We start from the raw sequence: 57,671 nt of genomic DNA, 5'->3' as shown, positions 1-57,671 counted from the left end.
GATTCCTAATTTAAGCCAAGATACAATCACAAATACTTCGATTGAATTTCATCCCGGTATGGTTTTAGGTTTTTACAATGTCTCTTCAGGTTATTTGTGAAACCAAATGAAGAAAATTATTGAAAACGATGAATTTGAAGATATATTAAATCCCGATTTTAATAAAAACTTATATCGTGAAAAAATTGACAAAGTTATTTTTGATAAGAAATTTAAATTATATAAAATTCAAAAAACAAACTTTTCACAAGATATGGCGACCATTTCAGCTCTATATCAAGATACAATAATTTGAGGTCCTCCGGGAACAGGAAAATCTCAAACCATTAGTAACTTGATAGCTAATATCATTGCTCGCGGTTTTACTGCTTTAGTTGTATCACAGAAAAAAGCTGCTTTGGATGTATTAAAAAAACGTTTAAAGAAATTATCGATTTTTTGTTTATTCGCTCTTAATGATAAAAACTTACGTGAAGAAACATTTTATAAACCTTTAAAAGATTTCATCTACTATGTGGAAAACTTCAAATTAAACAATACTGAAAATGGAATTCAAGTTTTTTCTAACGATGATAAACAATATGTTGACTTAGTTTCAAAGATTTCAAAACTTCCTAACTTAAATAATATTTTGAATTTCTATTCAGCTGTTGTTAATTCAAATTTCACTGAAACTACTTTCAATAATTTAAAACGCTTAGACCACAGCTTAAAATATGACTTATCAAAATCATTACTTGATAAAAAAGAAATTAAAAAATATTTATATGAAACTAACCGGGCTAAAAAACCTCATGCCTTTACAATTTATCCAGCCAATATAAGAGAGGCTGCAGAAATTATTGCTGAAGATAATACTTTATTTACTGTTGATATTGATAAAGCACTAAGATATATTGATTTAGTGGACTATGAATCAATTAAACAAATGCATGAAGATTATCAAAAGATTTTACAAGCTAAAACTATCGATGTTAATGATGATGCTACATTAACAAGAATGATTTTACAAAGTACCATTAATAAGATGTCAGATTTTACTGATGAACAAAAACGCCAGTATACAGCTTTTGCGATGGCTATTCGAACAGGACATCTAAAACCTTATAAATTCTTCCATAAACATAAGGAAATGATCAAGTTATTATTCCCTATTATTGTTACTACGCCAGAACTTGATTTATCAATGTGAGACAAAGAAGAGTTTGATTATGCAATCTTAGATGAATCAAGCCAAATTTTTATTGAAAAAGGTATTCCGATTTTATACTTAGCCAAACGTAAAGTTCTTGCTGGAGATAATCAACAAATGCAACCAACAAGATGATTTTCTGTTTCATATAGTTTTGATGAAGAAGATGATTTCGGAAACATTGAGTCATTGCTTGACTATGCCACAGCCCGTGGAGTCTATTCAATACTATTAGACAAAAACTATCGTTCAAAACAAGCTTCACTGATGACATTTAGTTCTAAACATTTTTATGATTCAAAATTAGATGTTATTGATGATTATGAACTTTCACTAAACAACGAAAAAGCCATTGAAGTTGTGCAAGTTGACGGTAACTGAGATAACAGTATGAACGAAGCCGAAGGCAAGGCGGTTATTGAACTAGCTAAAGAAAATCTAAAAAAATATGAAAAAATCATTATTTTAGTTTTCAATGCTAAACAACAAGATTATTTAATTAACTCAATTTTTGGTTTTGAGCCTGAATTAGAAGAAGCATTAAATAACGACAGACTTACTTTGAAAAACATTGAAAACATTCAGGGTGATGAGGCTGATTTAGTTATTATGTCAGTTGTATATGACAAAAAGACTTCGCTATATGGAACTTATGTAGCGCGTCAAGGTGGTAAAAATGCACTTAATGTTGCAATATCACGTGCAAGAGAAAAAGTTATCGTAGTTAAATCGATTTATGCTGATGATGTTGAAATTACTGAACGTTCAACTACTGACATGATTATTTTTAAAGAATGATTAAAATTCTTAGATTTGCCTTTAGAAGAACAAAAAAATTATTTAGATGGTGTTGAAGATTTTCTTGAAACAAAAACATTATCAATGCCAACATACAATGAATTTAAAAATGAAATATTTAAGGAATTGCAAGAATTTATTAGACCTTATAAGGACCTTAAATTATTGGCAAATTATTCTGTTGGAACAAAAAATATCGATATCGTTTTAGTTAACACTTTAACAAATAAATTAGTGCAAGGTTTCATTATTGATGGATATGATTACATTAATGACTATAAAAAGTATTTAAAATTCAAAGATAATATTAAATTCCTACAATCAAAAGCTTATCCTTTAATTATTATTAGCTTAATTCAATGGCCAGTTGATAAACCAAACATTTTAGCAACACTGCGCGAAAAAGCGGATTCAGAAGTATTGTCAAATGCTAATTTAAAAGTTAATCAACAAATTTTAAAAGCTTCTTTAGACAAAGCAAATACTGAAGAAAAAAATACTAATGACGATTTTTTAGTTGAAGAATTTGATGACGAATTAAATCCAATTGAATCAACCACTGAATTAATTATTGATGAAGATAGCAGCCCTGAAGTAAATACTATCGAAGAAATCGAAATTGAAGAACCTAAAAATTCAGAAATGAATGAATTCAATGAAGTTTCATTAGAAACACACGATATAAATGAAAATTTAGAAGACGATGATGTAGAAGATTTTGCAGTAGAAAACGGTATAGTTAGCGAAACATTGGCTAATGATATAGATGAACATGAATCATTATGCAACGCTGAACAATGTTCAGATCACGAAATGGACGATATTGAAGATGAACATCAAGCAAGTAATTATTTATCTGAAGTAGTTGAAATTGAACATGAAAGCCCACATATTGATAATGAAGATTCGATTAATGAACCAGAATTAGATTGCGATGAGCAAGAAGATAATGACAAAGAAATTGCCATTCCGCAAATAACAAGTGACCAAATCGAAATTAGTAATTATAACAATGATTTTTTAGCAAGCGATGTTGCGTCTGAAAGTTTGAACTTGAATCATGAATATTCACAAGTAGATGATTATGATGGCGTTTTGGATGATTTAGAAGAACAAAAAGAAAATGAAGCAGTTGATGAAGAGATTTTTAAAGAATATGCTAAAAAAGAATCGCAAGAAAATAAAGTAGATAAAGCTTTTGAAAATAAAGACAAAGCAAATCAATTAAAATATAATACACAAGAACAAGACTTGACCTCAAGCGATGAATTTGTTGACTTTGCCGGTTTATTTGATGATAGGGATCAAACAACAACACAAAGCAATTTAATATATAATGCTGAAACCGAAGAATTAGAAAACATATATAACGAAATTGATAAAAAAGAAAAAATCAAAAACAAACGTAGTGCAAAAGATATATTAAAAGATTTTGATATGTTATCAGATGATGAAAAAACTACTGAATTTGAGATTCATACTGATTTAGATAAGGAATAATTAATATTATTTTCATAACGTATTATAGAAAGGTCTAATATGGGATGACAAAGAAAAAATAATAATGATAAGTGAGATACCGAAGTTAGCAACGAAGTTACTGTTAGTGATGAATTAAGATTTAAAAAAACTGCTGAAAAGGTTAGCAAATCTAAAAAAACAAAGCGAATAGTTTTTTGATCTTTATCAGCTGTCGTAGTAGCTGGAGTTATTACCCTAGCAGTTGCTTTGCCAAAAAATTATGTATCTTTGAAACTCTGAAATAAAAACGCTGTCGCCTTTGTTGGGCCAGAAACCCCGGTTGAGAATTTAAATTGAAACAAAGGTAATAACATTAAGGTTGCGGGTGAACCATATAGCTTAATGCTAAAGCTATTAGAAAAACCAACTTTAGAAAATGAAATATTGGCATCTTTAAATATCCAAATTAACCCAAACTTTAAATCCGAATTAGTCAATCCAATGCTTGATTTAATCCAAAGAAACGCATTACACTTTGATGTTATTTTAACTAAAAAAGATGACCCTAATTCACAAATTATTGTGCGTAATTTTACTATTTATACGCAATCGGAATTGGGCTCGGAGCGTTACAATGAAGCAAGTATAAATAAGTTCAATGCAAATCATAAGATTGGTCCATTAGCTTCAGATAATTGGGAATTACATTACTTTACCCCAATTGAATTTAAACCAAGTTCAGATAATCCGAACATTGTTCCAAAAATGCAACAAATTATTGATTCCGTTAATAGTTTAGATCCAAGTATTTATAACTATATTGACAGAGGTTTAATATTATTAAATAAATCAAATACAAATCGTGATTATTTCTCATTATTTCGAGATGCTGATTTGCCTTTCTTTTTCCCTTTTGATGTAAACGGAAACCTTAATTTAATAAAAAATCCTGAAAGCGGGCATTATTCAGTTAATTTTAATGCAATGTTTTTTTCAGTAGCAAGTGAAAAAGTTACAGTAGGTAAAAACAAATATGAATATGGAATTTATACACCATATAAAACTAATAACTATAAGCTATCAGTAGTATTTAATCAACCCGAAAAATAAAAACCTATTAAATTATTAACGCCATGTTACACTCTATGTGTAATGGCGTTTTTATATAAAAAAAGCCAAGTGCTTTTTACACTTAGCTTTAAATGCAACAACATAAAAAATTATTTATGTAGCGATATCAAATTTATTAAAATCTTACTGATAAACAAGTTAGACCACCATCAATTTTTTTGTATTCTGATGAGTCAACTTCTAAGATTTTTTTGTAGCCAGGAAGACTTTCTAAAGCTTTTTTAACGGTAGGGTATCCGGCTGGCATAATAATGTTGTCATTGCAGTAAATTACATTAACACCATATTCTTCTTCTTTTGGAACTCTAATTAAATTAAATTGTTGAAATTCTGGAGTTTGTTCAAATTCTCCAGTAACTAATAAATTACCATTTTCAATGTAGGTTGTTCCGGTTTTTAAGTGTAAGAATTGCGTAACTGGAATTGCAATAACTTTTTTGCCTAATGGTTTTACAAATTCTTCAAATTGTTTGATAGCTTCTGCGTTTGTTCTATCGCTTAAACCAATATAGTATGTATCACCAACTGGCATAACATCACCACCATCCATGTATCCAGGAGCTTTGATGTATTTAATTTTTTCTTCTGGGAAGAATTTTTGGATTGTAGGTAACATTTCTGCTTTTTCGCCATTACGTGATTCAGCGCCTGGGTTAGTAATAATTGCTAATTCTCCAGGGATAATTATAACTGGATCTTCTACGAAGCAAGAATCTGGGTATCTTTCATCACTCGGTAAAACTTCAACTTCGATTCCTAAGCTTTTAATAGCTTTAATGTATTCATCGTGTTGTTTGACAGCGTTTTCGTAGTCTGGTTTTCCTAATTCAGGGCTGCCAGTAATACCGTCAATTAAAGCGTGACATGGGCGCTTAACAATAAAAGTCTTATAGATTGGTTTTTTCATTACATCCTCTTTCATTAAAATTTTTGGCATAATGCCATATTTTGATTATATTATTTTTTTAATAAAAAAACCCTTAAATTAAGGCATAAAAAAATAAATGTTTTGTTAATTTCAAAAAAAATTAAGACTTTTATTTTTTTATACGTATAGTCTAAAATTTTATGGTAAAATAATATAGCAAATAAATGGCGTTCGTGGCGAAGTGGCTAACGCATCGGGTTGTGGCTCCGAGATACGAGGGTTCGATCCCCTTCGAACGCCCCATTTTTTTTTTATTCTTTTTTTCAAAAATTAATAATCTATATTAAAATTTAAATGTGTTAGTAAGTATAAAAAAAATAAGGAAATTGAATATAACACGTTAAAAAATGGCCTTAGGGCTATTTTTTATTTTTCGAAGGGAAAAAAATGAATAAAAAGAGTATAATTTTTCGACTACTGTTAGCAGCCCCACTTTTAGCTGCATCGAGCACCTTAGCAATATCTTGTACTAAAAATGAAAATCAGCCAATTAAGGTAATTTATGTTGATAGTGCAACACAAAAAGAAGTAAAATCAGCAGACTTTTTAGCACAAATAAAAGATGGAAAAGTAAGCAACCAAATTCCAGCAATTCAAGGATATACTTTTGCAAATGATAACGACTTCAGTTATGAACCTAAAACAAATAGAGTTATAGTAAAAGTTGTTAAACAAACTCAGGTATCACCAACGCCTGATACACCTGCGCCAACGCCTGATGTTCCGTCTCATAATGACGATAACTCTAATAGCGGCGATACAAATAATCAAAATAAAGACCAAGAAACAAAAGCAGTTAATTTAAATTTAAATTATTTAGTTCAAAGTCCGAATAAAAATGTTAGCGTTTTAAAAACTACATTTTTAGCAAAGATTAAAAATTCAAAAGTAGTTAATACAAACGAATTACCTATTTTGGATGATTATGAAATTAAAAGTGATAATTCATATGACTATGATGAAAAAAATCATGCAGTAAATGTGTATTTAGCTCCTAAAGCGACAACAGCACTTAATAAATCTGATGATGTAGCTAATGCATATATGAAAAAAATGGAATTAGTAATTGATAAACCAGCATTAATTGCGGCGCTTAAACAACAAAATAATTACAATTTTAATTTCGACTATAAAAACAATAACATTACCATGTCGCCTCGTTCAAATAAGAATGAAAAAACTATAATTATAAATATTAATAATCCTGAAAATTATTTCCAAGTAGCGTCATCTACAAAGCCAACTTACCATAATCAAAAATATGGAAAAGATTTCCCATCAGGATTTATGGATATTATATTTAATGAAAAAACTAATCATTACTTCTTAAAATTCAAAATAGCCGAATTTAAGAGTTATAAAATTGGCGACATTTCAACTCTTTCTTACTATTTTGATTTAGGCAAAGATGATAGCCAAGACCAAGATTTAATTGCGTTCAATAATGTATCGTTTGATTACCCTAATAAAGCAGAAACATTATTAGCCGATGCGAACTTAGATAACATTATAAAAAATGTTCCAGAAGGATATGAATTAATCCAATTTGAACCTCTTAAAGTTGAAGCAAAAAATAATGTTTTAATTAAATACCGTATTAAAAATAAGCAAAGTAATGTTGAATCTAATTTAGGAACATTCATTATTAAACAATGAAAAGTGAATGCTGAAAATGAAAACAATCTTGGCGTATTAGAAGATGAAACCGAGGCCGCCATTAATAAAATAAGTGTTTTATATATGGACGAACAAGCTTATAATTCTTCAAGAAAAAATAATAAAAATGATTTATTGCCTCAATATTTCAAAGCTAAAAATTACGATAGTAAAAAATTCGTTTTAAATCTTTTAAACTTCAATCCTGAAACTGAACAAATTGAAGTTTCATTAATCAATAACAAAAATACTTCAGTTGTAAAGAATAAAACAATCAAAGTAAGTAATGAATATGCTAATGGTTTATATAACCCACATGCACACACAGACGCTGAAAATACGGAATATTTAAGTGAAAAATTAGATGCCGCAAAAATCTACCCAATGTATAGTGCAGACGCGGTAAACATGATTATGAACAATGGCGAAGCTATTGGGAACTCTGCTTATTATATTGATAACAAAGACCCAATTATGAAATATAGATTAAGTAATTTCTCAAATGTTAATGGCGAGCTAACAGTTACTGTAACTGCATCATTCGATCACTGAGATGGTAGCGGAAATATCACTAAAAGTAAAGCGATAAGCTTAAGCAATAAAGGTATTGATATTAAAAACAAACTTGATGCAAAAAATGGCATTCCATTCAAAGCCGATCATTTACCAGATAATACCCAAAAGATTTCGGCCCCAGGCAGAACACAAATTGCCATGGTAGTATATAACAATGTCTCAGAACCAGAAAATGCTATTCCGAGAACTTGAATGATGGTTCAAAAATCAACTTCATTCGAACCTACAAACTTAAGTGAAGTACCTGTTCCTCAAGGCTTTGAACTTGATAAAACAAACCCATATCGTTTTATTGCTGAAGAAGGAAAAGTATATGTAAATATTGTTAAACATGTTGAAGAAGACCCAAATAGAATAGTTGAAAAAAATCTTAAAATTGATTTAGTATATGATGGTATTCCTAAAAAATCAATGCATTTCACAGTTAAAATCCAAAATAATAATATCATCAATGCTGAAGACATTGAAATGCCATTGGGCTATATTTTAGCAAGCAATAATAATTACTCTTACACAGATAATTCCGTTGAAAAATTAACATTTGAATTAGTAAAAGAGCCTAAGGCTAATATAACTGTCAAATATGTTGAAAACACAGAAGAGAAAAATGAAGTAGCCCAAAAACAATTTAAAGCGACATTTAAAAATGAAGAAAAAACTAATATTTCTAATTTAAAAGATTTATTTAAGAAAAATGTATATGGTTATACATATGCACAAGATAATTCAATAAATAAATATGAATATGATGCAGCACAAAGTGTTTTAACTATCTATCTAAATAAAAATGCTGAAGCAAGCAATGAAAAACACACAATTTCTTTAACTTTTAAAGGGCCAAATGGTTATAAAATAACTAAAAAATTCGATGCTTTAATTCAAGATAAACACATCGTAAATAAAGATGAAATCGCTTATCCTGAAGGCTATATGGCAACAAGTGATAATACCTTTGAAGTTGACATAGTAGATCAAACAGCGTTAATTTCAGTTGAACCTAAATTTGCCGGAACAACTAAATCAATGACAGTTATTTACAGTGTAATTGGTGAAGGAAATACTCCAAGTAATAGTAGCTTAGAAGCTCATTTTGATACAGAAAACACCATTTCAAACTTAAATGAAATCGCTATTCCAGAAGGCTTTGAATTAGCTAATGAAAACCCATATGTAATTAATAAGAAAAATTACAATATTACTGTTTCGATTAAGCAAAAACAATCTGCAGAAGTTATAGAAAAAAGCGTTATTGTTAAATTCATGTTAAATGGTGGTCAACAAAGTTCTAAGAGTATGACTTTAAAAATTCAAAACAATAAAATATTAAATAAAGAATTAATTACTGCGCCTGAAGGCTATGTATTAGCTGAAAATAATGAATACACAGTTATTGATGAAGCTGGAGCAACCGTTAAGGTAAACATTAAAAGACCAACAGCCAGTCCTTCAACTCCTAATACTGAAAATAACACTAATGAAAGTATAGTAGAACAAGATGTCAAAGTAAAATATCTTTACAAATATGCGCCCCTAAAAGACCAACCCGAAATCACAAAAAGACTAAAAGTAGACACAGCAAACAAAAAAATACTTAATCCAGAATTAATTGAAGCACCTCAAGGTTATACAATCCAAAAAGGTAATTCTTTTAAATGAGATAAATTTTTAAACACTGTATCGGTTAATTTGGATAAAGCTTAATATAATAAAAATAAAGACTAGAGCAATCTAGTCTTTTTAATCATTAACTTTTTTCATTTTTTCGCCGTGAACATGACACTTACGGCAACGCGCTTCATATTCGTGATAGTTACCTAACAAATTCGTTTTATTTGATGCGACTTTTCTAAAACTTGTCGAAGCGGCGTGTTGGCAAACAACACAAATGGCTTGCAATTTTGTAACTCTTTCTGCAATCGCCATTAATTCTGGCATTGGCCCAAATGGTTGTCTTAAGTAGTCTTGGTCAAGACCAGCGATAATTACTAAATAGCCTAGATTAGCCAAATCGTCCGCTACTAATACTAAATCATGCCCAAAAAAGTGTGCTTCATCGATTACAACTGCTTTGTATGAGTCTTGTTTTAATAAGTCATATATATCTTTAATGTTATCTAATATATGAGTCTTATGACTAATACCTGAACGACTTACGATTTCCTCGGCCGAAAAACGTGTGTCAAATTTAGGCTTGATTACTAATGGTTTTAATTTGGCATATTCTAATGTTCTTAAACGTCTTAATAACTCTTCACTTTTTCCACTAAACATAGGGCCGGTGATTACTTCAATCATGCCCTCATTAAATATTTTGTACATCTCATTTTCCTTTCTTGACTTTATTATTTTATCTAAAAGTTATTTCAATTAATTAAAAAAATATTATTTATAATTATTAAATATTAATTGCACATAAACATGCAGAAATGGAGTAAATTATGGGACTAAAAGCAGGAATCGTCGGATTACCTAACGTTGGTAAAAGTACTTTGTTTTCCGCTCTAACATTAAATGAAGCAGAATCAGCAAATTACGCTTTTACAACAATTGAACCTAACGTGGCAGTAGTTAATTTAAAAGACGAACGTTTAGATAAATTGGCACAAATTGTTAAAACTAAAAAAATTGTACCAGCAACTTTCCAATTTGTTGATATTGCTGGATTAGTAGAAGGGGCATCAAAAGGTGAAGGACTAGGAAATAAATTCTTGGCTAATATTCGTGAAGTGGATGCAATTGTTCATGTTGTACGTTGTTTTGAAAATAACGATATCATGCACGTTAAAAATAAAATTGATCCAATTGCTGATTTAAACGTTATTAATTTAGAATTAATTTTGGCTGATTTACAAACAATTGAGAACGTAATTAACCGTATTGGCAAAAAAGCCCAAAACACAAATGATAAAGAACTTAAATTTGAATATGCCACTGTTTTAAAAATTCGTGAAGCATTACAACAAGAATTGATGGTTAAAAACTTAAATTTAAGTGACGAAGAAAAAAATGTTATTAAATCTTATCAATTATTGACTGCCAAACCAACAATTTATGTAGCAAATTTAGATACAAATAATTTTAAAAATCTAAACCAAGCAACACACTATCAAATTTTAAAAGGCCACCTAGAAGCATTGAATGAAATTATTATTCCAATTTGTGTAAAAATTGAATATGAAGTTTCACAATTTGATGATGAAGAAAAAGCAATGTTTTTAGCTGAATATAATATTCAAGAATCGGGTATTAATACAATTATTAAAAAGAGCTTTTATTTATTAAACCAATCAACATATTTTACTGCGGGAGAAATCGAAGCAAGAGCGTGAGTTTTCACAAATGGTATGAACGCCGCCGAATGTGCTGGCATTATTCACACAGACTTTGAAAAGAAATTTGTTAAAGCTGAAGTTATTAAATATGATGACTATATTCAATATCAGGGCGAAAAAGGTTGCCGTGAAGCTGGAAAAATTAATCTAGAAGGCCGCAACTACATTATGCAAGATGGCGATGTGTGCTACTTCAAGGTCGCAAAATAATTAAATAAGGAAGTGAGTTTAATGCTCACTTTTTTAATTATTAGTTTATAATTAATGTTAGTTTTAGGGGATTAGTTTAGTGGTAGAACTGAGGACTCCAAACCCTCATGTGCGGGTTCGATTCCTGCATCCCCTGCCATATCAAAAATGACATAAAAAAACCGGCCAAATTACTGGCCTGGTTTTTTATCTTCCGATTTCTTTCATTGTGCAAGCTGAATTATTGTCATTTGCATACTTAGCGGCTTTAGCTTTTCTTAAATCTTCTTTAACATCTCTTCCGATTTTAACATCATGAATTTCGTAAGCTTTGATAATGCCTTCTGGACTGATGATAAATGTGCCACGATAAGCTAACCCATTTTCAGGATTATAAATTCCTAAACTGCTTGAAATTTTAGTGTTTTTATCGTCTAGAAAAGTCAATTTAATAGCTTGATTTGTTTCGTTTTGATTAACTCATGCTGAATGAGAGTATACGGTATCGCAAGATGCTGCGAATACTTGAATATTTTCTTTTTTAATTTCAGGCAAAATTTTATTTAAATCTAAAATTTCGCTATTGCAAACTGAAGTAAAGTCAGCTGGATAAAAGAATAAGATTGTTCAAATATTTTCATTATTTTTAATATCGTTTTGAGTAACGGTAAAAATACCTTTATCCTTTTGAAAAGCTTTAGTTTCAAAATCAATAATCATTTTGTTAATTAAACTCATAATAATCTCCCGTTATCATTGTTTTATTTAATATTGAAATATTTTTTAATTTCATTCACTTTATCAAGTTTTTCTCATGATAAATCTAAGTCATTTCTTCCGAAGTGACCAAATGTTGCAGTTTGTAAATAAACTGGTTTTTGTAAATCTAATGTTTTGATAATACCTTCAACACTTAAATCAAATAAATCATAAATAGCTTGTGAAATTTTTTCATCGCTAAATTTTGAAGTATTGAATGTATCTACATAAATTGATTGAGGTCTTGGCAATCCAATAGCGTATGAAAGTTGAATTTCTAAACGTTTTGCCACACCGGCAGCAACAAGATTTTTAGTAATATAACGTGCCATATACGCAGCAGAACGATCAATTTTTGTAGCATCTTTACCACTGAATGCTCCACCACCATGATGAGCAAATCCGCCGTATGTATCAACGATAATTTTACGTCCGGTTAATCCTGTATCTCCAACTGGACCACCAATTACGAATCTACCAGTCGGGTTAATTAATATTTCATAATCTGAGTTTAGGTTATGTTTTTTCATGACATAGTTAATAATATTTTCTTTGACAAAATTTTTAAATTTGCTTTCGTCAAAATTTTCATCATGTTGAATTGACATTAATACTTTTTTAACTAATACTTGGTTAGTTTCATCATCATATTCAACAGTTACTTGTGATTTCATATCACTTTTAGCATATGGGAATTTGTGTTCACGTCTTAATTTTTCAGCGCTTTTAACAAGTTCGTGTGATAACACAATTGGTCATGGCATGAAATATTCATTTTCATCGGTTGCATAACCAAATAAAATGCCTTGGTCTCCGGCACCTAATTCATGGTCTTCTTTTTTATCAACACCCATAGCTATATCAGGACTTTGAGGATAAATGCCATTAATGATATTAAAATCATTTTCGTTGTACCCTAATGGTTTTAGTACTTTTCAAGCCTCTTTAATAGTATCAACATAAGCTTTCGTAGTAATTTGGCCACCAATATAAATAATATTGTTATTGGCTAATACGTCACAAGCAACTCTGGCTTGTGGATCGTGTTTTAATAATCCGTCTAAAACAGCATCACTAATTTGATCACAAATTTTATCTGGATGACCTGCTCCGACGCTTTCTGATGTAAGTAATTTTTTCATAAAATAAAAACCTTTCTTACATAGAGAAGGTTTTTTTAAAATAACAAGATATACATGTTAGATAAATCCCTCACTATCCACCTTGCTTTTTAAGTAGGTTGGCATGCCTCAAAGCTGTTAAGCTAAGCAACTCTCTATGTATTTTTATAAATATGTAGATATTATAAATTAAAAAACTGCCTTTTGACAATTTTTTTATTATAAAATTGTAATTTCTTTTTGAAATGCATCATCAAGATTTTTTTCATCTCAGACGCTAACTTGAACTTCCCCAATATGTTTCTTTTCTAATAAGAACATTGCAATCCGGCTTTGACCTAGTCCACCACCAATAGTAAATGGCAACTCTTTATTAATTAAACGTTTGTGATATGGACTAATTAAAGAAATTTCTTCAGCCGATAAATTATATTGCTTTTGAATTGAATTTTTATTAACTCTAATTCCCATACTACTAATTTCTAATGCTTGATCGTTAACTTTATCATATACAACCATGTCACCATTTAATTCTCAATCATCATAATCCTTGGCACGTTTTGAATGTGGTTTTCCATCCGGCAAATCATAACCGATTCCGTATACAAATATTGCCCCATATTTTTTAACGGCTTCATATTCTCTTTGTTCAGGTGTAAGTTTGGGATATTGATTATATAAATCTAAACTGTTAATGAATTCAATGTTTCTGGGTAATTTTTTAGATAAATTTGGATATATCTTATTGATTCTGTTTTCAGTTGCTTTTAGTGTACTATAAATTTTTTTAACAATGCGTTTTAAAAATTTTAGATTTCTATCACTTTCATGAATTACTAATTCTCAATCTCATTGATCAACATAAAATGAGTGATTTTTATCTAAATCTTCTTCTCTTCTGATTGCATTCATGTCAGTATATAACCCTTCATAAACATCGAAGTTATAACGGGCTAAGGCATCACGCTTCCATTTGGCAAGCGAGTGAACGACTTCTAAATTTTCATTAATACCTTTGGCTTTAAATACAACAGGACCTTCACCATTTAACCCATCATTTAAACCTGATTTTGAACGAACAAATAAGGGAGCGCTAACTCTCACCAAATTTAATTTTCTTCTTAAATTATGCGAGAAATAATCTTTTAATTTTTCGATTGCATATTGAGTTTCTTTTAAATTTAATTTTTTGCTTTTCATATGTTTAAAATTTTACAAAAAAACAGCAATTATTTATAAAAGAAAAATGCATAAACATAGTTATGCATCTTAAATTAATTTATTTTATATATCTATTATCTTGTGCTTCATTTGAATGAGCTTTGCGATAAACAAATTAAAGAACAAATTCAAATTCAAGGAATAATTAAATTTAAAATATTTTCAGTTGTTGAACCAACTTGTGTTAGTGAATTTTCATTTATTGAACCATTATTTATTGAAATAAATGAATTATTATATTCATTAAGGATCGGATTATTTTTGATATCGGTGAAAATATTGTTAATCGTATCGTTATCAATTTGACCAGATTTTAAAATTTCATTATATTGATTGCTATTAGTTAAGGCAGAAATTAAATCAATGTTATTTTGAATGGTTGCAGCCCCGCCTTGGGCAGCTTTTTTTAATTCGATAATTTCATTAATAGCATTGTTTGCAGTTAATGTTAAAACATCTTCATATTTTTTAATAATAGGGCTGTATGTACTCAAACTATTGACTGAATGATAAATTTCATTTGTGTTGAAAATGCTATAGGGCTTGTAATTTATGGCAACGTCAATATTTGGAGATAAAGATATCATTTTTAAAATTATTAAATCTTTTAGAGCGGGTTTAATTTGTAGTGTTGCTATTGGACCAAATGTTTTTCCAATGTAATAATTGCTTTCTGGGTTAATCAAGTTGTAATTTTTAATTACTGTTTGTAAAAAGTCTTGGTAATTTTGAATGCTATATAATGCATTTTCGGCATTGCCATTTAGATCTAAAGCTCCGAAGTTAATCATAAAATTATTTAAATCATAAATTTTTGATATTTCTCCCGTGCCTTGGAATGCCATCGTGTTTTGGGTTATAGCGGATTTAAAAGGTGTTATATAAGATAAATATCACATCGCTTCAACATTGGCGATTTGTGCAAGAGGAAGTACTTGTCCGGTTAAAAACATTGAAATTATTAATAGTGATGAACCAATGGCTTGAATCATTAAAACTGATTTTGATATTGAAACGATAAATAAACCGACCGAAATTGAAACTAATGTTAAAATAATAAAACTATAAATATATCCTAATCAGTCAATGTTTTTAAACATTTGTTTTATAGAAATACTGCGTGTTTTAATTTGTTCGCCCAAGAAATTAAATTCATATAGTATTCTTCCTTCATTGAAATATTTCGGTCCGAAAATCATTAAAGCAAATAGGGCTGTTCATATTCCAGATAAAATCATAATAAAGAAATAATAGATTGCAGTATATGCTAAAAAAGTTAATGGCTTAATTTGAGTTGCGCCGATTCTTTTTAATAGCGTTGATTTTTTGAATTCAAAAATGGCAGTGGGCAACGAAACACAAGCAATGGCAACTGGGCCAATTGTAATAGACGCACCCATAACAATTTCATATCCAAAAATTATTCCTAACATTAAAACGAAAACAATCGGATATCCAAAAGCAAAAAACGGCCCAACGAAAGCTTTTCAAAAATGTAAATTAATTAAAGATAAAACGCCATTAAAGGTTGAAGATGGATTAGTACGTTTCTTTAAATATTTTGAACGTAAATTTACTATTTGTTTATTTTTATTACGCATTTTATTTCCTTAAATATATTTGTCTAAGCAAACGGAGATGCTTCCAAATTCTTCTTTTGTTTCTTCGATCGTTTTATCAAATACAACTTTGCCTTTGTTTAATATTACAATTCTGTCTGCTAAGTTTTCGATTTCTTTAATATCGTGTGAAATAATCAATAATGTACTTTGATTAGCCTTAATAAAAGATTTTAAAAACTGCACTAAACGTGATTTTACTTTGATGTCTAGACCGGTGCTTAATTCATCAAGTATTACTAACTGAGGTTTATGAATTATGGCAAGCAATGCATTTAATCTTTGGTGTTGTCCTCCGCTTAATGAAGCTGCTTTATTGTATAGAAATTCATTAACGCCGAAAATTTTAATTAAGTCGCTTAATTCGGATGGTTCCATTTTGTTGCCATAAATTTTATTCATTGACACAATAACATCTTTTACTGTCAACCCCTGTGGATAAGATGAATCTTGAAACTGAATACCAATTTTGGCCGAATCAATATCTTTTTCATTGTTGTTGCCTTTGAAAAAGTACTCAATTTTTCCCTTAGTTGGTTTTTGAATTCCTACAATCATTTCAACTGTTGTTGTTTTACCGGCTCCATTTGAACCTAGCAAAGCTATATTTTGATTCCGATAAATTGTTAAATTTAAATCATCAACCGCCCTAAACTTTTTGCGCCTGATTTTGAATTCTTTTATCACATTTTTAATATCGATAATTTTTTCTAATGGATATTCACGTTGTTCAATACGCGGATTGTTTTTTATTTCTTTATCGTGCTCCTCTAAAATCGTCAGGAAATTTTTAATTACTAAGCTGCTTTCGCTACTTACTGTGTTATTTTCACTTATATTTTTTTTCATCGGTTTCCTTTATTTAATTTATAGCTACAAAAAAGCTATTTTATTTATATATTCATCTCAATTAATTAGTTTCTATATATAAATTTTAATATATAAAATTATTTATAGCTTGGGATTTAATTAAAAATATGCTTAAAATAAATAAAAAATATAATAAAACCCAAAACAACGTTTTGGGTTACTTTTTAATTATAAGGTTAATAATTATTTATTTTCAATAATATCAATACCTGGTAATACATTGCCTTGAACAAATTCTATTGAGGCACCACCACCGGTTGAAATAAATGTAAATTTATCTTCGTATCCTAATTTTTCAACTGCAGTAACCGAATCTCCTCCACCAACTACTGAATATGATTCAGGGTTATTTGCAATCGCGATTGCAATCCCTTTAGTTCCGTTGGCAAAGTTATTAAATTCACTTACTCCGGCTGGACCATTTCAGAAAATAGTTTTTGCATTGGCAATTTCTTTGGCAAACAATTCAATACTTTTTGGACCAATGTCAAGACCTTGATATCCATCAGGAATATCTTGATGTTCTGGTGTTGTGAATAATGGAGTTTTATCAGCAAATTCATCAGTATAAGCATTGTCAACTGGTAAAACAATTTTATGTTTATATTGTTCCAAGTATTTTTTAGCTAATTCAACTTTATCTTCTTCGAATAAAGATTCACCAATTTTGAATCCTAAAGCAACTTTGAATGTGTATGCCATACCACCGACGATTAATACTTTGTCAGCAATTTCAAATAGTTTTTCTAACACTTTAATTTTATCGCTAACTTTAGCTCCACCAATAATGGCAACGAATGGTCTTTCGAAGCCTTCAAGTAATTTATCTAAGTGTTTAATTTCATCAGTAATTAAAAATCCTAATGCACTTTCTTTGCTAAATTTTGCAATTCCATAGGTTGAAGCGTGTGCTCTATGTGCAGCTCCAAAAGCGTCGTTTACATACACATCACCCAATGAAGCTCAGAATTTTGATAATTCTTCATCGCAACCTGATTCAGCTTTATTGTTTAAATCTTCAAAACGGGTGTTTTCTAACGTTAAAATTTCGCCTGGTTTTAGATTTTGTGCAGCTTCGGTTACTTCTTTTCCCCGTGTATTAGCAACAAATTTTACTTCCTTATTGATTAATGATGCAAGTTTTTCGGCTACTGGTTTTAATGATTTGGTTTTTTTATCATCTTCTGTTTTTACTCTGCCTAAATGAGATAGCAAAATAACAGAAGCGCCATTGTCAAGTAAGTATTGAATAGTAGGTATTGCAGCTTTAATTCTATTCGCATTGACTACTTCAATTTTCTCCCCTTTAGATAATGGAACGTTAAAATCAACTCTTAAAACTACTTTTTTGCCTTTTAATTCAAGGTCTTGAATAGTTTTTTTCATATTTCTCCTTTAACTTTACTATAATAATCAATTATAACTAAAAAAAGCTAAAAAACAAATTTGATATAATTATATAAATTATAGAAATGAGGCGCCATGGCACAAAAACAAAAAGATACGAGAGACTTATCATACGATCCAGAATTAGAAAAAACAAATACGATAATTAATGATTTCAATGTTTTCAAAAATGGTTCAAAATTTTATAAAGATTATTCAGAATTAGAAATGTTCGAATTTTTCCAAGAAATTCGTTGAATGAAGGCAATGGATGAAAAGTGTGCTCCAATTAAAGAAGAAGCACATGAAAGACAAAATAAAATCAGAATTAAATATGAAAACTATATTGAGTATGACAAATGATCAGATTCACCAATGGCTCAAAAAACTCGTCCATTATCTAAGCTAGCAAGATTTTTAATTATTGCGGCATTTGTTGTTGTTATTATTGCAATGTTGCTAATTATTATTGGATTAAATAAATGATGATAAAAAGAGGTTAAAATATGCAAACAGTTTTATATATCGTTTTAGCTTTTGTTATCTTAATTACTTTAATTCTTGCAATTAACTACGCAACTAGTTGAATTAAAACTTTAAACAAAAACAAAACTGCTAAAAAATCATTAGGTCAATCAACTAAGATTAGAATTATTTATCAATTAAAAGAAGCGATCGAAAATTTATCAAGACACAAAACCGGGGCAATCATTACAATCGAAGGTAAGGATAATCTAGATTTATTAAGAACTGATGGCGTTATTATTGATGCTAATATCTCATCGTCTTTAATTATTTCGATTTTCAATAAACATTCACCATTACATGATGGAGCAATTATTATTAGAAATAATAAAATTTACTACGCGGCAACGTATTATAAAATTACTAAAAAATCGATTGATAATCGCTACGGAGCTCGTCATAGAGCAGCGATGGGAATTAGTGAAATTTGTGATGCAACCACGATTGTAGTTAGCGAAGAAAATGGTGGGGTAACCATCGCTAAGAATGGAACATTTACGCCGATTTTACTAGATAATTTACAAGAAACTTTAGTTAATATTTTTAAGGATGTTGATTAAAACAAAAATAAAAAATAAAAAATTTTTGAAAAACTTTTAAAAAAGGTATAAAATTATATACGCAAAACGCCAAAATAATAATCTAACGCTTTGCACGCGATTCTTCGCGATTAATGAAGTTGTTATCAAAAAAAATATAATTACTTATATAATAACCCTTTTATTACATCCCTTATTTCCTTAAATTTTTTGTAGAACATTAGTTCACTCTTAGATAATGCATAACATTATTTAATATATTGATAACAGCTAAAATTTATTTAATTAAAATTAAAAAATTAATTCCTTTCAGAATTAAAAACAATTTAAAGTAAGACGCAAGTCTTGCTTTTTTATTATTTTGCTTTATTTGCTAATCTTTCTTTATTTTTTAAAATAAAAAAACCGGTTTTTTTAGAAAAAATGTATTAAAAAGTGACTAATTAATTAAAATTAATTTATTAAAAAATATTTTTTTTGCTAAAATTACAAATGCTATGAATATGCGCGAATTGGACAGGACATAGATGAAAGGCTATGCTTAGGAAGGTTAAACGCGTTTAATCAAAAGATTATATCTAAAAAAATATACAAAAACGAAAGGATTTTAATATGGCAAAATTAGATTTTGACCGTTCAAAACCACACGTAAATATCGGTACAATCGGTCACGTTGACCACGGTAAAACTACTTTAACTGCTGCTATTGCTACAGTTTTATCTAAAAAAGGTTTATCAGAAGCTAGAGACTATGCTTCTATCGATAACGCACCAGAAGAAAAAGCACGTGGAATTACCATTAACACATCACACATCGAATATCAAACAGAAAATCGTCACTATGCTCACGTTGACTGTCCAGGTCACGCTGACTACGTTAAAAACATGATTACCGGTGCTGCACAAATGGATGGAGCTATCTTAGTTGTTGCTGCAACAGATGGTCCTATGCCACAAACTCGTGAACACATTCTTTTAGCTAAACAAGTTGGTGTTCCTAAGATCGTTGTTTTCTTAAACAAAGTTGATATGTTTAAAGACGATGAAAGAGAAGAAATGATCGGTCTAGTTGAAATGGACGTTCGTGGATTACTTTCAGAATACGGTTTTGATGGAGACAACGCACCAGTTATCGCTGGTTCAGCTCGTGAAGCTCTATTAGGAAACCCAGTTTACGAAGAAAACATTATGCAATTAATGGATGCAGTTGATGCATACATCGACGAACCAAAACGTGAAACTGACAAACCATTCTTAATGGCAGTTGAAGACGTTTTCACAATTACAGGACGTGGAACTGTTGCAACAGGTAGAGTTGAACGTGGTGTTCTAACACTAAACGAAGAAGTTGAAATCGTTGGTCTAAAACCAACCAAAAAAACAGTTGTTACTGGAATCGAAATGTTCAGAAAGAACTTAAAAGAAGCTCAAGCTGGAGATAACGCTGGTTTATTACTACGTGGTATCGACAGAGATGACGTTGAACGTGGTCAAGTTTTAGCAAAACCTAAAACAATCGTTCCTCACACAGAATTTGAAGCTACAGTTTACGTTCTTAAAAAAGAAGAAGGTGGACGTCACACTCCATTCTTCCAAAACTACAAACCTCAATTCTACTTCCGTACAACCGACGTTACCGGTGGAATTAAATTCCAACCAGGACGTGAAATGGTTATGCCAGGGGACAACGTTGAATTAACAGTTACCCTAATTGCACCTATCGCTGTTGAAGAAGGAACAAAATTCTCAATCCGTGAAGGTGGTAGAACTGTTGGTGCTGGATCAGTTACAAAAATTATTAAATAGTTTTTATATTTGATTCATCGCAAATAAGGGAGCATCGCAAGATGCTTCTTTTTCTTTTAAAAAATAATTTAATATAAAAAACCACGTTTATTGGCGATTTTAAATTTTTCGCTTAATAAACGTGGTTTATATTTTTATTTTATAATTAGTTGTTTTCTTCGTCTGCTTCCGAAGTTTCGACTTCTTTTAATAATTTAACCGGGGTTGATTCTTTTTTAGTTTTTGAAGTTGCTTTTCTGTTTTGAATCATAAATTTTTTAGCATTAGTGTCAATTTTTTTATAAATCAAGGCCAAGTTTTTTTTACCCCTAGAAATTTTTTCACTTGATTTATTAATACTTTTTTCGGCATCTTCAATATTTTCTAGTAGCATGTCATATTTGTCATAAATTTCTTTGAATATTCCCTTAATATCATTAATATTATCATTCAACTGTTGCCCGACACCAACTGCTAACATTGATTGAATAGCTCATAAAATGTTGTTCGGACAAACTACTAAAACATTATATTTATTCAATAATTCTCAGTATAAGCCTTGGTTTAAATAAACTAAACTATAAATTTTTTCGCTAGGAATATATAGTAATGCAGTTTCGGTTGTTACATCTTTAATTAAGTATTTTTCGCTAATATCCTTAGCCAATCTTTTCATTGTTGAAGCAAATGATGATAAAGCTTTATCTTCTTCTTCTTGAGTACGAGCATCAATATAATCTTGATAATCTTTGGTAGGGAATTTTGAGTCAATTGGAATTAAAATATCAAATGATTCTCCATTGTTTCAAGGCAATTTAGATTTGATATTACTACGAACAACAAAGTCGACTTTTGAAGAACTCTTTTCGTTCCCGTTATTGCTGCAAATTCTTCCATCTTCAGCTACTTTTGCCAAGTCAACTTGCTCATATCATGTATCGGTGTTTTCACCATATTTGTTTTTTAGAATTTCTCTTAATGTGAACTCACCTATATTTCCTCTATCTTTACTATTCGTAAAGTTTTTAGATAAATTAACAATGTCGCTTTTGATTGTGTCAAACTTAACTAAATTTTCGCTTAGGTCATACATTTTTTGTGAAACCGTATTAAAGTGTTCGTTTAATTTATTTTCTAATTTGTCTTTGAAATATGCATCAATGTTGCCCTTAATTTCGTTAACTTGTTTTGCAGTGTTTTCTTGAATTTTAGCAATTTCATTTGCATTAGCATCTTGAATTTTTTTAATAGCATCATTCATATTGTTAAGCACTTTAACAAATTCGTCTTGTGTTTGTTGCATATTGTCTTTTTTATATGAATTTAATGTGCTAATTAAAGATTCTTTATTTTCTGAATTTTCTTTAATTAATTTGTTGTTAACATTTAAAAATTGTTGACTTAAATCGTTTTTTCATTTTTCATTTTGTTTTGATAGATCATTATTCAAATTTAACACAAGATTGTATAATTCATTTTTTAAATTATTGTTTTCTTTAATTAGGTCAGTAATATTAGTATTAAAGTTATCATTCATTTTAATAAATTGGTCGCTTAGTGCGTTTTTGATGTCCTCATTAACGTGTTTTAAACTTTCATCGACAGCGGGTCTAATGCTATCTTCTAAATTTTCAATTTTTGGTCCTTTTTTCCTTTTTCAATGAATAAAACCCATGACAATAGCGCCGATAAATGCAAATAAAAATACGATAATTATGACTGTATTAAAAATCAATAAACTTAGTTCTGTATTGTTCATATTTTTTTCACTCCTTAATATTATTAATATTATATTAGTATCTAATAAGCTTTTCGCCAAATATTACATTTTATTAAACGATTTTAGTAAAATATACATATATGAAATTCAAACTAAAAAGATTTTTAACTTTAGGAATTCCTTTGGCTGCTACGGCAACATTGGCTCCTATTGCTGCTGTTTCATGTCAAAATATTAATGGAAATGTTCCAATACCTGAAGCAAATAAAGAAAAATATGAGAAGGTTTTAGCCTTAACTAGTAAAATCTCTTTCGCTGATTTAAATAATGAATATTTTCCTAAGAAACTAAAACAATGAACATTGAATGAATATTATGAAAAATATGCTCAAAAATGACATTTTAGTGACCCAGATGAATTTGAAGAAGCGAAAAAAATAGATATTTTAGATGTAATGAATACCGAAGGTCCGCTTTTTAAAAAATTACAAGAAAAAGGCCTTTTAGATTTTTTTAATGAAAATTTTAATATCAAATTAAGAACAGCTACTAACTCATATTCAATTTTATTTATCGTTTATGTAATGCCAAAATACCAAGCTGAAAAAATGGCAAACATGACTCAAAAATCGGAATATTTTGATTTTAAGTTCTATCAATATACTGATTTCTATTTAGATATTTCGCAGTTTAAATTTATAAATGTTGAAGAAAAAAAACCTTCAAAAGCAGTAACGGTAACAAAATGAATTGGTTATGTTGTTCCGCCAGCAATCTTATTAGGTGTTGCAATATACATTATTGTTAAGGCAATACAATATAAAAAAAGAAATGCCAAATTAAAACCTAAAAATAAAAATAAGGAGTAATTATGAATGCAAATAACGGAGATGAATTACTATATAAAACAACTAATGATCTTAAACCAGTTATCTTTTCTGATGTTGATGGGACAATTTATCGTCATTTTGAATTAAAAGATGAAACTGTTAAAGATATACATTGAGCAATTAAAAATGGAGCTGATTTTAATATTTGTACAGGAAACCCCATTCAAGAAAGAATGGAAGTATTGGGAGATACATTAAATGCACGTTATATTATTGGTTCATCAGGCGCACAAATTTATGACCGCGAAGCAAAAAAAATTATTAAATCATGACATATTAGTAACGAGGCTTTTTTAAAACTTATTAATATCGCTAAACAAAATAATATTCAAACTATATTTTGAGACAATGACAATTATTATTATCTTTTTGAACACGAACAAATTTTAAATACGATTTGTTCATATCACTTCGTCAATCAGAACCTAATCAAAAGCGTTCCTAAACTTTGACAAGGCGAATTCATTGAACCTGTTAAAATCGAGTTTTATTCACTAAGTGATTTCGAAACTGAATCGGGAGCTAAAGTGATGTATGAATTAATTAAAGAATTAAATGAAGTAACCATGATTCCAACTAATTGCAATGTTGAAATTTCTCCATTAGGAATAACAAAAGGTTCAGCAGTCCAATGAATGGTAGATAATGTTTACAAAAAAGATAATGTTACAGTTGACGATGTAATGACAATTGGAGATAGCAATAATGACGTTCCAATGTTACAATTAGCTCACTATTCATACGGAATGGCAAACGCTTCGGGTAATGTATTTGATGTATGTAAATTTTACACCAGTTCGGTTGAACAAAACGGATTGGGAGAAGCGATTATTGACTATTTATACCGTTATAAAAATATTGTAAAAAAATATTTATTACGTAGTTACTTTAATGACCAAGGAGATAACAATGAATAATAAAAAAATCGGAACAAATTACAAAATTATTTTTAGAGAATCTGATAAATTTGTTGACCCATTTAATTTTGAAATAACGCAAATCGAAAAAGCTTTAAATTCAAAAGATTTTCAATTAACTATTTCAGGTTCATTAAGCTTTGATGACTTAGCAAAAATGATTGAAATATTAAATGGCCTAAATAATAAAAACTTAGCAGGGAGCTTCTTTGTAATTGACAATGAATTAGCTGTTTTAAATCATCAATTATCATATTCAGAAATCATGTCACGTAGATTCATTGATTGACAATCTACCCTGGAAAGCTGATTTGAATTTGCGGTTGATAAAAAAATTGAATCAATGAAATACTGCGCAGTCTTATTAAATGGATCAATGCTATCATTTGACATTATTATTTCAAGATTTAATCTTAATGATTTGCCACCTTATGATGATGATATTAATTTCAAAGAAATTCCTAAAAAGCATCGTCAAAATGTCGAATTTTTTACAAGACTTGCTGATGAATTTGAAATGAGTCTTGAATCATGAAAATTCAATCCTAATTTAAATTATCTTAATGGATCTGAAAGCATTAAAAATATCTCTTTAGCAAAATTTTTCAAACCTGATCTAGCTGTAGAAAACATTGAAATTAAAATTTCTAAACTAAATAGAATGCGTATTATTAACGATATTCACCAATTGAGAATTAGATTAGGAGCAGGTGACCGAAGTTATCCAGCTGAAGCACGTAACAGTGCATCGGAAGAACCTTGATTGAATTTATATTTAGAAGAACTTGGTTCATACGAAAACGGATATAATGATGAACAAGACTGTGCTGGTGAGTTTGTAGAACCAGCGCTTGAAGATAATATAATTAAAAACAAGAGAACTAAAAAACAACAACAATCTGATAATACATTCAATAATGAATCAGTTAATAATCCGATGAATGACCCAATGGTTAATAATCAAAGCCCAGAAGATTTTATGAATAATATGCTAGAAAAAATGATTGGCGATATTTATAAAGCCGCTAAAGCATCGGGAATTAAGGATGAACAAATGTTTGAATACTTTGATGAAGCTTTCAAGGAAATGCAAAACATGGGTCTTCCTTCATTGAATAGTGATCCGGAATCAAGTGCTAAGATACGCGAGATTTTAGCAAAAATTATTGCCGAAAATAGCGGAACTATCGTTAGTTCAGATTTTGCAAAAAATTCTTCAGCTGAAAAAGAAAGCACTGAAGAAAAATCTGAAAATAATGGTGATTTTGGAGAAGAAATTAATTAAAATTTATAATTTATAAAATGTCAAATTTATATTACTTAAAATTTTTAGATAAAAATTGTTTATCTTTTAAATATGATTATGAATCAAAAACCTTAAGCGATGTAACAATGCTTGAGGCTTTTGATTTTTTAATTAAAAAAAGTGAGGTCTATAGCATTGAAGATTGAAAAGAATTTTTATTCAATGACAATATTATTCCTAACGGCCGCCCTAATTACAGCAATTTATTTAAAAATATCAAAAGCAATTTCGAATTAATCAAAACATTTAAACGCATTAATTTTTCGGATGCGTTTTGAATTACCGATAATTTGAATGATAAATTTGAGAATTTAAATTGATTTGACAACTTTGTAAAAAATGATTTATCAGAATTTACTTTGAGTCGAAAATTAGTTTGCAAAACCCCTTTTGAAATCAATTCACCAGATTGATTTACTGATGGTCAAATGCTAAAAACCTGGATTAAGCAAGAAGGGATTATCAAGTTATTGAAATCACCAAATTTTTTAGCTGGGAAATTATTGTATGAAAATTTTGCTGAATATTTTGCCGGTCAAATAGCTGCTTTACTATTGAAAAAGAGTGTTGTATATGATTTGGATAAATGAAATAAAAAGATTGTAACAAGTTGTAGTGTTTTTACTTCAAAACAAGTCAGCTATTTACCGTTTTCTAAGCTGATTACTAAAACTTCGGTTAATCAAAATCAATTAGAAGAATTTTTAATTACATATTACGGGAAAGAGAATTTTGAAGATCTAATGGTATTCGATGCATTGATTTTAAATTCTGATCGTCACTTAGGGAATTTTGGGATGTTGCTTAATAATCAAAGTTGCATATTTGAAGATATTGCTCCAGTATTTGATTTCAATAAAAGTTTGTTTTTTGATTTTCCATTATATGAACAAAAACAAGTTAAAAAACAATTAGAAGAGTATTCGAAACGTGCTTCAAGACTATATCAATCCTTTGATGAACAATTAATTAAATTTGCGCGACCAAGACATCTAACATGAGTTGATAAACTAAAAAAATTTAGATTAAAACAACACCCTTTATATGAATGCAATAAAACATATTTTAAGGTTGTACAAACTATTATTAAAGAGCAAGCCAAGAAACTTGAAAGACATTTAAATAACCTCGTAAAATAAAGTGCTTATTTATAATAAGCATTTTTTGTTATAATTTCATATTATGAATGACAAAATAATAATCAAAGGTGCAAAAGAAAATAATCTTAAAAATATTGATTTAACTATTCCACGTAATAAATTTGTCGTATTTAGCGGTTTAAGCGGTTCGGGCAAATCTTCATTAGCCTTTAATACAATTTATGAAGAGGGTAGAAGAAGATATGTTGACAGTTTATCAAACTACGCTAAGCAGTTTTTAGGTGGTACTAAAAAACCCGATGTCGAAAGTATTGAAGGACTTAGTCCTGCGATATCAATTGAACAGAAAACAGTGCATAATAACCCGCGTAGTATCGTTGGAACAGTAACTGAAATATATGACTATTTAAGATTACTTTATGCAAGAATTGGAAAACCTTATTGTCCAAATCATAAAATTGAGATCACGGCTCAAAAGACTCGTGATATTTTAAATAATGTATATAAATACCCTACTGATGAAAAAATTTATATTTTATCTCCAATTGTAGTTAACGAAAAAGGTTCACATCAAGCTTTATTAGCAAGATTAAAACGTGATGGTTACATTCGGGTAAAAATTAATGACGAAATTCATCCATTAGATACACCAATTAACTTAGATAAAAACAAACGTTGAACCATTGAATTGGTAATCGATAGATTTACTTTATCTGAAGAAATTAGACCACGGGTAGCCGAAGCTATTGATGTTGCCATCAAAGAATCGGGTGGTCTTGTTACAATTGAAGCTGTTAATAAAGAAAAAGCTACTTATTCAATTTATCATAGTTGTGAACATGGCGATTTTGATATGCCAAAAATTGAACCTCGGTTATTTTCATTTAACTCTCCTAATGGAATGTGTCCTGAATGTCGGGGACTTGGCGTTATTCAAAGAGCAAGTTGGGATTTAATTTGTCCAGATAAAAATTTAAGTATTAATGAAGGGGCTATTCGTTATTATAAAAACTTTTTAAATTCAACTAATTTAGAATGACAAGAGTTTGATAAATTATTGGCACATTATAAAATTGACAAAGATAAGCCAATTGATGAAATGACTAAAGAAGAATTACATATTTTGCAATATGGTTCTTTTGAAGATATTACTTATACACTAACTTCGGAAAGTGGTAATCGTTATGAACGTAGTAAACACATCGAAGGCATTGTTGAAAAAATTGAACGTAAATATTTAGAAACATCATCAACTGAGGCAAGGGCATATTACAGTAAATACCTTGCTGATATTCCATGTAATGTTTGCCATGGCAAAAGATTAAATAAATATGCTTTAGCTGTCAAAATTGAAAACCTAGATATTTATGAAATGTGTAATAAATCAATTGAAGAGTTAGATGTACTTTTAAATACGCTTGAGTTGAATGATATGGAAAAAGAAATCAGTGAATTGATTTTAAATGAATTAAAACATAGAGTTGAATTTTTAATTAATGTTGGATTGCAATATCTAACATTGAACCGTAAGGCAGAAAGTTTATCAGGTGGAGAAGCGCAAAGAATTAGATTAGCAACTCAAATTGGAGCTAACTTAACTGGCGTGCTATATGTATTGGACGAACCTTCAATTGGTTTACATCAAAAAGATAATGAAAAATTATTACACTCGCTAAGAAAAATGGTTGATTTAGGTAATAGTTTGATTGTTGTTGAACACGACGAAGACACCATTAGAGAAGCTGATTTTATTGTTGATATCGGTCCTAAGGCTGGAGAACATGGTGGTGAAGTTGTTGCCGCCGGCAGTTTGCAAGATATCGAAAATTGCCCAGAAAGTATTACTGGTAAGTATTTAAATGGCGAACTTACAATTAAAACCCCTAAATCAAGAAGGTCGGGAAATGGCAAAGTTTTAACAATTAAACATTGTAAAATCAACAATTTAAAAGATATTACTGCATCTTTCCCATTGGGTAAATTAATTGCTGTAACAGGTGTGAGCGGTTCAGGAAAATCAAGTTTAGTAAACGAAGAATTAGTTTATCGTCTAAATAAATATTTAAATAGTCCAGCTTATGATATCCGTGACGATGAAAAAATGACTGGTCAATTAAATGTTGATAAATTAATTCAAATTGATCAAAACCCAATCGGAAGAACACCGCGTTCAAATCCTGCAACTTATACCGGTGTATTTGATGACATTCGTGATATTTTTGCTAGTGTAGAAGAAAGCAATATTCGGGGTTATACTAAATCGCGTTTTTCATTCAATGTACCCGGCGGACGTTGTGATAAATGTCAAGGTGATGGTGTAATTAAAATCGAAATGCATTTCTTACCCGACGTATATGTAACTTGCGATCACTGTGATGGACAAAGATACAATTTAGAAACATTGGAAATTAAATACCACGGTAAAAACATTAATGATGTTTTAAATATGACTATTGAACAAGCACATGCCTTTTTCTTCAATCGTGCTTCAATTCGCGATAAATTGCAAATACTGTTAGATGTTGGTTTGGGATATATTAAATTAGGTCAAAATGCTACAACGTTATCAGGTGGAGAAGCGCAAAGAGTTAAGCTGGCCACATATTTACAAAAGAAACCAACCGGGAAATCTATTTATGTGTTAGATGAACCTACAACCGGGTTACATCCATATGATGTACAAAATCTATTGAATGTTTTAAACCGTATTGTTGATAATGGCGATACAGTTATAGTGATTGAACATAATTTAGATGTGATTAAAAGCGCTGATCACATTATTGATATTGGCCCAGATGGTGGTGTTGGCGGCGGTAGAATTATTGCGACTGGTACACCAGAGCAAGTGGCTACAGTTGGTATTTCTTACACTGGACAATATCTAAAAAAACTATTAAATCTTTAATTTTAAATATTTTTTTAAAAATAATACTTATAATTATAAATTATATTAAATCTAAAAGGAGGTATTATGGAGCCAAAAGACTGAGCCGGAATACACCTTAAAATAGGTCCAGCTTATGTATATTCACTAACAATGATGCTTGGTATGCTAGCAGCTATTTTGACAGTTTATTACTTTTGAAGACGTGAAAAATATTCATTCGAACAACTTGCCATTTTAGTTTTCATTGCCTTGCCAACTGCTATCATTGGCGCTAGATTTGTTTTCGTAATTCAACAATTAATTGAATATAAAGGTTGAAATGACGGACCTTGATATAACATGTTTGCTGTATGGCGTGGTGGGCTATCTATCCATGGTGGTGTTATTACAGCTACTATCTGTTGTATTCTATATGTTGTATTTTCGAAAAATCCAAAGAAAATTGATTTGAAAAAAGCTTTCTCAATTATCTTGCCCGCCGTTTTAATCGGTCAAGCAATTGGACGTTGAGGAAACTTTGCAAACCACGAAGTTTACGGTGGAATCATGGAACCAAGTTCATTGGCTTTCAAGATCTTACCTCCAATGATTAGACAACACATGTTCATTGACGGACATTACCGTTTACCATTGTTCTTATATGAATCATGCGCAAACTTAATCGGTTATATCCTTTTAGTATGAGTGTTAAACAAGTGAAACTGATTAAGACCGGGAACAACCGGTGCATTATACATCCTATACTACGGAATCATCCGTTTTGGAATGGAACCATTACGTGCCGGAAGTTATACCATTTATAAAGTAATTTCAGCACTATATATTTTTGTTGGATTAGTGTTATTAATACTATTCGAATTCGTAATCAAATTAAATTACAATGTTTACAAAATTCCTAACTTTAAAAATAAATCACTTGCAAACGTATTTTATTTTATTGTTTACGAACCAAAAAACACAGCTAAAAAATTAAGTGCTAAAGAAATTGCTCAATTAAAAGAAATTAAAAAAGATGATGAAAAAAAATTAAACGTAGGTGCTTAAAAATAGCATCAGTTTAATTTTTTATAAAAAAACAAATGAAGAGGTAATATATGAGTAACAAATACGATGTAATTATTATTGGAGCTGGTCCAGCCGGCTTAACAGCTGCTTTATATTTATCAAGAAATGATATGAATGTAGCATTTATTGAAGGCTATGTGCCTGGTGGCAAAATGGCCGAACAATCTAAAATTGAAAACTATCCAGGATTTTCATTTATAAGTGGAATTGAATTATCAACCAAAATGTTAGAACAAGCTCGTCAAAATGGAGCTAACTTTATTTATGGCATGGTTGAAAAAATTGAATCAATCGAAGATAATTTAAAGAAAGTTGTTTTAGCTGATAAAAGCGAACACTTTGCTCAAGTAGTTATTATTGCAACTGGTATGAAAAACCTTGTTCCAACAAGCATTGAAGGTATTGAACAATTCAAAGGACGTGGTGTATCATACTGTGTATTGTGTGATGGGGCATTGTATAAAAATGAACCTTGCGCAATCATAGGAGGCGGGAACTCAGCTTTTGAAGAAGCGCCTTATTTGGCTTCAATGGCTTCAGAAGTACACATTTTTGTAAGAGATGGCATTATTGCTGAAAAAAGACTTGTAAATGACGTTAAAAAATATAACAACATTATCATTCATGAAAATTCAGAGATTCTAAAATTATTTGGAACCGAAAAAGTTGAAAAAGTTGAAGCTAGAGTAGGGGACGAAATCAAAGAATTTAAGATTTCGGCTGTTTTCCCATACATAGGTTTCAAACCAGCAACTAATTTCATCGAAAATAAAGAATTATTAGACGCCCGTGGTTTTATTAAGGTTGATGAAAACATGGAAACTATGGAAAAAAACATTTTTGCTGTCGGTGATGTTATTGTTAAAGATGTAAGACAAATTACAACTGCAACAAGCGACGGAACAATCGCAGCGAAAGTTATTAATTCAAGAATTATTAAAGACTAAGCTCGCTTAGTTTTTTATTTTAAAAAATTATTTTTTTTGATAAATTTTTTAAAAAAATATATTATAATAATCTATGCAATTAACGCGGAGGGGTAGCGAAGCGGCCAAACGCGGGTGGCTGTAACCCACTTCCTCACGGTTCGGGGGTTCGAATCCCTCCCCCTCCACCATGTATTGCCCTTTAGCCAAGTGGAAAGGCAGCGGTTTTTGGTACCGCCATCCGTTAGTTCGAATCTAACAAGGGCAGCCATATCATGAAAATGTAAATAAGAAGCAGCTAAGCTGCTTTTTTTGTTCAAATTTAAGGGTTTTAAAACTGAATTTAAGGTAAAATTTTAATTATGTATAATCACAATGAAATAGAAAAAAAATGACAAAATTATTGAGAAAAAAATAAATCATTCAAAACAACTGAAAAACACAACAAAAAAGCTTACATTTTAGACATGTTTCCATATCCATCTGGAGCTGGACTTCACGTTGGACACTTGGAAGGATATACTGCAACAGATATTATAAGCCGTTTCAAAAGATTAAAAGGTTTTGATGTACTCCACCCAATTGGATGAGATGCCTTCGGATTGCCTGCTGAACAATATGCAATTAAAACAGGAAATCATCCTGCACCATTCACAGTCAAAAATATCAATAACTTTAGACGTCAATTAAAATCATTAGGTTTTTCTTATGATTATGATAAAGAAGTTGATACAACTGATCCGAAATTTTATGTTTGAACACAATGAATTTTTAAAGAACTTTATAAACAAGGCTTGGCATCAATTGAAGAAATCGATGTTAACTGATGTGAAGGCTTAGGAACAGTGCTAGCTAATGAAGAAATCATTGAAAAAAGCGGTGCTAAAGTTAGTGAACGTGGCAATTTCCCAGTTATTAAAAAGCCAATGAAGCAATGAGTTTTAAAAATTACAGCTTATGCAGATAAATTATTAGAAGGCTTAGACGAATTAGATTGACCAGAAAGTCTTAAATTATTACAACGTAACTGAATCGGAAAAAGCACTGGACATAATGTTGTATGAAATGTCCACAACCGTAATCACAAGATTGTAACATTTACAACTAGATTAGATACTATTTTCGGTGTTTCGGCACTTGTTATTAGCCCAGAACATCCTTTGGTATCACAATTAACAACATCCGAAAATAAAGAAGCTGTTGAAGAATATATTAAGCAAACTAAGTGCAAGAATGAACTCGAAAGAACTCAATTAAGTAAAGAAAAAACTGGAGTGTTTTTAGGAACTTATGTTGAAAGTCCGGCAACTCATAAATTAATTCCTATTTGAATTTCTGACTATGTTTTAATGAGTTATGGTACTGGTGCAGTTATGTCGGTTCCAGCACATGATGAAAGAGATTTTGAATTTGCTAAAAAATATAACTTACCAATAGTTTCAGTTATTGAAAATTATGGCGAATTACCTTACACAGGCGATGGCGCTCACATTAACTCAGATTATGCTAATGGTTTAAATAATGCCGAGGCTGCTGAAGCTATTTATGAAAAATTAGCTGTTAATAAATTAGCTGAAAAGAAAACAAGTTATAAACTAAGAGATTGAATTTTCTCACGTCAAAGATATTGAGGAGAACCATTCCCTATTTTATTTGATGAAGATGAAAACATTTATTTAGTAAAAGAACTTGTAAAACTACCGGAAATTGATAATATCAAACCATCCGGTTCAACCCAAGGACCTTTAGCAAATGTTGAAAGCTGGAATAATGTCATTATTGATGGCGAAAAATACCATCACGATACAAATGTTATGCCGCAATGAGCAGGTTCGAGCTGATACTATTTGGCTTATATTTTGAAAAACCCAGATGGAACATATGTTCCGCTAAATTCAGAGGAAGCTAAAAAACGTTTTGAAAATTGATTGCCAGTTGATTTATATATTGGTGGTCAGGAACACGCCGTATTACATTTATTGTACGCAAGATTTTGACACAGATTTTTATATGACATCAATGTTGTAACAACTAAAGAACCATTTTCTAAGTTAATTAATCAAGGTTTAATTTTGGGTCCTGATGGTCAAAAAATGTCCAAATCTTTAGGCAATGTAATCAACCCAGATGACCTTGTTGAATCACATGGTGCCGATTCATTAAGGGTATATGAAATGTTTATGGGGCCGCTAACTGATTCAAAAGCATGAAATACTGATTCACTTAACGGTATTAGAAAATGACTTGACAAAATTTATAACACTTTTGAATATTTTATTAACAATAATATTGACATTAATGTTCCACAAGAAGAACTTGACAGCAAGATTAATCAATTAATTTTAGACGTTGAAGAAAATATTGAAAAAACTAAGTTTAACATTGCGATTAGCAAGATGATGGTGTTCATGAATTACTTATCTCCTCAAAAGAAAATTGGTTCAAAATTACCACTAAAACAATTTGCAATTTTATTAAGCCCATTTGCTCCTCACTTGGCTGAAGAATTACTTTCAATGTTAAATGAAAAACCAATCGAAGCACAAGAATGACCATTCGCTGATATAAGTAAAATTATTTCTGAAAATGCTAAAATTGGTGTTCAAATCAATGGTAAAGTAAGGGGCCAATTGGAGATCTTCCCTGAATGAAATGAAGCACAAACTATTGAAGCTGCCAAACAAGTTCCATCGGTAGCAAAATGATTAGAAGGTAAAGAAATTGTCAAAATAATCTACCGTGAAGGAAAAATTTTAAACATAATTATCAAGTAACATTGAGCCGAAGTTTCGGCTTTTTGTTTTCAAAATTAAATTTTTAGAATAAAAGTAGGGTAAAATAAATAATTATATTTTATATAAATATTTAATCCAATTTAGAAAGGCTAATTTATGGAAGAAAAAAAAGATTATAAAAATACTTTATTAATGCCAGAAACCGAATTCTCTATGAAAGCAAATTTGGCAGAAAAAGAAGTAATGTACAATGCTAAATGATTAGAAAACCAAATATATCAACAACTTCTAAAACGTAATGCAAATCACGAAAGCTTTATTTTACACGACGGGCCTCCTTATGCAAACGGAAATATTCACGCTGGTCACGCTTTAAATAAAATCTTAAAAGACATCATTGTTAGATTTAGAACAATGCAAGGTTTTTATTCACCTTTTGTACCTGGATGAGATACACATGGTTTGCCAATTGAACACAAAATGTTATCTGAAGCCAAGAAAAATGCAAAAGATTTTTCAGCTGTTGAATTAAGAAAACAAGCTGCTGCCTATGCCTTATCACAAGTTGAAAAGCAAAAAGAACAATTCAAGAGATTAAGCTTATTAACTGATTTTAGCGAAATCTATGTAACCTTAGATAAAAAATTTGAAGCAAAACAATTAAAACTATTCCAAAAAATGCTTAATGAAGGCTTAATTTATAAAGATTTAAAACCTATTTACTGATCTCCTTCATCACAATCTGCATTAGCTGAAGCTGAAGTTGAATATGCTGACCACGTTTCTCCGTCATTATATGTTGGATTCGAAGTTTCAAAAGAAACTGAACACATTAAAAAAGGTGACTATTTATTAATTTGAACAACCACTCCTTGAACGCTAATTGCAAATAGTGGTGTTGCCATAAACGCTGATTTTGATTATGTTTTAGTTAAGGCAAATAATAAAAGATATGTTGTTGCAAAAGATTTATTAGAAACTGTAGCCCAAGTTGCTAAATGAGAAGAATTTGAAGTTATAGCAAATCTAAAAGGTAAAGAAATTTTAGAAGCCAAATACATTAGCCCAATTAATAAAATGGAATGTCCGGTTGTAGAAGGTCACCACGTTACATTAGAAAATGGTACCGGTTTAGTTCATATGGCGCCATTATTCGGTGAAGATGACTTTATTATCGGAAATAAGAATAATCTAGTAAAAATTATGCACGTTGAAGATGATGGTATGTTGAATGATAAAGCATTACAGTTTGCCAACGTGTTTTATGATGATGCTAATCCACTTGTAGGCAAATTCTTGGAAGAAAATGGTTTATTAGTTGCATTTAAGAAAATTAAGCACTCATACCCACATGATTGAAGAACACATTTACCAATTATGTATCGTGCAACACCACAATGATTTGTTTCATTAAAACCAATTAAAGAAGAAATTCAAAAAGCATTAAACACCGTTCAAACATACAATGATTGAAGTAAGAAACGTTTAGCACTGATGCTTGAAAATCGCGAAACATGATGTATTTCACGTCAAAGAACATGAGGCGTTCCAATCATTATTTTCTATGATAAAAATAAACAACCTGTAATCGACAATGAAATTTTTGATTACGTAATTAACTTAGTTGAACAATTCGGTTCGGATGTTTGATATGAAAGATCGGCTGATGAATTATTACCTGAAAAATTCCGTAATTTAGGTTTTACTAAAGAAACTGATATTATGGATGTCTGATTTGATTCAGGCTCAACTTCAATCGGTGTAGAACCAGGCAATGTGAAAGCTCCTTTTGATTTATATTTAGAAGGTTCTGACCAATACAGAGGCTGATTTAATAGTTCATTAATTAACTCAGTGGCTTGAAGAGCGAAAAGCCCATTTAAAGCTTTATTATCACACGGCTTTGTGCTTGACGGTAAAGGCCAAAAGATGTCTAAATCTAAGGGAAACACTATCGACCCACTTGATGTAGTTAATAAATATGGTTCAGACATTTTAAGATTATGAGCAGCTAATTCAGAATATACAGCTGATGTTACAATTGATGACAAAATCTTATTACAAACTGTTGAAATCTACCGTAAAATAAGAAACACATTTAAATTCATGTTAGGGGCTTTATCAGATTATGATTTTAAAGATGTTGAAGTATCATCAATTCATGCTTTAATGCTTGAAAGAATTAACAATCTAGAAACTAGAATTTTAAATAATTATGAACAATATCGTTTCGTTAACGTAATTAAAGATATTAACAACTTTATTATTGATTTTAGTAGTTACTATATCTCAATTACTAAAGATATTTTATACTTAGAAAAAGTTAATAATCCTGAAAGAAGACAAGTTCAATATATCTTCTCACAATTAATATTGATGTTAAGTAAAGCATTAGCTCCAATATTACCAACCACTGCTGAAGATATTTATACTTATTTTAATATTCCTTTAAAAGAAATTTCAGTTCACATGCTGCCATTTATCAAAGGACATGCTTTTAGCGATGATTTAGAAACTAAGTGAGCCCCATTTTTCGAATTAAAAGAAGAAGTATATCGTTTAATTGAAGAAAAGATTAAAAACCAAACAATGAAACGTCAAAATGAAGCTCACGTAATCATCAACACTGACTCTGAATGAATTAAGAGCTTACCTTTAACCAAGTTATTAATGGTAGCTAAGGTTTCATTCGGAAATGAAACCAAAGTTGAGAAACTTGACAGTGTAAAATGTTTAAGATGTTGAAATCACTTCGAAAAAAATAATTTTGATGAAAAACTTGAAATTTGCAATAGATGTAAAGAGGTAATTAATGAGTAAAAAAACCATTAAACGGCCAGAGTTTTTTACCAAAGAATATTGAAAAAACAATTGAAAAATTATTTTAATTAACTTAGCAATTTATTTATCCGTATTTATAGCTGGTTCATTAATTGATTTATTAACTAAAAAATATATTTATCATACTGGATATCAAGGCTCGAGCCCTGAATATGTTGTTTACTCAAGCGGCTTCATAAGATTCTGATCGGTATTCCACGCCGGAACAACAATCGAATTAGGTTTAGGCAATGTGGGATTACATATTATCAGTATCTTAATTATGGCCGGAACCTTGTTTATTACCTTGTTTTTTAAAGACAAAGGCTACCGCTGAACAATTGCTGCATTAGCGCTTGTTTCGGCTGGTTCATTTGGTAATATGTATGACCGTTTTGCATTTGGTGGGGTAAGAGACATAATTAATTTACCTTGAGCAAATTACGGAACATTTAACTTTGCTGATATGTGATTAGTATTAGGGGCAATTGCCGCTTTACTATCAATCATTATTTTAGTTTTAATTTCTTCAATTAGAAACAAGAAAAATAAAGCTAATGAAATCGATGAAGATGAAGCTAAAACAATTGAATCAGTTTCATTTGATAGTGAAAATAAAACAAATACCGTAATTAATAATCAAAGTCAAACAATCGATGACCCAAATCATAATTTTTAAAAAATAACTTAGCAATGTACTGATTGCTAAGTTTTATTATTTTTTTCTTAATTAATTCCCATCATTTGCAAAAGTTCACTTTCGTTTTTTATGATAGAAATGAAAGGAGAATATTATGTTAGATGGCTTTAAAAAAATGAACGATGAAACCAAAGAAAAAATTATAGGAGGTTTTGCTTTTAGTTCCATCATTTCAACGATTTTAGCGCTTATACCGGCCGCATTTTCAACAATAGGTTCTGCTATTGGCTTAATTAAATCATCGCAAGCAAGCAAGGGCGAAATTAAGGTTAAAGACTTTAGCGCCAAATGAGAAAATGATTCATCAAACATTGGTTATAGCGTTGGATTCCATTATTGCATCTAAAATAAAATAAATTAAAAGTCTGGACAAAACCAGACTTTTAAAATGCTAATTTTTTTTAGATTTTTCTAATATCTTGTTGAATCTTTCTACACGACCACGAGCCTTAACATCGGTACGGTTTCCTGTGTAGAATGCGTGACAATTAGAGCAAACATCTAAAGTAACTTTATCAGCAGTTGAGCCAAATTCAAATTCTGCGTTACATGATGAACAAACAGCTTTGATTTGACCATATTTTGGATGAATATCTTTTTTCATAATGTGCTCCTATTTAAACTTATGTTAATTAACTATGGTCTATTTTATCATAAAACGAAGAAATTTTATTATTTTTCTACGTTAATATTTTCTCATTTTCAATCAACAACTTCAGGCATATCATAGCCATATTCTTGGATGTATGCGGTATGGTCGGCTAATTTCTTGTCCATCTTAGCCATGAATGGTTTTGCATCGTTATTGAAGATAGCGTGAGCAGCATCTTTAGCAATGTGGAAACGGTCCATATGGCTTAATTGACGGATGTCAAAACTTGTAGTAATATCTCCATTTTCTCTGTATCCGTGAACTATTAAATTATGATTGTTTCTGTCAAAGAAAATGTCTCTAATTAAACCTTCAAATCCGTGGAAAGCAAATACAACAGGTTTGTCTTTAGTAAATACTTTGTCGAATTCTTCATCTGATAAACCACGTGGGTCAATTTTTGGAGATCTTAATCTTAATAAATCAACAACGTTTACATATCTAATTTTTAGATGTGGGTATTCTTTATGCATAATCGAGATTGCAGCTAGTGTTTCTAAGTTTGGTTCAACACCTGATGCAACGAATACAACATCTGGTTCTTCATCTAAACTTACGTTTGATGCTCAGTCGATAACTTTGTATCCTTTTTCAACAAGTTCTTTAGCTTCTTCTTTGGTGTAGAATTGTTCTCTAGGTTGTTTTGAAGCTACGATTAGGTTGATTACATTACGGTCAGTTAAAGCTTTGTCCATAACTGCCAATAATGAGTTAGAGTCAGCTGGTAAATATTCACGAATTAATTCAGGTCTTTTATCAGCTAGATGGCCTAATAAACCTGGATCTTGGTGAGTATAACCATTGTGGTCTTGTTGGAATGCGGTTGAGGTTGCAATAACGTTTAATGAAGGGTAGCCGTGTCTTCAAGGCAATTCAAGTGATTTTTTCATTCATTTCATGTGTTGGGTTAGCATTGAGTCAACTACTCTTAAGAATGATTCATATGAAGCGAAGAAACCGTGACGTCCGGTTAATACATAACCTTCTAAGAAACCTTCTGCTTGGTGTTCTGATAATTGTGAATCTATAATTCTACCAGCAGGAGATACTCATTCATCATATTTAGGTGATGCATATTCTAATCATTGACGTTTAGTTACATCAAATAGTGCAAATAAACGGTTTGATTTAGTTTCATCTGGTCCAAATACTCTAAAGTTGTCAGGGTTCAATGTCATAATTTTAGCCATGTATTTACCCATTTCAACCATGTCTTGAGCTTTGAATTCACCAGGTTTTTTAATATCTAAAGCAAATTCTTCTCAATTGCCCATGTCTAATGCTCTTGGATTAATTCCCCCGTTAGTTATTGGGTTAACTGCCATTCTTTTTAGACCTTTAGGAGCTAAATCGCGAATTTCGCTTAAGATTTCGCCTTTTTCATCAAATAGTTCTTCAGGTTTATATGATCTTAATCAGTCTTCTAAATAAGCAACTTTTTCCATTTTGAATGCACTTACAGGAATAGGAACTTGGTGAGCTCTGAAACTTCCTTCAACTGCTTCGTTGTTTCATTGTTTAGGTCCTGTTCAACCTTTAGGTGTTCTGACAACTAAAACTGGTCAGGTAGGTCTGGTTGCTTCTTCAGCAGGGTTTTGACTAGCTTCTTTTCAAATGGCTTGAATTTTTTCAATTGCATTGTCCATTGCTTTTGCCATTTCTTCATGCATTGCCATGTTTGATTTACTTTCTTCTCATTCAACGAAGATAGGTTCTCATCCCATACCTCTAAAGTATTCTTCAACTTCAGCCTTTGGTTTTCTTGATAGAATGGTTGGGTTTGAAATTTTTCCACCGTTTAAATGAACAATAGGTAAAACAGCACCGTCATTTACTGGGTTAATGAAAACATTTGAGAATCATCCAGCGCATAGCGGTCCGGTTTCGGCTTCACCATCACCGATAACGGTTGCGGCAATAACATTAGGATTATCTAAAATTGCTCCGGTTGCGTGGCTTAATGCATAACCTAATTCTCCACCTTCATGGATTGAACCAGGAGTTTCAGGTGCGGCGTGTGATGCAGTTCCGCCAGGGAATGAGAAACGTTTAAACATTTTTTGTAGCCCGGCTTCATCTTGGGTAATTTGAGGATAGATTTCAGTGTATGAACCATCTAAATATGAGTTTGAGATCATAACTTGTCCCCCGTGACCTGGGCCTTCGATATAAAACATGTTTAAATCATATTTGTTAATTACACGATTTAAATGGGTGTAAATAAAGTTTTGTCCAGGAATGGTTCCTCAGTGTCCGATTGGATATAATTTAACATCTTCTTCGGTTAATGGTTTTCTAAGTAATGGATTATTTCTTAGATAAATTTGACCAACACTAATGTAGTTAGCTGCTCTGAATCATTTATCCATTTTTTCAAGATATTTAATATCATCGAAAATTGTAGATTTCATTTTTTCTCCTTATAATCTTGTGAAAAATAATTATTTTATAGTGCTTTTAAATTTCTTTAATTTTATTAAAGTAGCGTAATATATTTTACCTTATTTTTATACACTTTTATTCAAATTGTTTTTCTATAAAAAAGCATTTAAACAAGTGTATTTTTTGTAATTTTTTTCAAAGAAGATTAATAAAAATCTTTAATTAAGACTAAAAAACAATTATTTAGATTAAAAAACCGTCTTAATTATTTAAGTCAAATATAAAGATAAAAAAGCAAATTTATTAGCTAAATAAATCAAGGGATGAAATTAATTTTCCTCGTTTAAAAAATAATTAAAATAAAGATATACCTTTTTAAAATTTGACAAAATTTAGTATCATTTTTCGCATAAAATTATTAATATCATTTTGTAGCTATCCGATTTTAAAATAATTCGTAGATAAAAAATTTATCACTTTAGAAAAAGCTTTTATTATTTATTATTAAAAGAGCCGATTTTATACTTAAAAACATAATAAAAACGCAGATTTTTAAACTATTTATAAATAAAAAATAAATTTTTGGTTAAAAAAAAATTATTTGTTATAATTAAACGTGCAACTACAACTTAGAAACACAAGGTTACGATATGCCGAGCTTAGTTGTTCATCTCGCAAATCGAGAACTTGTGCGGAGTTACTTCAAAAATGAAGAAGGAGAACAAACTATGAAATTAGAAGTTAAAATTAAAGCTTTTGACGCTCAATTAGTTGAAGACGCTGCTAAAAAAATCGTTTTATTAGCTAAAGCTGAAAAAGCTACTGTAAGTGGACCAATTCCTCTACCAACACGTAAAGAAATTGTTACCATCTTAAGATCTGTTCACGTTAACAAAAAATCTCGTGAACAATTCGAAAGCAGAACCCACAAACGTCTAATCGTTTTATCAAACGTTACCGAACAATTAGTTGATAAAGCTAAAAGATTAGAACTACCTGCTGGTGTTCAAATTAACTTAAAATCTGTTAACTAATAACAGATATTTGTTTTTTTTATTAAATATAAATAATAAGAACAGCCATAAATATTAGAAAGGAAAATCATGAAAGGAATCTTAGGAAGAAAAGTTGGAATGACTCAACTATTCACATCTGAAGGTAAATTAATTCCAGTTACCGTAGTTGAAGTTAAACCAAATGTTGTGACTAAAGTTCTTACTTCAGAAAAAAATGGATACGTTGCGACCCAATTATCTGTAGAAGACAAGAAAAATTCACAAATTAGAAAACCTGAAATTAACTATTTCAAACAAGCAAACACAACACCTAAGCGCTTCGTTAAAGAAATCCGTGATATGTCTGGATTTAACTTAGGTGATACTGTAGATGCTTCATTATTTGAAGCTGGAGACGTTGTTGACGTTACAGCTATCTCTAAGGGTAAAGGATTCGCCGGAACCATTAAGAGATGAAACCAACACATTGGACCTAAATCTCACGGTGGTGGTGGTGGTTCACAACCTATCAGACAAACTGGTTCTTTAGGAGACATTTCTGGAAACAGAGTTTGAAAAGGTATGACAATGCCTGGTCACCTAGGTCATGAACAAGTTACTATTCAAAACTTAGAAGTTGTTAAAGAAGACGCAGAAAACAACCTACTTTTAATTAAGGGTAGCGTTCCAGGAGCAAAAGGTGCTTTATTAGTAATTAAAAACGCTAAGAAATCACTACAAAAGAAAGCGGTTATTGAATTACTAAACTTAAAAGAAGCTTTAGCCAAAAACGAAATTTTTGAACAAGCTAAAAAATACAACTTAGAACTAAACATGGAAATGTCATTAAAAGAAATGAAAGCAGCATTAAATGAAGCAATCGCTAAATCAGAAGGAGAAAATAAATAATGGCTACTAAAAAATCATCATTAGAAAAATACTACATTTCTGAAAAATTTGACGCTGACAGAAACATTTCATTTAATTTCAAAAAAGCTAACCAAAAAATTTCTGGAAACTTCGCTCACTTCTTAGAAGCTGTTGAAGAATTCATTAGAGTTAGTGAAAAAAGTAAAAATGACACCAGAGTATGATTCCACCGTGATGGTGCATACCGTGGTTCAGTTGATTTAGCAAAAGCAAAAGTTATCGTTGAAAAAGTAAGCGAAAACAAAGTTGAAAACACTAAAGCAATCGAATTTATCGAAAAAGAAAATTTAGTTGACAAAGCTGCTCCAAAAGTTAAAACTCCAAGCGTTAAGAAAGACAATGCAAAACATGTTGCCTTTGACACAACAAACTTACCAAAATCAGTATTTGGATTAGAAAAAGTTTACAGCCAAGCAATTTTCGATGCTATTTTAGCTGAAAGAGGAGCTAAACGTTTAGCAACTCACAAAACTAAAACCCGTGGTGAAGTAAGTGGTTCAGGTAAAAAACCATGAGCACAAAAACACACCGGTAATGCACGTGCTGGGTCATTAAGATCACCTATCTTTGTTGGTGGTGGTAAAGTATTCGGTCCTACAACTGAAAGAAACTACAATCTAAAAATCAATAAAAAAGCTAGAAGAAATGCATTATTATCAGCATTAACATTATTAGCAAACGATCAAGCTGTATTAGTAAAAGAATACGCATTAGACAAAATTTCAACAAGAGCTTTATTAACAGAAATGGCTAAAGACAAACTAGTAAACTTAAACAACGTTTTATTAGTTTCATCAAACGACACAGTATTTATGTCAGCAAGAAACTTACCAAACGTTCACGTAACCAAAGTTACAAGTTTATCAGTTGAAGCTTTATTAGCAGCTGATGTATTAGTTATTAGCGAAAACGACGTTAAAGTTCTAGAAGGGTTGGCAAAATAATGAATATCAATGAAGTTATTAAATATCCAGTTCTAACTGAAAAATCAGAATTAGCTAGAGCAAACCAAAACGTATATACATTTGTTGTTGATAAAAGAACAAACAAAGTTGAAGTTAGAAAAGCAGTTGAATTTATTTTTGACGTTAAAGTTCTAAAAGTAAACATTATGAACTACGACAAAAAACCAGCTAAATTAGGAAGATATGCAGGATTTAAAAACGCTGTTAAAAAAGCTGTTGTATATCTAGATGAAAAATCTAAGATCGTTTTATTTGCAGAAGAAGCTAAAGAAGCTTTAAAAGAAGTGGAAGAAGCTAAAAAAGCTGAAGTAAAAGCTGAAAAAGAAATTACTGAAGCTGAAAAGAAAGCTGCAGAAAAAATTAAAAAAGCTGCTGAAGCAAAACAAGCTAAAGAAGCTAAATAATTAATCTTGCTTAAGTATAAGATTAATTACACATTATTATCAATTAATAAATAATCTTAAAAGAAATCAATATTTTTAAGAACGGAGAAAACATTATGGCTATTAAAAAGTTTAAAGCATATACCAATGGTCGCCGTAATATGTCTTCTCTTGATTACCAAGCTAACTTAACTGGTCACGCTCCAGAAAAATCATTGTTAGTTGCTCTTCCAACACACTCAGGAAGAAATAATCAAGGTAAAATCACAACCCGTCACCACGGTGGTAGATTAAAAAGATTCTACCGTATTGTAGACTTTAAAAGATACAAAGACGGCATTCCAGCAGTAGTTAAAACTATTGAATACGATCCAAACAGATCGGCAAACATTTCATTAGTTGCTTATGCTGATGGTGAAAAAAGATATATTATCAGCCCTAAAGGTATTAAAGTTGGACAAGTTATCTTATCAGGTGAAAACGTGGATATTCAAATCGGTAACCACATGCCTTTAAAAAACATGCCTGAAGGTACATTAGTTCACAACATCGAATTACAACCAAAACAAGGTGGAATCATCGCTAGATCAGCTGGTGCTTCAGCACAAATCTTAGGTAAAGACGAAACCGGAAGATACGTAATTCTAAAATTAAAATCTAACGAAGTTAGAAAAGTTCTAGGCATTTGCCGTGCAACTATTGGTGAAGTAGGAAACGAAGAACACTCATTAGTAAACATCGGTAAAGCTGGTAGAAACAGATTAAGAGGAATCAGACCTACCGTTCGTGGTTCTGCAATGAACCCTAACGATCACCCTCATGGTGGTGGTGAAGGTAGACAACCTATTGGTAGAAAAAGTCCTATGACTCCATGAGGTAAAAAAGCGCTTGGAGTTAAAACAAGAGCAACCAAGAAAGCATCAAACCAATTCATCATTAGAAGAAGAAAGGAAAATAAATAATGGCTCGTTCACTAAAAAAAGCTCCATTTGTTGATGATCACTTAATGAAAAAAGTAGTGGCTATTATTGAAAATAAAGCTCCAAAACGTCCAATTAAAACCTGATCAAGACGTTCAACCATTTACCCTGAATTTATTGGATTAACATTCCAAGTTCACAATGGACACGCATTCATCGACGTATTCGTTACAAACGACATGGTAGGACACAAATTAGGAGAATTCTCACCTACAAGAACCTTCAATGGTCACGGTGCAGATAAAGGAAAGAAATAGTTTATGGCTTCATTAAATAACAAAACTGTGCATGCATCAGTTAACATGCAAAGAATTAGCCCACGTAAAGCAAGATTAGTAGCAGATTTAATTCGTTACAAATCAGCTAACCAAGCATTAGTGATCTTACAAACAACCAACAAAAAAGCTTCTCAAATTATCCTTAAACTTCTACACTCAGCAATTGCTAACGCAACAAACAATGCTGGACTTGATGCAACAAAACTTTATGTTTCAAAAATTCTTGTTAACGACGGACCTACTTTAAAAAGATTCCAACCTCACTCACAAGGTAGAGCATATCCAATTTTAAAAAGAACAAGTCACTTCTACATCGAAGTATCAGAAATCGCTTCAGCTGAAGAAATGGCAGAATTATTAAGTAAAGGAGATAAATAATGGGTCAAAAAGTTAATCCAAATGGATTCCGTTACGGTATTACTAAAAACCACAACACAACTTGATACGCTGACAAAAAAGATTTCTCAACTTTACTTTTAGAAGATCAAAAAATTTACGACTTCTTTGATAAAAAAGTTCGTGAATACTTAATTGGAAATGTTCAAATTAAAAGAGACCAAACTGGTCACATTATGGTTTACGTATACACAGCTAAACCAGCAGCATTTTTAGGAACCAACGGTGAAAACGTTAAAGCTTTAACCGCTGAACTTAAAAAAGCTATTAGAAACAGAAATGCAAACATCACAATCGAAGTGATTGAACTAAAAAACCCTGATTTAAATGCAAGACTTTTAGCTGAAGGTATTGCCGTTAAATTAGAAAACCGTGGAAGCTTCAGATTAGCACAAAAATTTGCAATTAAAAGCGCTATGAAAGCTGGAGCTAAAGGTATCAAAACTTCAGTATCAGGCCGTCTAAATGGTGTTGATATGGCTAGAACCGAAGGATATACCGAAGGTGAAATGAAATTACATACTTTAAGACAAGATGTTGATTACGCTGTTACAACAGCTAAAACCACTTACGGTATCTTAGGTGTTAAAGTTTGAGTTTCTCTAGGAGAAATCTTAGGTGATGATGCTCAAGCAGAAAACGCTTTAGAAGAAAAAACAAGAGAAAGAAAACCAAGAAAGGGCGGTGAAAGACATGCTTCAACCAAAAAGAACTAAACACAGAAAAATGTTCCGTATCCGTCACGACAAGGTAAAAGCTCACAGAAATAACACCGTTTCATTTGGCGAATTCGGATTAAAATCAACTAGTTCAGCATGAATTAGCGCTCGTCAAATCGAAGCAGCCCGTATTGCCATTACTCGTCGTATGGGTCGTGAAGGGAAAGTTATCATCAAAATCTTCCCACATATGTCAAAAACAAGTAAACCTATTGGTGTTCGTATGGGTTCAGGTAAAGGTTCACCTGATCAATGATTTGCAGTCGTTAAAGAAGGAACAGTTATGTTCGAAGTTATGGGTAACACAGTAGATACCATGAAAGACGCCCTAAGATTAGGTGGTCACAAATTACCAGTTACATGAAAAATCGTAGCTAAAGAAGTAACCGAAAATAAAGAAAACAAGGAGGCTTTATAATATGTCTTATACAGAATTAAAAGAAAAATCAGTTAAAGAATTACAAACTTTATTAGCTGATTTAAAAGCCGAATTATTCTCATTACGTTTTAAAAACGCAACCCGTCAATTAGACCAAGTTCACAAAATTCAATTAGTTAAAAAAGATATTGCTAGAACCTTAACCGCATTAAATGCTAAAAAAGAACAAGGAGATAAATAATGGAAGCTCAAGTTAGAGAAAACCGTCGTAAAACTTTAGTTGGAACCGTTGTATCAACTAAAAACGACAAAACTATCACCGTTGTTGTTGAAACTTATGAAAAACACCCTCTATACTCAAAACGTTTCAAAAAATCAAAGAAATTCGCTGTTCATGATGAAAGAAACGAAGCTAAAATCGGGGATGTTGTTAAGATTCAAGAAACAAGACCACTTTCAAAAACCAAACACTTTAGATTAGTAGAAATCAAATCTCACGCTATTGGAGGAAACGAAAATGCTTAGTGAATTTTCAAGATGTAATGTAGCTGACAACTCAGGTGCTAAAGAAGTTATGATCATCAAAAACTTAGGTGGATCTATCGTTAGATCAACTAACATTGGTGACGTTGTAGTTGTTACAGTTAAAAAAGCTATTCCTAATGGTATGGTTAAAGAAGGTCAAGTTGTTAAAGCAGTTATCGTTAGAACTAAAAGAGGATTAGCTCGTGATAATGGTTCATACATCAGATTTGATGACAATGCAGTTGTTTTAATCAAAGAAGATGGATCATTAAGAGGAACTCGGGTATTTGGACCAGTTGCACGTGAATTACGTGACAAAGGTTACTTAAAAGTTATTTCATTAGCTCCGGAGGTTTTATAATTATGTCTCAAGCTAAAATTAGAAAAAATGATATGGTTTTAATTATCGCTGGTAAGGATAAAGGTAAATTTGCTGCTGTATTAGCGACTGATACTAAAAACCAAACTGTTACTTTAAAAGAAGTAAACATGAAAACCAAACACCACAAACCTTCTCAAGAAAACCAAGAAGGTAAAATTGAAAGAAAAGAATTTCCAGTTCACGTTTCAAACGTTGCCTATTTAGCTAAAAAAGGTGCTGAAGGACAACACTCAGTTGGAACAAAAATTGGATGAAAAGTTGATAGCAAAACCGGTAAAAAACAAAGATTCATGAAAAAAATTAACAAGGCTATCTAGTAAAGGAGATTATTATTATGGCAAAAACTGAAAAATTAGCATTAGAAAAGAAATACTTAGAAGAAATTCGTCCAGCGCTAGTTAAAGAATTTGGTTACACCAGTGTAATGCAAGCTCCAAAACTAGAAAAAATTGTTATTAACATGACCGCCGGTAATGAAGTATCAAACTCAAAAGCTATCGAAGAAGTTATGGTTGAACTAGCTCAAATCGCTGGTCAAAAACCATACCAAACCACCGCTAAAAAATCATTAGCATCATGAAAATTACGTGAAGGCATGCCAATGGGTGGAAAAGTAACATTAAGACGTGAAAAAATGTGAGCATTTTTAACAAAATTAATCAATGTTGCTTTACCACGTGTTCGTGACTTTAACGGTACATCAACAAAAAGCTTTGACGGACGTGGTAACTACGCCCTAGGTATCAAAGAAGAAATCATTTTCCCAGAAATTTCATTCGATAAAATCCGTAAATTAAAAGGTATGGACGTTATCATTGTAACCAATGCAAAATCAAACAAAGAAGCATTTGCATTATTGAAACATTTAGGTATGCCTTTTGCTAAAGGTAACAATAACTAAGGAGATTAAGCATGGCAAGAAAAGCATTAATGGTTAAAGCTGAACGTGAACCTAAATTTGAAGTTAGAAAATACACACGTTGCCAAATTTGTGGACGTGTTCACGCAGTTTTACGTAAATATAAAATTTGTAGAATTTGTTTTAGAGAATTAGCACACGAAGGAAAAATTCCTGGTGTAAAGAAAGCGAGCTGATAATTATGGCTATTATTATTGATCCGATTGCAGATATGTTTGTTAGAATGAGAAATGCTATTTCACGTAAATACCACGAAGTAGTTTTACCTCACTCAAACAAAAAAGAAAGAATCTTAGAAATTATGAAACGTGAAGGTTACATTACTAACTTTGAAGTTGTTTCAGAAGAGGGAAAACCATTCAAACAATTAAAAGTTACCTTAAAATACAAAGGAATGAACCAAAACCAATCAGCGATTTCAGGATTAAAAAGAGTATCTAAACCTGGTCTAAAAGTATATTCATCATCTGAAAAATTACCACGTGTTCTAAGTGGATACGGTACAGCAATCATCTCAACATCTAAAGGTTTATTAACAGATAAAGAAGCAAGAAAAGCTAACGTTGGTGGCGAAGTAGTTGCTTTCATCTGATAATAAGGAATTAAATTATGTCTAGAATTGGAAAAAGAGTTTTAGCAATTCCTGCCGATGTTGAAGTTGAATTAACAAACAATCACATTGTTGTTAAAGGTAAATTAGGACAATTAGAATATACATTCTCACCATTAATTAAAGTTGTAGTTGAAAATAACGAAATTAAAACTCTAAGATCAAATGAAGAAAAAACTACAAAAATGTTACACGGTACAACCAATGCAAATATTAAAAACATGCTAATTGGTGTTTCACAAGGTTACAAAAAAGAAATCGAAATCAAAGGGGTTGGTTACAAAGCCACCCTTAAGGGAAATGAAATTGAAATTATTGCTGGTTACTCACACCCAGTAAACGTTACACTACCTTCAAATTTAAAAATTGAAGTTCCAAAACCAACTAACATTGTTATCTCAGGAATTGATAAACAAGCTGTTGGTGAATTCGCTGCTAATATCCGTGACATCAGACGCCCAAGCCCATACTCAGGTAAAGGTATTATGTACAAAGATGAAGTTGTTAGACGTAAAGAAGGAAAAACTGCTGCTAAGTAGTTATATAAGGAGAAATAGATTATGTTATCAAGAAATTTAAAACGTAAAGCAAAACACTTAAAAATTACTAATAAATTAGCTAAAGGTACTGCATCTACTCCTCGTGTAGTTGTTTATAAATCATTACACAACTTCTATGCACAAGCAGTAAATGACCTTACTCACACAACTATCGTATCTTCATCAACTAAACAATTAGCAGAAAATCAAAGAGGAAACAACATTGAAAGCGTTAAATTAGTTGCTAAAGCATTTGCTGCTAAATTAAAAGAAGCAAAAATTGAAAAAATCGTTTTCGACCGTTCAGGTTACATTTACCACGGAAAACTTGCTGCATTTTGCGATACATTAAGAGAAGAAGGGATTAAATTCTAATGGCTGAAGAAATGAAAAAGAACGTTGAAGAACAAGCTTCTGCTACTAAAGTAGTTGCTTCATCACGTAAAGAAGATAAAAAAGCTGAAGGTGCAAAAGTACGTACCGACAGAAAACCAAGACAATTTGTTAAAAGAGAAGTTCAACCTAAACAATACGAAGAAAAAGTAATTGATATTGCTCGTGTTACAACTGTTGTTAAAGGTGGACGTAGATTCTCATTCTCAGCATATGTAGTAGTTGGAGATAAAAAAGGTAAAGTTGGATTTGGACACGGAAAAGCAAACGAAGTTCAAGATGCAATCAAAAAAGCAGTTAAAGACGCACAAAAGAATGTTTTCTCAGTTCCAGTTGTTAATGGAACAATTCCTCATGAAATTCATGAAAAATTCCTAGCTTCTAGAGTACAATTACGTCCAGCTCCTAAAGGTGCCGGAATTATTGCCTCAAACACTGTTCGTGCTGTAGTTGAATTAGCAGGTTACACTGACATTTCAACCAAAACTTATGGTTCAAGAACCAAACAAAACATTGTTCACGCTACTATCAATGCTCTTAAAAAAGTTAGAACAGTTGAAGATATTGCTAAATTACGTGATATCGATGTAAAACACTTATTATCTAAATAATTTAAGGAGACAAAAGTATGCAATTAAATAATTTAAAAGCTACTCCAGGTGCACGTAAAGCAAAACACCGTGTAGGTCGTGGTCACGCAGCTGGTAAAGGTAAACAAGCAGGACGTGGACAATCAGGTCAAACTAAAAGAAGTACAGTAAGAATGGGATTTGAAGGGGGACAATTACCTCTATTCAGAAGAATACCAAAACGTGGATTCAACAACGTAAACCATGTTGAATACCAAGTTGTAAACCTTTCAGACTTAGAAAGAGTTTATGAAAACAATGAAGTAGTTTCATATGAAACACTTGCAGAAAGAAATTTAATCAAAGGTGCATTACCAGTTAAAATTTTAGCTAAAGGTACTTTAACTAAAAAACTTAATGTACAAATTCCTACACTTTCACAAGCTGCTAAAGAAGCTATTGAAAAAGTCGGAGGAAAAATCGAGGTTAAATAATGGCTAAAAAAACTAAGTTAGAAAAGGACGTCGAAGCAGAAAGAGTTGAGCGCAAAATTGCCATCGACAAATTCTTTAATGACAAACGTAATACGTGAAACGAATGATGAAAAAATCACGATCTTTTAAAGAAGATTATTTTCACTTTGTTTATTATTACTCTTTTTCTAGCCGCAGGAACTTTAACCATTCCTGGAGTTAATTTAGCTAACCCCGATAAACTTACCCAAGGAGATTTCTTTGGGATTCTAAACTTAGTAGGTGGTGGAGGACTGAGACAGTTCTCCATTGTCGCTTTAGGGATAGGTCCGTTTATTTCATCAAGTTTGGTTATGATGATTTTACAAACAAAGGCCTTTCCTGCTATCCATAGGTTAAGCCAATCAGGTCCGCAGGGCCGGATTAAAATTAACTTCATTACTTATGGAGTAACTTTTGTTTTTGCGGTTATTCAAGCTTTATTAATCACAAAAGCATTAATTAACCCACGTCAAGGGTTTGGAATTACTTTTTCGCCTGAACTTGTTAAGATGTTAGGGCCTAAAGGCACATTAGCATACGAATATTTCATCTTACCAATGATTTTGGTAGCTGGTTCTTTCTTTACTTTATTTTTAAGTGAACAAATCACTAATAAAGGGGTAGGAAACGGAACAAGTTTAATCATTTTCGTTGGGATTGCCAGTGCTTTAATTCCAACCTTTAAACACGCATTCGAATTCTATATGCCATCTGCTGCACAAAACAACATTGTTTTACAAGAAGTTGTTAACTATTGTGTTTACATCTTGGCTTATTTACTAACAATATTTATCGTTGTAATCTTTACTATTGCTGAAAGACACATTCCAATTCAACAAGTTGGAGCCGGCCTTTCAAAAAACGAAAAAGAGTTAAGTTATTTACCAATCAAAGCTAATCCGGCCGGACTAATGAGTATCATCTTCGCTATGATGGTCTTATCAGTTCCAACGATGATTGCAAATATGATGGATCCTAACACAAGTAAGTTTTATGTTTGAGTATATGCTAATTTACAATTTACCCAACCCTTAGGATTTTTCTTATTTGTTATTATTACTTTTGGATTAACTATTCTATTAGGTATTCAACAATCTAAAATCGATAAAATTAGTGAAGACTTTGCAAAAAGCAGTACGTTCATTCCTGGTGTTAGACCTGGTGAACAAACTGAAAACTATTTGTTAAATATTGTGCTTAGATTATCATTTTTCTCATCTGGCTATTTAATTATCTTGGGTATATTACAATTTGTGCAACAAATGTTTGGTATGCCTGCCTCAATCGCTTTTGGCGGTACCAGCATTATGATTTTAGTTTCAACAGCTTATGAAACTGTACAACAAATTAAAGCTAGATACAAATCACAAGAATTAGCAAGAAAGAGAAGAATGATTCGTGAACTTAAAGAAATGTACGGAGAGGAAGAAGAAGATTTAATATGATAGATCATTCACAAAAATCATGTAATTGTAATATCGCTAATACAGAACATGATTCAAAACCTAATTTAATCTTTTTAGGAGCGCCTGGAGCTGGTAAAGGTTCAATTGCTTCTTTATTGGTTAAAGACTTCGGTTACTTTCAACTTTCGACCGGTGATATGTTCAGACAAGAAATTAAAAACCAAACTGAAATCGGTCTTGAAATAAAGTCAATTTTAGATTCTGGTAAATATGTTGATGATTCATTAACAAACCGTTTAGTTGAGACAAGATTAACCACATTAGTAAGCGAAAATAAGCCATTTATCTTAGATGGATACCCACGTACAATCGAACAAGCAAACTTTTTGCAAACATTATCGCAAAAAAGTATTAAAATTGGAAAGGCTATTTTATTAAAAATAACCCAAGAGCAAATTATCGATCGTTTATCAAAACGTAGAATTTGTCCAAGTTGCAAAACTATTTTTCACTTGGAATCATTTCCTCCTCGTGATGGTAAGTTTTGTACTAAATGCGGCACTGAAGTAATCAAACGTGTCGACGATGAACCCGAAGTTATTATTAAACGTTTAAAAGTTTATGAAGAACAAACTAAATGTTTAATTGATTACTATCGTGAAAAAGGTATGCTAATTGAAATCAATAGCTACCAAGAATTCGAAAAAGTGTATAGCGACGTAAAGAAGGCTTTAGGATGATCATAATTAAGAATCAACAAGAGATTCAAAAGATCAAAAAAGCCTGCGCTATCTTGGCAGAAGTCAAAACAGTATTGTGAGACTTCATAAGTCCAGGCGTTTCTTTAAAAGAGATTGATAGCGTCGCTTTTAAAGAAATAAGAAAAAGAGGCGGAAAACCAGCATTTCTAGGTCAATACGGGTTCCCCGGAACATGCTGCATTTCTGTTAATGACGAATTAATTCATGGTATTCCTAGCGACTATCGCCTAAAAGAAGGAGATATCGTTAAAATCGATACTGGAGTTATTTGAGAAGGATATTATTCAGATTCTGCCTTCACAAAAGGTGTTGGTAAAATCTCAAAAAAAGACGAAGAATTAATTCAAGTAGCTAAAGACGCTTTCTATGCCGGCTTTAATTCGATTAAAGTAGGCAAACGCATTGGTGATATATCAGCCGCAATTGGTGATTTAATTAGAAAAAGAGGTTATTATACCCCTGATGAATATTGCGGACACGGCATAGGTCGTTCACTACATGAAGACCCATACGTATTTAATGATGGTATGCCAAATACCGGGCCAGTTATTCGTAACGGTATGGTAATATGCATCGAACCAATGATCTTACAAAAATCAAAGAATGTACTAGTCAAAGAAGACGACTGAACAGTATATGATCCATTTCATTTAAATACTGCACATTACGAACAAACAGTTTTGATCGATAATGATCAAGCATACATTCTATCAGGAGACAACATTTAATGGCAAAAGACGCAATCAAAATGTCAGGCAAGATTACCAAAATGCACTCAACTAAAGATTATGATGTTTTATTAGAAAACGGCATCACAATTAAAGCCTTTATCTCTGGAAAAATGTCATTTCACAATATTAAAATGATTCCAGGCGATCAGGTTGATGTTGAGTTAAGTCCTTATGATATGACTAAAGGTAGAATTGTCTTCAGACACAAATAAAAGGAGAAAACATGAAAGTAAGAGCTTCAATCAAGCGTATTTGCAAAGATTGTAAAATAATCAAAAGACACGGTGTTAATAGAGTAATTTGCATTAACCCTAAACATAAACAAAGACAAGGATAATTAATATGGCCAGAGTTTTAAACATTGAAATTCCAAATAATAAAAAAGTTCGTATTTCTTTAACCTACATTTTTGGAATCGGTGAAACATTAGCAGCTAAAATCTTGGCTGATGCTAATGTTGACGGTGAAAAAAGAGTTAAAGATTTAACAGAAGAAGAATTAACACGTATCAGAGATGAAGCTAAAAAATACACCACCGAAGGTGATTTAAGACGTGAAATTAACTTAAACATTAAACGTCTAATGGAAATCAAATCATACCGTGGTATTAGACACAGAAAAGGACTTCCAGTTCGTGGTCAATCAACCAAGAAAAATGCAAGAACTAGAAAAGGCCCAAGAAAAACAATAGCAGGAAAGAAAGGTAAATAATAATGGCAAAGAAAAATAAAAAAGTTGTAACCCAAGGGATTGCACACATTCACTCAACCTACCAAAACACTATTGTTTCATTTTCAGATCTAAAAGGTAATGTATTTGCATGAAGTTCATCAGGTGCAATTGGTTACAAAGGCACCAAGAAAAAAACCCCATATGCAGCTGGGTTAGCAGCACAAGCAGCTGTTGAAAAAGCTAAAGAATTTGGTTTAAAAGAAGTTTCTATCTTAGTTAAAGGTGTTGGACCAGGTAAAAGTACAGCTAGAAAAGCAATCGAAACCAGTGGATTCATAATCAGAGAAGTTAAAGACGTAACACCTACTCCACATAACGGTACTCGTCCTCCCAAAAAAATTCTTAAAAGAGCATAATCGAGATAAGAAATAGTAAACAATAAGGAGAGACAGCATGGAAAAAATCCAAAAAATTACATACAAAGAATTAGTAGCTGAAAAAACAAATGATTTTAACACAACTTTCGTTATTGAACCTTTAATGCGTGGTTTTGGTAACACTATCGGTACTGTAATTAGAAGAACTTTATTATCTTCAATTACATCAGTAGCACCATTCGCAATTAAAATTAATAACGTTGAACACGAATTTCAAACTATTAGTGGCATTAAAGAAGATGCAATCACTTTAGTTGCTAACATTAGAAAAATTCGCTTCGTTTATACCCCGGAATTATTTGAAAAAGAAAATTTAGCAAAAGTTTCATTCAAAACTAATAAAGAAGGTGAAGTTTACGCTTCAGAAATCGAAAGCATTCCAGGTCTAGAAATTGTTAATAAAGACCAATACATTGCAAACATCTCTAAAGGTGGTTCACTAGAATTTGATTTATTCTTACGTACTGGTCGCGGCTTTATTGATTTTGAAGAAAATAAACACGTAATCGATGAATACGGACCTAAATTAGAAAGTAAAATCAAAAAAGGTCAATACTTAGCAATTGACTCTGACTTTAGCCCAATTAAAAAATGTGGTATTTCATTTGAAGATTTAAACAGCTCATCAAAAACAATCGAAGAACGTTTAAAAATTCATGTTGAAACCGATGGTACAATTGAAGCTAAAGATGCAATGGAACAAGCAGCTAAAATCATTGTAGCTCACTTCCAAATTATTGGAAACATTGATGCTTTAGAAACTATTGAATTATTTGACGAAAATAAAGAAAAGAAAGAAAAAGCACCAAAATCTTCTATTCCTATTGAAAAATTAAACTTAACTATCAGATCATTAAATGCTTTAAGACGTTCAGGTTACACCAGCATTGATGAAATTATGAAATTAAGTGATGAAGAACTATCTAATATCAAAAACTTAGGTAAAAAATCAGTTCAAGATATTATTGATAGAAGAAGAGAATGAGCTTCAAAAAATGAAGGAAACGATGGCGAAACTATCGAAGTTTTAGAATCAGATACTAATGAAGAAGGAGAAGAATAATGGCAAATCCAAAACAACTATTTCGTAGAAATACTGAATGATGAAACCATGTGGAAAGATCATTAGTTACTGATCTATTAATTCACGGTCAAGTAAAAACTACATTAGAAAGAGCTAAAAGAATCAGATCTAATGCAGAAAAAATGATTACTTTAGGCAAGAAAAACACCCTAGCAAGTCGTAGACAAGCAGCTAAATTTTTAAGATTAATCCCTTCAATGCAAGAAGGTAAAGACTCATTACAATATTTATTTGACGTATTGGCACCTAAATACCAATCACGTAACGGTGGATACACAAGAATTATTAAAGTTCAAAACCGTCAAGGTGACAACGCTAAAATGGCTGTTATCCAATTAGTTTAATTAATTAACTAATCAACCAATTTAATATTTTAAACATAATAAGGAGACAAAAATGGCAGTAGTTCCAAAGAGAAAAACCTCTAAACAAAGAAAACACTTAAGAAGAAGTCACCACGCATTAACAGCTTCAACATTAGTTGAATGTAAACAATGTAGACAACAAATAATTCCTCACCAAGCATGTAAATATTGTGGTTTTTACAAAGGCGAAAAAGTCTTAAAAAACGCTTTAAACGACAAAATTAAATAATTTTTATTAAACCAATTCATAAAAGAGTTCCTAAATCATGGGAATTCTTTTTATTTCGCAATTTTTTTAGGTTAATAATATAGTCATATAAAGTTTTTTTGGTAGCTTTTTGTGAATAAAAATCACATCTAAAAATTGTTAATAAAAAAAATAAAAATATTTGTAACAGAAACAAAAAAGTGTGTATAATAGTAAATGTACCATTTAAAACAAGTGGTGCTGAGATAGTTCTTTGAAAACTGGATACGAATACCATAACGTCAATTTTTAATAATTACAAAATAACAAAAATACACCAAATCAACTTTATTTAAGAGTTTG

The 57,671-nt window shown here is 31.0% G+C and carries 59 protein-coding genes and 4 tRNA genes (1 of these 63 running past the window's edge); 52 read left to right on the top strand and 11 right to left on the bottom strand.

The window, feature by feature from the left end:
- Together FJR74_RS07955 and FJR74_RS02310 are read left to right on the top strand one after the other, a co-directional pair.
- Window positions 1-3,490 carry the 3' portion of an AAA domain-containing protein gene (locus tag FJR74_RS07955; protein WP_140914937.1) on the top strand. 716 nt of this gene lie to the left of the window's left edge, so 3,490 of the gene's 4,206 nt are visible here — the last part of the coding sequence; its start codon lies beyond the left edge, outside the window; its stop codon occupies window positions 3,488-3,490.
- 39 nt (window positions 3,491-3,529) lie between these two features.
- Window positions 3,530-4,561, top strand: coding sequence for a hypothetical protein (locus FJR74_RS02310; RefSeq protein ID WP_140914936.1), 1,032 nt, complete (start codon window positions 3,530-3,532; stop codon window positions 4,559-4,561).
- Between the two features lie 136 nt (window positions 4,562-4,697).
- Here the strand turns inward: FJR74_RS02310 and FJR74_RS02305 are convergent, their stop codons facing one another.
- Complete coding sequence (locus FJR74_RS02305) at window positions 4,698-5,489, bottom strand: dimethylarginine dimethylaminohydrolase family protein (protein WP_140914935.1); 792 nt, start codon at window positions 5,487-5,489, stop codon at window positions 4,698-4,700.
- A gap of 188 nt (window positions 5,490-5,677) precedes the next feature.
- On the opposite strand from FJR74_RS02305, the gene FJR74_RS02300 reads away from it, so the two are divergent.
- Window positions 5,678-5,753: transfer RNA gene (locus FJR74_RS02300), tRNA-His, on the top strand.
- A gap of 144 nt (window positions 5,754-5,897) precedes the next feature.
- On the top strand, window positions 5,898-9,443 hold the full coding sequence (locus FJR74_RS07950; protein ID WP_140914934.1) for a hypothetical protein: 3,546 nt from the start codon (window positions 5,898-5,900) through the stop codon (window positions 9,441-9,443).
- A 36-nt stretch (window positions 9,444-9,479) separates the two neighbouring features.
- Here FJR74_RS07950 and FJR74_RS02290 read toward each other — a convergent pair whose 3' ends face one another.
- Window positions 9,480-10,061: a thymidine kinase gene (locus FJR74_RS02290; protein WP_140914933.1), complete on the bottom strand. Its 582-nt coding sequence runs from the start codon at window positions 10,059-10,061 to the stop codon at window positions 9,480-9,482.
- A 119-nt stretch (window positions 10,062-10,180) separates the two neighbouring features.
- Here FJR74_RS02290 and ychF point away from each other — a divergent pair, with 119 nt between their 5' ends.
- On the top strand, window positions 10,181-11,284 hold the full coding sequence (gene ychF / locus FJR74_RS02285; protein WP_140914932.1) for a redox-regulated ATPase YchF: 1,104 nt from the start codon (window positions 10,181-10,183) through the stop codon (window positions 11,282-11,284).
- A gap of 65 nt (window positions 11,285-11,349) precedes the next feature.
- A tRNA-Trp gene (locus tag FJR74_RS02280) sits at window positions 11,350-11,423 on the top strand.
- Window positions 11,424-11,470: 47 nt separating this feature from the next.
- On the opposite strand, the gene FJR74_RS02275 is transcribed toward FJR74_RS02280, so the two are convergent.
- The 6 genes from FJR74_RS02275 to FJR74_RS02250 all read right to left on the bottom strand — a co-directional run bounded on the left by FJR74_RS02275 (window position 11,471) and on the right by FJR74_RS02250 (window position 18,239).
- Window positions 11,471-12,001 carry a peroxiredoxin gene (locus tag FJR74_RS02275; protein WP_140914931.1) on the bottom strand — a complete coding sequence of 177 codons (531 nt, stop codon included), beginning with the start codon at window positions 11,999-12,001 and terminating at the stop codon, window positions 11,471-11,473.
- A gap of 23 nt (window positions 12,002-12,024) precedes the next feature.
- Window positions 12,025-13,164, bottom strand: coding sequence for a methionine adenosyltransferase (gene metK, locus FJR74_RS02270; protein ID WP_140914930.1), 1,140 nt, complete (start codon window positions 13,162-13,164; stop codon window positions 12,025-12,027).
- Between the two features lie 198 nt (window positions 13,165-13,362).
- Complete coding sequence (gene asnA / locus FJR74_RS02265) at window positions 13,363-14,343, bottom strand: aspartate--ammonia ligase (RefSeq protein ID WP_140914929.1); 981 nt, start codon at window positions 14,341-14,343, stop codon at window positions 13,363-13,365.
- Window positions 14,344-14,438: 95 nt separating this feature from the next.
- A complete protein-coding gene (locus tag FJR74_RS07945) occupies window positions 14,439-15,965 on the bottom strand; it encodes an ABC-2 transporter permease (protein ID WP_140914928.1) in 1,527 nt (508 codons plus the stop codon).
- A 9-nt stretch (window positions 15,966-15,974) separates the two neighbouring features.
- Window positions 15,975-16,832, bottom strand: a complete 858-nt coding sequence (locus tag FJR74_RS02255; RefSeq protein ID WP_140914927.1) for an ABC transporter ATP-binding protein — start codon at window positions 16,830-16,832, stop codon at window positions 15,975-15,977.
- 204 nt (window positions 16,833-17,036) lie between these two features.
- On the bottom strand, window positions 17,037-18,239 hold the full coding sequence (locus FJR74_RS02250; RefSeq protein WP_140914926.1) for a phosphoglycerate kinase: 1,203 nt from the start codon (window positions 18,237-18,239) through the stop codon (window positions 17,037-17,039).
- A 96-nt stretch (window positions 18,240-18,335) separates the two neighbouring features.
- Here FJR74_RS02250 and FJR74_RS07940 point away from each other — a divergent pair, with 96 nt between their 5' ends.
- The 3 genes from FJR74_RS07940 (at window position 18,336) to tuf (ending at window position 21,109) form a co-directional block, all read left to right on the top strand.
- Window positions 18,336-18,731 carry a hypothetical protein gene (locus FJR74_RS07940; protein ID WP_140914925.1) on the top strand — a complete coding sequence of 132 codons (396 nt, stop codon included), beginning with the start codon at window positions 18,336-18,338 and terminating at the stop codon, window positions 18,729-18,731.
- A 14-nt stretch (window positions 18,732-18,745) separates the two neighbouring features.
- Entirely contained in the window at window positions 18,746-19,324 is a 579-nt protein-coding gene (locus FJR74_RS07935) for a DNA integrity scanning protein DisA nucleotide-binding domain protein (protein WP_140914924.1), read from the top strand.
- Between the two features lie 591 nt (window positions 19,325-19,915).
- Window positions 19,916-21,109, top strand: coding sequence for an elongation factor Tu (gene tuf, locus FJR74_RS02235; RefSeq protein WP_140914923.1), 1,194 nt, complete (start codon window positions 19,916-19,918; stop codon window positions 21,107-21,109).
- 145 nt (window positions 21,110-21,254) lie between these two features.
- On the opposite strand, the gene rmuC is transcribed toward tuf, so the two are convergent.
- Window positions 21,255-22,847 (bottom strand): DNA recombination protein RmuC, encoded by a 1,593-nt coding sequence (gene rmuC / locus FJR74_RS07930; protein ID WP_140914922.1) that lies wholly within the window; start codon window positions 22,845-22,847, stop codon window positions 21,255-21,257.
- A 101-nt stretch (window positions 22,848-22,948) separates the two neighbouring features.
- Here rmuC and FJR74_RS07925 point away from each other — a divergent pair, with 101 nt between their 5' ends.
- The 13 genes from FJR74_RS07925 to FJR74_RS02165 all read left to right on the top strand — a co-directional run bounded on the left by FJR74_RS07925 (window position 22,949) and on the right by FJR74_RS02165 (window position 38,500).
- Complete coding sequence (locus tag FJR74_RS07925) at window positions 22,949-23,677, top strand: hypothetical protein (RefSeq protein WP_140914921.1); 729 nt, start codon at window positions 22,949-22,951, stop codon at window positions 23,675-23,677.
- Window positions 23,678-23,679: 2 nt separating this feature from the next.
- Window positions 23,680-24,615, top strand: coding sequence for an HAD-IIB family hydrolase (locus FJR74_RS07920; RefSeq protein ID WP_140914919.1), 936 nt, complete (start codon window positions 23,680-23,682; stop codon window positions 24,613-24,615).
- Window positions 24,608-25,900 carry a hypothetical protein gene (locus FJR74_RS07915; protein ID WP_140914918.1) on the top strand — a complete coding sequence of 431 codons (1,293 nt, stop codon included), beginning with the start codon at window positions 24,608-24,610 and terminating at the stop codon, window positions 25,898-25,900. Before FJR74_RS07920 ends, FJR74_RS07915 begins: the two co-directional genes overlap by 8 nt.
- 17 nt (window positions 25,901-25,917) lie before the next feature.
- A complete protein-coding gene (locus tag FJR74_RS07910) occupies window positions 25,918-27,060 on the top strand; it encodes a HipA domain-containing protein (protein ID WP_140914917.1) in 1,143 nt (380 codons plus the stop codon).
- Between the two features lie 43 nt (window positions 27,061-27,103).
- Window positions 27,104-29,926 carry an excinuclease ABC subunit UvrA gene (gene uvrA / locus FJR74_RS02205; protein WP_140914916.1) on the top strand — a complete coding sequence of 941 codons (2,823 nt, stop codon included), beginning with the start codon at window positions 27,104-27,106 and terminating at the stop codon, window positions 29,924-29,926.
- A 66-nt stretch (window positions 29,927-29,992) separates the two neighbouring features.
- A complete protein-coding gene (gene lgt, locus FJR74_RS07905) occupies window positions 29,993-30,952 on the top strand; it encodes a prolipoprotein diacylglyceryl transferase (protein ID WP_140914915.1) in 960 nt (319 codons plus the stop codon).
- 50 nt (window positions 30,953-31,002) lie between these two features.
- A complete protein-coding gene (locus FJR74_RS02195; protein ID WP_140914914.1) occupies window positions 31,003-31,920 on the top strand; it encodes an NAD(P)/FAD-dependent oxidoreductase in 918 nt (305 codons plus the stop codon).
- Between the two features lie 86 nt (window positions 31,921-32,006).
- Window positions 32,007-32,090, top strand: a tRNA-Tyr gene (locus tag FJR74_RS02190).
- 5 nt (window positions 32,091-32,095) lie between these two features.
- Window positions 32,096-32,170 (top strand) — tRNA-Gln (locus FJR74_RS02185).
- A 91-nt stretch (window positions 32,171-32,261) separates the two neighbouring features.
- Window positions 32,262-34,673 carry a leucine--tRNA ligase gene (gene leuS / locus FJR74_RS02180; protein ID WP_140914913.1) on the top strand — a complete coding sequence of 804 codons (2,412 nt, stop codon included), beginning with the start codon at window positions 32,262-32,264 and terminating at the stop codon, window positions 34,671-34,673.
- Between the two features lie 117 nt (window positions 34,674-34,790).
- Window positions 34,791-37,454: an isoleucine--tRNA ligase gene (gene ileS / locus FJR74_RS07900; protein ID WP_140914912.1), complete on the top strand. Its 2,664-nt coding sequence runs from the start codon at window positions 34,791-34,793 to the stop codon at window positions 37,452-37,454.
- Window positions 37,447-38,133 carry a signal peptidase II gene (locus tag FJR74_RS07895; protein ID WP_140914911.1) on the top strand — a complete coding sequence of 229 codons (687 nt, stop codon included), beginning with the start codon at window positions 37,447-37,449 and terminating at the stop codon, window positions 38,131-38,133. The genes ileS and FJR74_RS07895 overlap by 8 nt, the downstream gene beginning before the upstream one ends.
- A 115-nt stretch (window positions 38,134-38,248) precedes the next feature.
- Window positions 38,249-38,500, top strand: coding sequence for a hypothetical protein (locus FJR74_RS02165; RefSeq protein ID WP_140914910.1), 252 nt, complete (start codon window positions 38,249-38,251; stop codon window positions 38,498-38,500).
- A gap of 45 nt (window positions 38,501-38,545) precedes the next feature.
- Here FJR74_RS02165 and rpmE read toward each other — a convergent pair whose 3' ends face one another.
- Both rpmE and FJR74_RS07890 read right to left on the bottom strand, forming a co-directional pair.
- Window positions 38,546-38,758, bottom strand: coding sequence for a 50S ribosomal protein L31 (gene rpmE, locus FJR74_RS02160; RefSeq protein WP_140914909.1), 213 nt, complete (start codon window positions 38,756-38,758; stop codon window positions 38,546-38,548).
- Window positions 38,759-38,826: 68 nt separating this feature from the next.
- Entirely contained in the window at window positions 38,827-41,217 is a 2,391-nt protein-coding gene (locus tag FJR74_RS07890) for a phosphoketolase family protein (protein ID WP_140914908.1), read from the bottom strand.
- Window positions 41,218-41,916: 699 nt separating this feature from the next.
- Between FJR74_RS07890 and rpsJ the strand changes: the two genes are divergently transcribed.
- The 30 genes from rpsJ to rpmF all read left to right on the top strand — a co-directional run bounded on the left by rpsJ (window position 41,917) and on the right by rpmF (window position 57,350).
- Window positions 41,917-42,222 carry a 30S ribosomal protein S10 gene (gene rpsJ / locus FJR74_RS02150; RefSeq protein ID WP_140914946.1) on the top strand — a complete coding sequence of 102 codons (306 nt, stop codon included), beginning with the start codon at window positions 41,917-41,919 and terminating at the stop codon, window positions 42,220-42,222.
- Between the two features lie 69 nt (window positions 42,223-42,291).
- On the top strand, window positions 42,292-43,092 hold the full coding sequence (gene rplC, locus FJR74_RS02145; RefSeq protein ID WP_140914907.1) for a 50S ribosomal protein L3: 801 nt from the start codon (window positions 42,292-42,294) through the stop codon (window positions 43,090-43,092).
- Window positions 43,092-44,057, top strand: coding sequence for a 50S ribosomal protein L4 (rplD, locus tag FJR74_RS07885; protein ID WP_140914906.1), 966 nt, complete (start codon window positions 43,092-43,094; stop codon window positions 44,055-44,057). The genes rplC and rplD overlap by 1 nt, the downstream gene beginning before the upstream one ends.
- Entirely contained in the window at window positions 44,057-44,482 is a 426-nt protein-coding gene (gene rplW / locus FJR74_RS02135) for a 50S ribosomal protein L23 (protein WP_140914905.1), read from the top strand. Before rplD ends, rplW begins: the two co-directional genes overlap by 1 nt.
- Window positions 44,483-44,577: 95 nt before the next feature.
- Window positions 44,578-45,423 (top strand): 50S ribosomal protein L2, encoded by an 846-nt coding sequence (gene rplB, locus FJR74_RS02130; protein WP_140914904.1) that lies wholly within the window; start codon window positions 44,578-44,580, stop codon window positions 45,421-45,423.
- A complete protein-coding gene (gene rpsS / locus FJR74_RS02125) occupies window positions 45,423-45,698 on the top strand; it encodes a 30S ribosomal protein S19 (protein WP_027122892.1) in 276 nt (91 codons plus the stop codon). The genes rplB and rpsS overlap by 1 nt, the downstream gene beginning before the upstream one ends.
- Window positions 45,699-45,701: 3 nt before the next feature.
- Window positions 45,702-46,097 (top strand): 50S ribosomal protein L22, encoded by a 396-nt coding sequence (gene rplV / locus FJR74_RS02120; protein WP_140914903.1) that lies wholly within the window; start codon window positions 45,702-45,704, stop codon window positions 46,095-46,097.
- The gene (rpsC, locus tag FJR74_RS02115) at window positions 46,097-46,831 is read left to right on the top strand and encodes a 30S ribosomal protein S3 (RefSeq protein ID WP_140914902.1); all 735 of its coding nucleotides are present in this window, start codon (window positions 46,097-46,099) and stop codon (window positions 46,829-46,831) included. The genes rplV and rpsC overlap by 1 nt, the downstream gene beginning before the upstream one ends.
- A complete protein-coding gene (gene rplP, locus FJR74_RS02110) occupies window positions 46,809-47,252 on the top strand; it encodes a 50S ribosomal protein L16 (RefSeq protein WP_140914901.1) in 444 nt (147 codons plus the stop codon). The genes rpsC and rplP overlap by 23 nt, the downstream gene beginning before the upstream one ends.
- A gap of 1 nt (window position 47,253) precedes the next feature.
- Window positions 47,254-47,454 (top strand): 50S ribosomal protein L29, encoded by a 201-nt coding sequence (rpmC, locus tag FJR74_RS02105; RefSeq protein ID WP_140914900.1) that lies wholly within the window; start codon window positions 47,254-47,256, stop codon window positions 47,452-47,454.
- Window positions 47,454-47,738 carry a 30S ribosomal protein S17 gene (rpsQ, locus tag FJR74_RS02100; protein ID WP_140914899.1) on the top strand — a complete coding sequence of 95 codons (285 nt, stop codon included), beginning with the start codon at window positions 47,454-47,456 and terminating at the stop codon, window positions 47,736-47,738. Before rpmC ends, rpsQ begins: the two co-directional genes overlap by 1 nt.
- A complete protein-coding gene (gene rplN, locus FJR74_RS02095) occupies window positions 47,731-48,099 on the top strand; it encodes a 50S ribosomal protein L14 (protein ID WP_140914898.1) in 369 nt (122 codons plus the stop codon). Before rpsQ ends, rplN begins: the two co-directional genes overlap by 8 nt.
- Before the next feature lie 2 nt (window positions 48,100-48,101).
- Window positions 48,102-48,437, top strand: a complete 336-nt coding sequence (rplX, locus tag FJR74_RS02090; protein ID WP_140914897.1) for a 50S ribosomal protein L24 — start codon at window positions 48,102-48,104, stop codon at window positions 48,435-48,437.
- A gap of 17 nt (window positions 48,438-48,454) precedes the next feature.
- The gene (rplE, locus tag FJR74_RS02085; RefSeq protein WP_140914896.1) at window positions 48,455-49,021 is read left to right on the top strand and encodes a 50S ribosomal protein L5; all 567 of its coding nucleotides are present in this window, start codon (window positions 48,455-48,457) and stop codon (window positions 49,019-49,021) included.
- A gap of 11 nt (window positions 49,022-49,032) precedes the next feature.
- The gene (locus FJR74_RS02080) at window positions 49,033-49,218 is read left to right on the top strand and encodes a type Z 30S ribosomal protein S14 (protein WP_140914895.1); all 186 of its coding nucleotides are present in this window, start codon (window positions 49,033-49,035) and stop codon (window positions 49,216-49,218) included.
- Between the two features lie 2 nt (window positions 49,219-49,220).
- Complete coding sequence (rpsH, locus tag FJR74_RS02075) at window positions 49,221-49,634, top strand: 30S ribosomal protein S8 (RefSeq protein ID WP_036476098.1); 414 nt, start codon at window positions 49,221-49,223, stop codon at window positions 49,632-49,634.
- A gap of 14 nt (window positions 49,635-49,648) precedes the next feature.
- Entirely contained in the window at window positions 49,649-50,188 is a 540-nt protein-coding gene (gene rplF, locus FJR74_RS02070; RefSeq protein WP_140914894.1) for a 50S ribosomal protein L6, read from the top strand.
- A 21-nt stretch (window positions 50,189-50,209) separates the two neighbouring features.
- A complete protein-coding gene (gene rplR / locus FJR74_RS02065; RefSeq protein WP_140914893.1) occupies window positions 50,210-50,563 on the top strand; it encodes a 50S ribosomal protein L18 in 354 nt (117 codons plus the stop codon).
- 11 nt (window positions 50,564-50,574) lie between these two features.
- Window positions 50,575-51,192 (top strand): 30S ribosomal protein S5, encoded by a 618-nt coding sequence (gene rpsE, locus FJR74_RS02060; protein WP_241860262.1) that lies wholly within the window; start codon window positions 50,575-50,577, stop codon window positions 51,190-51,192.
- A 17-nt stretch (window positions 51,193-51,209) separates the two neighbouring features.
- Window positions 51,210-51,644, top strand: a complete 435-nt coding sequence (rplO, locus tag FJR74_RS02055) for a 50S ribosomal protein L15 (RefSeq protein ID WP_140914891.1) — start codon at window positions 51,210-51,212, stop codon at window positions 51,642-51,644.
- Window positions 51,644-53,113, top strand: coding sequence for a preprotein translocase subunit SecY (secY, locus tag FJR74_RS02050; protein WP_140914890.1), 1,470 nt, complete (start codon window positions 51,644-51,646; stop codon window positions 53,111-53,113). The genes rplO and secY overlap by 1 nt, the downstream gene beginning before the upstream one ends.
- A complete protein-coding gene (locus tag FJR74_RS02045) occupies window positions 53,107-53,817 on the top strand; it encodes an adenylate kinase (protein WP_140914889.1) in 711 nt (236 codons plus the stop codon). The genes secY and FJR74_RS02045 overlap by 7 nt, the downstream gene beginning before the upstream one ends.
- Window positions 53,808-54,560, top strand: a complete 753-nt coding sequence (gene map / locus FJR74_RS02040; RefSeq protein ID WP_140914888.1) for a type I methionyl aminopeptidase — start codon at window positions 53,808-53,810, stop codon at window positions 54,558-54,560. The genes FJR74_RS02045 and map overlap by 10 nt, the downstream gene beginning before the upstream one ends.
- The gene (infA, locus tag FJR74_RS02035) at window positions 54,560-54,775 is read left to right on the top strand and encodes a translation initiation factor IF-1 (protein WP_140914887.1); all 216 of its coding nucleotides are present in this window, start codon (window positions 54,560-54,562) and stop codon (window positions 54,773-54,775) included. The genes map and infA overlap by 1 nt, the downstream gene beginning before the upstream one ends.
- 11 nt (window positions 54,776-54,786) lie before the next feature.
- A complete protein-coding gene (rpmJ, locus tag FJR74_RS02030; protein WP_002881082.1) occupies window positions 54,787-54,900 on the top strand; it encodes a 50S ribosomal protein L36 in 114 nt (37 codons plus the stop codon).
- 5 nt (window positions 54,901-54,905) lie between these two features.
- Window positions 54,906-55,274 (top strand): 30S ribosomal protein S13, encoded by a 369-nt coding sequence (gene rpsM, locus FJR74_RS02025; protein WP_140914886.1) that lies wholly within the window; start codon window positions 54,906-54,908, stop codon window positions 55,272-55,274.
- 2 nt (window positions 55,275-55,276) lie between these two features.
- Window positions 55,277-55,651: a 30S ribosomal protein S11 gene (gene rpsK / locus FJR74_RS02020; protein WP_140914885.1), complete on the top strand. Its 375-nt coding sequence runs from the start codon at window positions 55,277-55,279 to the stop codon at window positions 55,649-55,651.
- Between the two features lie 37 nt (window positions 55,652-55,688).
- Window positions 55,689-56,735, top strand: a complete 1,047-nt coding sequence (locus tag FJR74_RS02015; RefSeq protein WP_140914884.1) for a DNA-directed RNA polymerase subunit alpha — start codon at window positions 55,689-55,691, stop codon at window positions 56,733-56,735.
- Window positions 56,735-57,100, top strand: coding sequence for a 50S ribosomal protein L17 (gene rplQ / locus FJR74_RS02010; RefSeq protein ID WP_140914883.1), 366 nt, complete (start codon window positions 56,735-56,737; stop codon window positions 57,098-57,100). The genes FJR74_RS02015 and rplQ overlap by 1 nt, the downstream gene beginning before the upstream one ends.
- 52 nt (window positions 57,101-57,152) lie before the next feature.
- Window positions 57,153-57,350 carry a 50S ribosomal protein L32 gene (rpmF, locus tag FJR74_RS02005; RefSeq protein ID WP_140914882.1) on the top strand — a complete coding sequence of 66 codons (198 nt, stop codon included), beginning with the start codon at window positions 57,153-57,155 and terminating at the stop codon, window positions 57,348-57,350.
- The last annotated feature ends 321 nt before the right edge of the window (window positions 57,351-57,671 follow it).

Origin of the sequence: Metamycoplasma neophronis (assembly GCF_006491995.1) — a bacterium.
Classification (GTDB): domain Bacteria; phylum Bacillota_I; class Bacilli_A; order Mycoplasmatales; family Metamycoplasmataceae; genus Metamycoplasma; species Metamycoplasma neophronis.
The sequence above is the reverse complement of the archived record's forward strand: the minus strand, read 5'-3'. Positions and strand labels throughout refer to the sequence as shown.